This is a genomic window from Sphingobium limneticum, from assembly GCF_008710155.1.
Lineage (GTDB): Bacteria > Pseudomonadota > Alphaproteobacteria > Sphingomonadales > Sphingomonadaceae > Sphingobium > Sphingobium limneticum.
Genome location: NZ_VYPZ01000010.1, coordinates 1 through 54095, shown reverse-complemented (window position 1 = coordinate 54095; position 54095 = coordinate 1). Strand labels below are relative to the sequence as shown.

Annotated in this window: 63 protein-coding genes (1 of these 63 running past the window's edge); 38 read left to right on the top strand and 25 right to left on the bottom strand. The window is 63.5% G+C overall.

What is annotated here, in order from left to right; all coding sequences use genetic code 11:
- Both F4U94_RS13685 and ftsE read right to left on the bottom strand, forming a co-directional pair.
- Positions 1-329: the start of a cell division protein FtsX gene (locus F4U94_RS13685; RefSeq protein ID WP_120251083.1), read on the bottom strand. It extends 577 nt beyond the left edge of the window; 329 of the gene's 906 nt are visible here — the first part of the coding sequence; its start codon is at positions 327-329; its stop codon lies off the left edge, out of view.
- On the bottom strand, positions 329-1051 hold the full coding sequence (gene ftsE, locus F4U94_RS13680; protein WP_120251084.1) for a cell division ATP-binding protein FtsE: 723 nt from the start codon (positions 1049-1051) through the stop codon (positions 329-331). Before ftsE ends, F4U94_RS13685 begins: the two co-directional genes overlap by 1 nt.
- Positions 1052-1222: 171 nt before the next feature.
- Here ftsE and F4U94_RS13675 point away from each other — a divergent pair, with 171 nt between their 5' ends.
- A complete protein-coding gene (locus F4U94_RS13675; RefSeq protein WP_120251085.1) occupies positions 1223-2062 on the top strand; it encodes a zinc-ribbon domain-containing protein in 840 nt (279 codons plus the stop codon).
- Positions 2063-2076: 14 nt separating this feature from the next.
- On the opposite strand, the gene F4U94_RS13670 is transcribed toward F4U94_RS13675, so the two are convergent.
- The 3 genes from F4U94_RS13670 to F4U94_RS13660 are packed head-to-tail and all read right to left on the bottom strand — an operon-like array spanning position 2077 to position 4031.
- Entirely contained in the window at positions 2077-2982 is a 906-nt protein-coding gene (locus F4U94_RS13670; protein WP_120251086.1) for a pirin family protein, read from the bottom strand.
- Positions 2979-3686 (bottom strand): glutathione S-transferase, encoded by a 708-nt coding sequence (locus tag F4U94_RS13665; RefSeq protein WP_120251087.1) that lies wholly within the window; start codon positions 3684-3686, stop codon positions 2979-2981. The genes F4U94_RS13670 and F4U94_RS13665 overlap by 4 nt, the downstream gene beginning before the upstream one ends.
- 57 nt (positions 3687-3743) lie before the next feature.
- A complete protein-coding gene (locus tag F4U94_RS13660; protein WP_120251088.1) occupies positions 3744-4031 on the bottom strand; it encodes a BolA family protein in 288 nt (95 codons plus the stop codon).
- Positions 4032-4076: 45 nt separating this feature from the next.
- On the opposite strand from F4U94_RS13660, the gene F4U94_RS13655 reads away from it, so the two are divergent.
- The 7 genes from F4U94_RS13655 (at position 4077) to F4U94_RS13625 (ending at position 10986) form a co-directional block, all read left to right on the top strand.
- Entirely contained in the window at positions 4077-4697 is a 621-nt protein-coding gene (locus F4U94_RS13655) for a J domain-containing protein (RefSeq protein WP_120251089.1), read from the top strand.
- A 296-nt stretch (positions 4698-4993) separates the two neighbouring features.
- Entirely contained in the window at positions 4994-6286 is a 1293-nt protein-coding gene (locus F4U94_RS13650) for an Hsp70 family protein (RefSeq protein WP_150411934.1), read from the top strand.
- A gap of 87 nt (positions 6287-6373) precedes the next feature.
- On the top strand, positions 6374-7381 hold the full coding sequence (gene cobS / locus F4U94_RS13645) for a cobaltochelatase subunit CobS (RefSeq protein WP_120252206.1): 1008 nt from the start codon (positions 6374-6376) through the stop codon (positions 7379-7381).
- A 34-nt stretch (positions 7382-7415) separates the two neighbouring features.
- Positions 7416-7838, top strand: a complete 423-nt coding sequence (locus tag F4U94_RS13640) for an OsmC family protein (RefSeq protein WP_120251090.1) — start codon at positions 7416-7418, stop codon at positions 7836-7838.
- Positions 7835-8614 (top strand): tyrosine-protein phosphatase, encoded by a 780-nt coding sequence (locus F4U94_RS13635; RefSeq protein ID WP_120251091.1) that lies wholly within the window; start codon positions 7835-7837, stop codon positions 8612-8614. Before F4U94_RS13640 ends, F4U94_RS13635 begins: the two co-directional genes overlap by 4 nt.
- The gene (gene cobT, locus F4U94_RS13630) at positions 8611-10437 is read left to right on the top strand and encodes a cobaltochelatase subunit CobT (protein ID WP_120251092.1); all 1827 of its coding nucleotides are present in this window, start codon (positions 8611-8613) and stop codon (positions 10435-10437) included. The genes F4U94_RS13635 and cobT overlap by 4 nt, the downstream gene beginning before the upstream one ends.
- 78 nt (positions 10438-10515) lie before the next feature.
- Positions 10516-10986: a GreA/GreB family elongation factor gene (locus tag F4U94_RS13625; RefSeq protein WP_120252207.1), complete on the top strand. Its 471-nt coding sequence runs from the start codon at positions 10516-10518 to the stop codon at positions 10984-10986.
- Between the two features lie 71 nt (positions 10987-11057).
- Here the strand turns inward: F4U94_RS13625 and F4U94_RS13620 are convergent, their stop codons facing one another.
- From F4U94_RS13620 to F4U94_RS13610, 3 genes are all read right to left on the bottom strand, one after another.
- Complete coding sequence (locus F4U94_RS13620) at positions 11058-11549, bottom strand: Dps family protein (protein WP_120251093.1); 492 nt, start codon at positions 11547-11549, stop codon at positions 11058-11060.
- Between the two features lie 124 nt (positions 11550-11673).
- A complete protein-coding gene (locus F4U94_RS13615; protein ID WP_120251094.1) occupies positions 11674-12240 on the bottom strand; it encodes a TMEM165/GDT1 family protein in 567 nt (188 codons plus the stop codon).
- A 13-nt stretch (positions 12241-12253) separates the two neighbouring features.
- A complete protein-coding gene (locus F4U94_RS13610; RefSeq protein ID WP_120251095.1) occupies positions 12254-12580 on the bottom strand; it encodes a hypothetical protein in 327 nt (108 codons plus the stop codon).
- A 201-nt stretch (positions 12581-12781) separates the two neighbouring features.
- Here F4U94_RS13610 and rpmG point away from each other — a divergent pair, with 201 nt between their 5' ends.
- On the top strand, positions 12782-12949 hold the full coding sequence (gene rpmG, locus F4U94_RS13605) for a 50S ribosomal protein L33 (protein WP_120251096.1): 168 nt from the start codon (positions 12782-12784) through the stop codon (positions 12947-12949).
- Between the two features lie 189 nt (positions 12950-13138).
- Here rpmG and F4U94_RS13600 read toward each other — a convergent pair whose 3' ends face one another.
- Both F4U94_RS13600 and F4U94_RS13595 read right to left on the bottom strand, forming a co-directional pair.
- Complete coding sequence (locus tag F4U94_RS13600) at positions 13139-15019, bottom strand: PhoX family protein (RefSeq protein WP_120251097.1); 1881 nt, start codon at positions 15017-15019, stop codon at positions 13139-13141.
- A gap of 147 nt (positions 15020-15166) precedes the next feature.
- Positions 15167-15529, bottom strand: a complete 363-nt coding sequence (locus tag F4U94_RS13595; RefSeq protein ID WP_172598788.1) for a response regulator — start codon at positions 15527-15529, stop codon at positions 15167-15169.
- 66 nt (positions 15530-15595) lie between these two features.
- Here F4U94_RS13595 and F4U94_RS13590 point away from each other — a divergent pair, with 66 nt between their 5' ends.
- The 5 genes from F4U94_RS13590 to F4U94_RS13570 are packed head-to-tail and all read left to right on the top strand — an operon-like array spanning position 15596 to position 18835.
- Positions 15596-15883 carry a DUF3572 domain-containing protein gene (locus tag F4U94_RS13590; RefSeq protein ID WP_120251098.1) on the top strand — a complete coding sequence of 96 codons (288 nt, stop codon included), beginning with the start codon at positions 15596-15598 and terminating at the stop codon, positions 15881-15883.
- Positions 15880-16536: an HAD family hydrolase gene (locus F4U94_RS13585; protein WP_120251099.1), complete on the top strand. Its 657-nt coding sequence runs from the start codon at positions 15880-15882 to the stop codon at positions 16534-16536. Before F4U94_RS13590 ends, F4U94_RS13585 begins: the two co-directional genes overlap by 4 nt.
- Positions 16533-16997 (top strand): RidA family protein, encoded by a 465-nt coding sequence (locus tag F4U94_RS13580; RefSeq protein WP_120251100.1) that lies wholly within the window; start codon positions 16533-16535, stop codon positions 16995-16997. Before F4U94_RS13585 ends, F4U94_RS13580 begins: the two co-directional genes overlap by 4 nt.
- Positions 16978-17709, top strand: coding sequence for a glycerophosphodiester phosphodiesterase family protein (locus tag F4U94_RS13575; protein WP_120251101.1), 732 nt, complete (start codon positions 16978-16980; stop codon positions 17707-17709). The genes F4U94_RS13580 and F4U94_RS13575 overlap by 20 nt, the downstream gene beginning before the upstream one ends.
- Positions 17702-18835, top strand: coding sequence for a GNAT family N-acetyltransferase (locus F4U94_RS13570; protein WP_150411933.1), 1134 nt, complete (start codon positions 17702-17704; stop codon positions 18833-18835). The genes F4U94_RS13575 and F4U94_RS13570 overlap by 8 nt, the downstream gene beginning before the upstream one ends.
- Here the strand turns inward: F4U94_RS13570 and F4U94_RS13565 are convergent, their stop codons facing one another.
- Positions 18836-19132, bottom strand: coding sequence for a hypothetical protein (locus tag F4U94_RS13565; RefSeq protein WP_120251102.1), 297 nt, complete (start codon positions 19130-19132; stop codon positions 18836-18838).
- A gap of 296 nt (positions 19133-19428) precedes the next feature.
- Here F4U94_RS13565 and F4U94_RS13560 point away from each other — a divergent pair, with 296 nt between their 5' ends.
- Positions 19429-20700, top strand: coding sequence for a multidrug effflux MFS transporter (locus F4U94_RS13560; protein WP_120251103.1), 1272 nt, complete (start codon positions 19429-19431; stop codon positions 20698-20700).
- A gap of 116 nt (positions 20701-20816) precedes the next feature.
- Here the strand turns inward: F4U94_RS13560 and F4U94_RS13555 are convergent, their stop codons facing one another.
- Entirely contained in the window at positions 20817-22379 is a 1563-nt protein-coding gene (locus F4U94_RS13555; protein ID WP_120251104.1) for an amino acid permease, read from the bottom strand.
- 169 nt (positions 22380-22548) lie between these two features.
- Between F4U94_RS13555 and pgeF the strand changes: the two genes are divergently transcribed.
- The gene (gene pgeF, locus F4U94_RS13550) at positions 22549-23313 is read left to right on the top strand and encodes a peptidoglycan editing factor PgeF (RefSeq protein ID WP_120252209.1); all 765 of its coding nucleotides are present in this window, start codon (positions 22549-22551) and stop codon (positions 23311-23313) included.
- Between the two features lie 89 nt (positions 23314-23402).
- Here the strand turns inward: pgeF and F4U94_RS13545 are convergent, their stop codons facing one another.
- From F4U94_RS13545 to F4U94_RS13520, 6 genes are read right to left on the bottom strand one after another with little or no spacing between them, the layout of a single operon-like run.
- Complete coding sequence (locus F4U94_RS13545; RefSeq protein WP_120251105.1) at positions 23403-24281, bottom strand: RDD family protein; 879 nt, start codon at positions 24279-24281, stop codon at positions 23403-23405.
- On the bottom strand, positions 24265-25299 hold the full coding sequence (locus F4U94_RS13540; protein ID WP_120251106.1) for a stage II sporulation protein M: 1035 nt from the start codon (positions 25297-25299) through the stop codon (positions 24265-24267). Before F4U94_RS13540 ends, F4U94_RS13545 begins: the two co-directional genes overlap by 17 nt.
- The gene (locus tag F4U94_RS13535; RefSeq protein ID WP_120251107.1) at positions 25296-26600 is read right to left on the bottom strand and encodes a DUF58 domain-containing protein; all 1305 of its coding nucleotides are present in this window, start codon (positions 26598-26600) and stop codon (positions 25296-25298) included. The genes F4U94_RS13540 and F4U94_RS13535 overlap by 4 nt, the downstream gene beginning before the upstream one ends.
- A 10-nt stretch (positions 26601-26610) precedes the next feature.
- On the bottom strand, positions 26611-27567 hold the full coding sequence (locus F4U94_RS13530) for an AAA family ATPase (RefSeq protein WP_120251108.1): 957 nt from the start codon (positions 27565-27567) through the stop codon (positions 26611-26613).
- Positions 27567-28805, bottom strand: a complete 1239-nt coding sequence (locus F4U94_RS13525; RefSeq protein ID WP_120251109.1) for a DUF4350 domain-containing protein — start codon at positions 28803-28805, stop codon at positions 27567-27569. Before F4U94_RS13525 ends, F4U94_RS13530 begins: the two co-directional genes overlap by 1 nt.
- The gene (locus F4U94_RS13520) at positions 28802-29497 is read right to left on the bottom strand and encodes a DUF4129 domain-containing protein (RefSeq protein WP_120252210.1); all 696 of its coding nucleotides are present in this window, start codon (positions 29495-29497) and stop codon (positions 28802-28804) included. Before F4U94_RS13520 ends, F4U94_RS13525 begins: the two co-directional genes overlap by 4 nt.
- 126 nt (positions 29498-29623) lie before the next feature.
- Here F4U94_RS13520 and F4U94_RS13515 point away from each other — a divergent pair, with 126 nt between their 5' ends.
- On the top strand, positions 29624-30418 hold the full coding sequence (locus F4U94_RS13515; RefSeq protein WP_120251110.1) for a hypothetical protein: 795 nt from the start codon (positions 29624-29626) through the stop codon (positions 30416-30418).
- A gap of 114 nt (positions 30419-30532) precedes the next feature.
- Here the strand turns inward: F4U94_RS13515 and F4U94_RS13510 are convergent, their stop codons facing one another.
- Positions 30533-31627 carry an SDR family oxidoreductase gene (locus tag F4U94_RS13510; protein WP_120251111.1) on the bottom strand — a complete coding sequence of 365 codons (1095 nt, stop codon included), beginning with the start codon at positions 31625-31627 and terminating at the stop codon, positions 30533-30535.
- 100 nt (positions 31628-31727) lie between these two features.
- On the opposite strand from F4U94_RS13510, the gene F4U94_RS13505 reads away from it, so the two are divergent.
- A complete protein-coding gene (locus F4U94_RS13505; protein WP_120251112.1) occupies positions 31728-32126 on the top strand; it encodes a winged helix-turn-helix transcriptional regulator in 399 nt (132 codons plus the stop codon).
- 260 nt (positions 32127-32386) lie between these two features.
- Here the strand turns inward: F4U94_RS13505 and F4U94_RS13500 are convergent, their stop codons facing one another.
- Positions 32387-33454 carry a tyrosine-protein phosphatase gene (locus F4U94_RS13500; protein ID WP_120251113.1) on the bottom strand — a complete coding sequence of 356 codons (1068 nt, stop codon included), beginning with the start codon at positions 33452-33454 and terminating at the stop codon, positions 32387-32389.
- 82 nt (positions 33455-33536) lie between these two features.
- Complete coding sequence (locus F4U94_RS13495; protein ID WP_150411932.1) at positions 33537-36008, bottom strand: TonB-dependent receptor; 2472 nt, start codon at positions 36006-36008, stop codon at positions 33537-33539.
- Between the two features lie 1143 nt (positions 36009-37151).
- On the opposite strand from F4U94_RS13495, the gene nhaA reads away from it, so the two are divergent.
- From nhaA to F4U94_RS13455, 8 genes are all read left to right on the top strand, one after another.
- A complete protein-coding gene (nhaA, locus tag F4U94_RS13490; protein WP_150411931.1) occupies positions 37152-38345 on the top strand; it encodes a Na+/H+ antiporter NhaA in 1194 nt (397 codons plus the stop codon).
- Positions 38342-38674: a cupin domain-containing protein gene (locus F4U94_RS13485; RefSeq protein ID WP_120251115.1), complete on the top strand. Its 333-nt coding sequence runs from the start codon at positions 38342-38344 to the stop codon at positions 38672-38674. The genes nhaA and F4U94_RS13485 overlap by 4 nt, the downstream gene beginning before the upstream one ends.
- Positions 38671-38877 carry a pirin family protein gene (locus tag F4U94_RS13480; protein WP_120251116.1) on the top strand — a complete coding sequence of 69 codons (207 nt, stop codon included), beginning with the start codon at positions 38671-38673 and terminating at the stop codon, positions 38875-38877. Before F4U94_RS13485 ends, F4U94_RS13480 begins: the two co-directional genes overlap by 4 nt.
- A 187-nt stretch (positions 38878-39064) precedes the next feature.
- The gene (locus F4U94_RS13475) at positions 39065-40627 is read left to right on the top strand and encodes a DUF389 domain-containing protein (RefSeq protein WP_427772225.1); all 1563 of its coding nucleotides are present in this window, start codon (positions 39065-39067) and stop codon (positions 40625-40627) included.
- Between the two features lie 79 nt (positions 40628-40706).
- Positions 40707-42101, top strand: coding sequence for a DUF2254 domain-containing protein (locus F4U94_RS13470; protein ID WP_232015746.1), 1395 nt, complete (start codon positions 40707-40709; stop codon positions 42099-42101).
- Positions 42098-42289, top strand: coding sequence for a hypothetical protein (locus F4U94_RS13465; protein ID WP_120251118.1), 192 nt, complete (start codon positions 42098-42100; stop codon positions 42287-42289). The genes F4U94_RS13470 and F4U94_RS13465 overlap by 4 nt, the downstream gene beginning before the upstream one ends.
- The gene (locus F4U94_RS13460; protein ID WP_120251119.1) at positions 42289-43623 is read left to right on the top strand and encodes a chloride channel protein; all 1335 of its coding nucleotides are present in this window, start codon (positions 42289-42291) and stop codon (positions 43621-43623) included. Before F4U94_RS13465 ends, F4U94_RS13460 begins: the two co-directional genes overlap by 1 nt.
- 3 nt (positions 43624-43626) lie before the next feature.
- Positions 43627-45417 (top strand): SLC13 family permease, encoded by a 1791-nt coding sequence (locus F4U94_RS13455; RefSeq protein ID WP_120251120.1) that lies wholly within the window; start codon positions 43627-43629, stop codon positions 45415-45417.
- A gap of 214 nt (positions 45418-45631) precedes the next feature.
- On the opposite strand, the gene F4U94_RS13450 is transcribed toward F4U94_RS13455, so the two are convergent.
- Both F4U94_RS13450 and F4U94_RS13445 read right to left on the bottom strand, forming a co-directional pair.
- On the bottom strand, positions 45632-46096 hold the full coding sequence (locus F4U94_RS13450; RefSeq protein ID WP_120251121.1) for a DoxX family protein: 465 nt from the start codon (positions 46094-46096) through the stop codon (positions 45632-45634).
- Between the two features lie 25 nt (positions 46097-46121).
- A complete protein-coding gene (locus F4U94_RS13445) occupies positions 46122-46391 on the bottom strand; it encodes a BufA1 family periplasmic bufferin-type metallophore (protein ID WP_120251122.1) in 270 nt (89 codons plus the stop codon).
- A gap of 225 nt (positions 46392-46616) precedes the next feature.
- Here F4U94_RS13445 and F4U94_RS13440 point away from each other — a divergent pair, with 225 nt between their 5' ends.
- From F4U94_RS13440 to F4U94_RS13420, 5 genes are all read left to right on the top strand, one after another.
- Positions 46617-47153: a sigma-70 family RNA polymerase sigma factor gene (locus tag F4U94_RS13440; RefSeq protein WP_120252212.1), complete on the top strand. Its 537-nt coding sequence runs from the start codon at positions 46617-46619 to the stop codon at positions 47151-47153.
- Entirely contained in the window at positions 47153-47794 is a 642-nt protein-coding gene (locus F4U94_RS13435) for a DUF1109 domain-containing protein (protein WP_120251123.1), read from the top strand. Before F4U94_RS13440 ends, F4U94_RS13435 begins: the two co-directional genes overlap by 1 nt.
- A gap of 74 nt (positions 47795-47868) precedes the next feature.
- Complete coding sequence (gene bufA2 / locus F4U94_RS13430) at positions 47869-48138, top strand: BufA2 family periplasmic bufferin-type metallophore (protein ID WP_120251124.1); 270 nt, start codon at positions 47869-47871, stop codon at positions 48136-48138.
- Between the two features lie 89 nt (positions 48139-48227).
- Positions 48228-49070: an MNIO family bufferin maturase gene (gene bufB / locus F4U94_RS13425; protein WP_120251125.1), complete on the top strand. Its 843-nt coding sequence runs from the start codon at positions 48228-48230 to the stop codon at positions 49068-49070.
- Positions 49067-49825, top strand: coding sequence for an HvfC/BufC N-terminal domain-containing protein (locus tag F4U94_RS13420; protein WP_150411930.1), 759 nt, complete (start codon positions 49067-49069; stop codon positions 49823-49825). The genes bufB and F4U94_RS13420 overlap by 4 nt, the downstream gene beginning before the upstream one ends.
- A 514-nt stretch (positions 49826-50339) precedes the next feature.
- Here the strand turns inward: F4U94_RS13420 and F4U94_RS13410 are convergent.
- The gene (locus tag F4U94_RS13410) at positions 50340-50861 is read right to left on the bottom strand and encodes an MgtC/SapB family protein (protein ID WP_120251127.1); all 522 of its coding nucleotides are present in this window, start codon (positions 50859-50861) and stop codon (positions 50340-50342) included.
- Between the two features lie 196 nt (positions 50862-51057).
- Between F4U94_RS13410 and F4U94_RS13405 the strand changes: the two genes are divergently transcribed.
- The 7 genes from F4U94_RS13405 to F4U94_RS13375 all read left to right on the top strand — a co-directional run bounded on the left by F4U94_RS13405 (position 51058) and on the right by F4U94_RS13375 (position 53534).
- Complete coding sequence (locus tag F4U94_RS13405; RefSeq protein WP_120251128.1) at positions 51058-51444, top strand: response regulator; 387 nt, start codon at positions 51058-51060, stop codon at positions 51442-51444.
- 144 nt (positions 51445-51588) lie between these two features.
- Positions 51589-52257, top strand: a complete 669-nt coding sequence (locus tag F4U94_RS13400) for a class I SAM-dependent methyltransferase (RefSeq protein ID WP_232015748.1) — start codon at positions 51589-51591, stop codon at positions 52255-52257.
- Entirely contained in the window at positions 52254-52466 is a 213-nt protein-coding gene (locus tag F4U94_RS13395; protein ID WP_120251129.1) for a hypothetical protein, read from the top strand. The genes F4U94_RS13400 and F4U94_RS13395 overlap by 4 nt, the downstream gene beginning before the upstream one ends.
- A 15-nt stretch (positions 52467-52481) precedes the next feature.
- Positions 52482-52730 (top strand): hypothetical protein, encoded by a 249-nt coding sequence (locus F4U94_RS13390; protein ID WP_120251130.1) that lies wholly within the window; start codon positions 52482-52484, stop codon positions 52728-52730.
- The gene (locus tag F4U94_RS13385; RefSeq protein ID WP_120251131.1) at positions 52727-52927 is read left to right on the top strand and encodes a hypothetical protein; all 201 of its coding nucleotides are present in this window, start codon (positions 52727-52729) and stop codon (positions 52925-52927) included. The genes F4U94_RS13390 and F4U94_RS13385 overlap by 4 nt, the downstream gene beginning before the upstream one ends.
- A gap of 27 nt (positions 52928-52954) precedes the next feature.
- A complete protein-coding gene (locus tag F4U94_RS13380; RefSeq protein ID WP_120251132.1) occupies positions 52955-53251 on the top strand; it encodes a DUF3175 domain-containing protein in 297 nt (98 codons plus the stop codon).
- Positions 53238-53534, top strand: coding sequence for a plasmid stabilization protein (locus F4U94_RS13375; protein WP_120251133.1), 297 nt, complete (start codon positions 53238-53240; stop codon positions 53532-53534). Before F4U94_RS13380 ends, F4U94_RS13375 begins: the two co-directional genes overlap by 14 nt.
- Before the next feature lie 97 nt (positions 53535-53631).
- Here F4U94_RS13375 and F4U94_RS13370 read toward each other — a convergent pair.
- On the bottom strand, positions 53632-54095 hold a 464-nt coding region (locus F4U94_RS13370), incomplete at its 5' end, for an integrase core domain-containing protein (protein WP_249042048.1).

Here is a 54095-nt window from a genome sequence, read left to right as displayed (position 1 = left end):
CAGGGGCGCAACTGGTCGGCCAGCGCGGCCGGATCGACCGGATCGGCCGCGCGCACGCTGTTGGAGGATCGCAGCGCCGTCAGGGTCCGTGCCGCCAGCTGGGCGCGAACCTGCGCGTCGGCCTCCACCACCTGCACGCTGGCGCGCCCGGCAAGGTCGGCGCTCATGGACCGGACGGCGGCACCCAGGCCCAGCCCGGCGGCGGCGGCCAGCACGGTCAGGAACATCATGATCGCGATGATCCACGGCATCGGCCCGGCCAGACGACCGCCGGGCAGCAGGCGATGGCGCGCGGCGGCAGACGCCTTGCGATCTGCATGGCTGGGCATCAGGCGTTGCCCTGCGGCTTCGACTGGGATTGGGGCGGGTAGCGCAGCGTGCCGGTCGGGTCGGCCAGCCGCCCCTTGTCCAGCCGCATCATCTGCGCGCCGGATACCTGCGCGATGAGGGGCAGGTCATGGGTGGCGACGACGATGGTGGTGCCCAGCCTGTTGAGCGCCTCGAACAGGGTCATCAGGCGGCGGGCCATGTCGGCGTCCACGTTACCGGTCGGTTCGTCCGCGACCAATATTTCCGGGCGGCCGATCACGGCACGGGCGATGGCGACGCGCTGCTGCTCCCCGCCCGACAAAGTGGCGGGGCGCGCCTGGCCACGATCGCCCAGCCCCACCCAGTTCAGCATCTCCACCACCGGGGCGTCGATCTCGCCCTCCTCCATGCCCGACACACGCAGCGGCAGCGCGATATTATCATAGGCGGACAGATGCGGAACGAGCCGGAAATCCTGGAACACCACACCGATGCGGCGGCGAAAACCCGGAAGGCGCTTGCGCGGCAACGTCACCACATCCTCACCGAACAGGCGGATGACGCCGCGGCTGGGGCGCTGGGCCAAGTAGAGCAATTTCAACAGCGAGGTCTTGCCTGCGCCCGACGCGCCGGTCAGGAAATAGAAGCCGCCGCTGGACAGCGAAAAGCTGACGTCGGACAGCGTTTCACTGTCCAGACCATAGCGCAGGCCGACATTTTCGAACTGGACGATGGCCGACATGGCTGAATGTTATCGCGCCGTCGCGCTCCCTGCTTCCGACAAGTATCAGCCATGGCACAGCGGGCGCCCCGCCGTAAAGCCCGGCCCGCATTCTGCCACGAGTCGCGGCAGAATGACTCGGATCGTCGTTGACGTCTTGCGCGCGAGTCCCTGCCGTGCCTATGAAGCGAAATGATCCTGGTGTGCCCTAATTGCGCGACGCGTTATGTCGTTCCCGACACGGCCGTCGGTACGAACGGACGCCAGGTCCGCTGCGCCGCCTGCAAGCATAGCTGGTTCCAGGCGCCGCCCGTCCTGCCCGAACGGGAAACGCCCGTCGCTACCGCGCCGGTCGAGGCACCGATCGTCCCGCCCGAACCTGTTGCGCCGCCTCCGCCGCCGCCCGCACCGCCGCCGCCGCCCGTCGTCGCGCCCGAACCGGTCACCGCCGATCCTGTCGTGGAGCAGGACGCCCCCGTTGCCGCCGCACCGTCGGTCGCAGCGCCGGTTGCTGCGCCTGCCGATCATCGCTTCGACGACATCTATGCCGGCGCGCCGGTCGATCCAGTCGAGGAAAGCCGCTTCGTACCCACTCCGCCGACCAAGGCCCGGCGCAATCCGCTGAAACTCTGGACCTATGCGGCGATCGGTTTCTGCCTGATCATCGCAGCGGCGGGTGGCGCCTTCACCTATTTCGGACCGCCCGCCTGGATGGTGTCGATGGGCCTGGTCGCCGAAGAGGGCGATCCCGACCTGCTCTTCTACCTGTCCAAGCCAGCCGAGCGCCGCAAGCTGCCGACCGGCGAGGAATATTTCGCTTTCGGCGCGCGGATCGTGAACAGCGGGACGCAGGCGCTGCCGGTGCCGCCGGTACTGGTGCAGTTGCGCGACCGGCAGAACCGTCTGGTCTTTAGCTGGACCACGAAGGCGGACAAGACGCGGCTGAAGCCCGGCGAGGAAGCGTCGATCAACGAGAGCCGGATCGACATTCCCAAAAATGCCGAAAATCTCTCGCTGACCTTCGTTCAGTAATTGGCGTTCAGTAATCAGGGATAGCTGACCGTTTTCGGGCGGCCATGCGGGATGGGAATAAACTCCTGATCGTCGCCGGGGATCAGCGGGAAACGCATCGCTTCCCAATCCTCGCGCGCCTGCATCAGCCGGTCCTTGGTCGACGACACGAAGTTCCACCAGACATGACGCGGACTGGTAAAGGCCTCCCCGCCGCACAGCACGACCCGGCCGCCATCGACGCTCATCAACGTGGCGGTCGTGCCGGGGCGCAGGACATAAAGGGTTTGCGGCGCCAGCATGAGCCCATCCAGCGCCGCGTCGCCGCCCGACACATAGATGGCCCGTTCGTCGGCGGACGGGTCGATCGCGATCCGCCCGCCCGGCGACAGCTGAATATCGGCATAGATGGTCTGGGCATAGGTGGTGACGGGCGAGGTTTCGCCCCAGAGCGATCCCATGATCACGCGCGCGCGGACATGGCCATCGTCGATCACCGGCATGCCGCCCTCACCCACATGCTCGAAAGCTGGGTCCATTTCCTCAAACCGGTCGGGCAGAGCGAGCCAGGTCTGTATCGCCGACAGCTTCGATATCTTCGCGCGGTCGTCGTCCGGCGAGCGTTCGGAATGGACGATGCCCTTGCCCGCCGTCATCAGATTGACCGCCCCGGCCTCGATCAGCTGCTCCGTGCCAAGAGAGTCGCGGTGAAGGAAGGCGCCTTCATACATATAGGTCACGGTGGCGAGGTTGATGTGCGGATGCGGGCGCACGTCGATCCCCTGCCCCGCGCCGATCTTGGCAGGGCCGGCCTGATCGAAGAAGATGAAGGGGCCCACCATCGTGCGCTCTCTGACCGGCAGGGACCGATATACCCGAAAATCGCCCAGATCATGGCTGGTGGGCGTGATGGTCTGAAGAATGAGATCGTCTGCGGTCATGGGGCATCCAATTCGGGATAATGGCGGAAAATATCCTCTTCACTGAAGGGAAGCCGCCGGTCGCTGACCAGATAATCCTGCAATTCTGGCAGGTTCGCAACCCCGTCATGCAATGCCATGACCGCCGGAAAGCCCGCCGCCAGCGTCGCCATGCGCAAGGGGAAAGCGTAGCGCAGGCCGGCGACCAGATGGAAGAGCGAGAGGTCGGCATGGCTCCAGCGCGTGCCCGCCAGCCATTGCCGCTGGTCGGTGGTCAGGGCGCGCTCGAAATAGCCGAGATATTTGGGGATGCGCTGTTCGCGAAAACCCTGGGCCCGACGCAGGGATTCAGGTTTCTGATCCTCATAATGAAGATCGACGCCGACCGGATGATGCACGTCATGCGCCTCGGCCACCAGATCCATGATGGTCAGTTGCAGCTGTGCCAGCCAATAGCGGCTCTTCATGCCAGAGGGGCCGCATTCATGCCGTTCGGACAGATAGAAGAGGATGTTGGCGGTCTGCGAGACGGTGGTTCCGTCGATCGCCAGATAGGGCGGCGCGAAGGCTGGCGCGGCCGCATGACCCGCCATATCGGCCATCAGGGCATCGCCCCCCTCCTCCCGCGCGCAATCGCGATAGGCGATGCCGCAGGCTTCCAGCGTCAGGCGGACGAATTCGCCACGACCCGGAATGGTGGGCCAATACCAGAAATCATAGGCCATGGACGGGCGCTCCTTGCTTGACGAAGCAGGATGAACGCCCGGCCCATGCCTAAAGTCTCATGCCTCGTCCGGTGCGCGGGCCTTGATGGCGAGGGCGTGGACCTTTTCCGCGAGCAGGTCGGAAAGGGCGGCGTTGACGAGGCGCTGGCGCGCGACGCGGGTCTGGCCGGTGAAGCGATCGGACACGATGTCGACGGTGAAATGGCTTTCACCCGATCCGTCATGGCCGGCATGGCCGCGATGCTTTTCGCTGTCGTCGATCACGGCGAGATGGACAGGCGACAGGGCGGCGCGCAGCCGCGCCTCGATTTCTGTGGCAACGGGGCCTTTGAGGTCTGTGGTCATATTTCCTATATAGGCCGCTTTGCCAGCCAGATCATCAGGACAATCTTGAGCAGCGACCCTTTCTCGACACGCCGTTTCAACCGTTTCCATGGCCGGGTGGAAGGCGACCGCCCCTGCGCCGCGCCCGGATGCCCGGAGCCGGGCGAGTTCCGCGCGCCACCTGCGGAGGGCAGCGCCCGGCCGGGCGACGAAGGCCCGCGCTGGCGCTGGTTCTGCCTGGACCATGTGAAGGCCTTCAACCAGGGCTATAATTTCTTCACCGGCATGTCGCCCGAAGAGATTGCCGACGCCCAGCGTCCCTATGCCGGGTGGGAGCGGGAGACGCGTGCCTTTTCGTCCAACGCGCACAGCCCGCCGCCCAAATGGTCGGATTTTTCCGATCCGCTCGATGCGATCGGCGCCAAGTTCAAGGAGCGGGTGGCCAAGGCGCGCGAAGCCAACCAGATGCGCCAGGATGGCCGGTTCCTGTCGGCCGAGGATCGCAAGGCGATGTCGGTCATGGGCCTGTCCATCGACGCCGATCGCAAGGCGTTGCGCACGCGCTACACCGAATTGCTGCGCCGCTATCATCCCGACCATAATGGCGGGGACCGCAGCCATGAAGGCGCGTTACAGAGCGTGATCGAGGCCTATGGGCATTTGAAGAAGGCTTCGGTTTTCGCTTAACTTCGCACTTTTCCCGCATATTTCGACATTATCGTGCGGGAATAGGAAATTTTGCTGCGTGGATGAAAGCGGAGCGGACAGGGATAAGGAGCCGGTTGCCTTTCTATCATAAGGGCGGGATGTAGGACAGCGCAGCCCCCCTTGCCCCCGTCCGACAGGACTGTCATAGCGCCCGGCCTTTCGCAGGGTAGGCATCCGGTCATATCGGATATCTACATCTGTTTTTGTTTTACGCATTTCCAAGTCAGCAGGTGAGTCCAGCGCTTTGAAAATGCTCAATGCTCCGGAGATTTTTCATGCAGCAGGTGCCGCGTGCGCTGGGCCTAGATTTCGGCACGACCAACAGCGTGGCTGCGCTGGCGGCGGGCGGGGAGTCGCAGCTGGTGGAATTTGCCGGCGAACAGGCGACCGGCGCGGTGTTCCGGTCCGCTCTCTGCTTCTGGCATGACGAGGCGGTGAAGGGCGGCATGGCGCATGAGGCCGGGCCGTGGGCGATCGCGGAATATATGGAATATCCCGAGGACAGTCGCTTCCTGCAATCGTTCAAGTCGGTGGCGGCCAGCGCGATCTTCGAAAGCGCCAATGTGTTCGAGAAGCGATTCCGCTTCGAGGAATTGGGGCAGATGTTCCTGGGGCGGATGATCGGCCATGCCGGCGGTATGCTGGACAAGCGCCCGGAACGCATCGTCGTCGGGCGGCCGGTCGAATATGCAGGTTCGCGGCCGGACGAGGCGCTGGCCCGCAAACGCTATGACGCGATGTTCGAGGGATTCGGAACCGAAGTCCATTATGTCTATGAGCCGCTGGGCGCGGCGTTCAGCTATGCCAGTCGGATCGACCATGCCGCCACCATCCTGGTCGCGGATTTCGGCGGCGGTACGAGCGACTTTTCACTGGTGCGGATCGAAGCGCCGGGTGCGGCGCGGCGGGCGACGCCGCTGGGGTCGGCGGGCATCGGCCTGGCCGGCGACAGGTTCGACTATCGCATTCTCGACAATCTGGTGCTGCCGATGCTGGGCAAGGGCGGCGGCTATCAGAGTTTCGGCAAGGAATTGGAGATACCGCGCAGCTATTTCGCCGACTTTGCCGACTGGTCGCGGCTGGCGTTGATGCGCAATCGTCGCACGATGGAGGAATTGGCCCGATTGCAGAAGACGGCGAAGGAGCCGGCGGCGATCGGCCGGATGATCACGGTGATCGAAAAGGAACTGGGCTATCCGCTCTATGATGCGGTCGGCGCGCTGAAACGGGCGCTGTCGGAACAGGACAATGCGACTTTCCGCTTTTCGGGCGGTGGGCTGGAGATCGAGCAAGCGGTGTCGCGCGCCGATTTCGAAGGCTGGATCGCGCCTGATATCGCGCAGATCGAGGCGACGGTGGACAAGGCGCTGGCCAAGGCGAATGTGGCGCCTGATACTATCGACCGGGTGTTCCTGACCGGTGGATCGTCGCTGATTCCCGCGATCCGCGACATTTTCCGGGCACGTTTCGGGCAAGACAGGCTGGCGACCGGGGGCGAGCTGACCTCCATCGCCCATGGATTGGCGTTGATCGGCGAGGAAGCCAATTTGGCGGAATGGGCAGCTTGATCGCCGCGTTGCGAAGCGCCACTCTATCGACACGCGCTTTGAATTTGGGTTAGGGCGCGAGTGACTCGCAGAAAGATGACGGACCCGATGACCGATATTTCCAACGTCCAGCCTGACACCCGCGCCGAAACGCTGCTGGAAGCGCCCGACCGCGAAGTGGATGCGCGGGAGATTTTCGGCATCGATGTCGATATGAAGATCCCGGCCTTTTCGGAGGCCGACGAGCGCGTCCCCGACCTCGACCCCGCCTATGTGTTCGACCCGGACACCACTTTGGCGATCCTGGCGGGCTTTGCCTATAATCGCCGCGTCATGGTGCAGGGCTATCACGGCACCGGCAAGTCCAGCCATATCGAACAGATCGCCGCGCGCCTGAAATGGCCGTGCATCCGCATCAACCTGGACGCGCATATCAGCCGTATCGACCTGGTCGGGCGCGACGCGATCGTGTTGCAGGACGGGCAGCAGGTGACGCAGTTCAAGGAAGGCCTGCTTCCCTGGGCGTTGCAGCGCCCGGTCGCCCTGGTGTTCGACGAATATGATGCCGGCCGCCCGGACGTGATGTTCGTGATCCAGCGCGTGCTGGAGACGGACGGCAAGATGACGCTGCTCGACCAGAATCGCGTGATCCGGCCCAACCCGCATTTCCGCCTGTTCGCGACCGCCAATACGGTGGGTCTGGGCGACACGACGGGCCTGTATCATGGCACGCAGCAGATCAACCAAGGCCAGATGGACCGGTGGAATCTGGTCGTGGCATTGAATTACCTGCCCGCCGCGACCGAGGCGCAGGTGGTTCTGGCGAAGTCGGGCGAATATGATCATGAAGGCGGCCGCAAGGAAGTCGAGAATATGATCAAGGTCGCCGAACTGACGCGACAGGGCTTCATCAACGGCGATATTTCGACCGTCATGTCGCCCCGCACCGTGATCAGCTGGGCGCAAAATGCGCTGATCTTCAAGAATGTCGGCTTCGCCTTCCGCCTGTCCTTCCTCAACAAATGCGATGAGGCGGAACGCGCATTGGTCGCCGAATATTATCAGCGCGTGTTCGGCAAGGATCTGCCGGAAAGCGTGGCGAGCCGGGCGAACTGACCGTTCGCCCTGCCCCACGGCAGGGAGACAAGAGATGATCGTCGTCGAACGGATCGACCCCAATGGCAGCACCGCGCACCGGATCAGCATCCGTGGCCATGAGATCGTGGCCGACATGTCGGCGCCGGACGGGCATGATGCCGGACCGGACCCGCACGACCTCTATGATACGGCGCTGGGCGCGTGCAAGGCGATGACCATGCTCTGGTATGCGCAGCGCAACGATATTCCGGTGGAGGCCATCCATGTCGGCGTGGTTCGCGATGCGAGCCAGGAGCGCAAGGGCGTCTACAAGCTGACCACGCGCATCGCGCTGACCGGAGACATGAGCGACGAGCAGCATGACAAGCTGATCGCGGTCGCGGCGAAATGCCCGGTCCACAAGCTGATGAGCGAGGTCGAGACGCAGATCGAGACGATCGCCGTGCCGCGCGTCGGGGAGCCGGAGCGGCCATGAGCGAGACGGTGATCGAGCGCAGCGGGCTGCCGTTGGCGAGCGCATTCAACTTACGGGATTTCGGCGGCTATCCGACGGCGGACGGGCGCATGATCCGGCGCGGCATGCTGTACCGGTCGGGCACGATGGCGTTGCTGACGCCCGAGGACAGCGCGCAGCTGCGGTCGCTGGGCATCCGGGCGATCTGCGATTTCCGGCGTCCGGGCGAGCGCAAGTCGGAACCGACCAGCTGGCATGATGCGTCCGTCGATTATTATTGCCGCGACTATAGCGGCGCGACCGGCGTGCTGGTGGACATGGTGCGTCAGGAGCGGACGACGGCTGCGGATATGAAGGCGGCGATGCTGGCCGTCTATCATGAGATCGCGACCGACCATGCGGAGGCCTATGCCGCGATGTTCCGGCAGATGCTGGAGGGCCATTTGCCGATCCTGATCAACTGTTCGGCGGGCAAGGACCGAACCGGCGCGGGCGCAGCGATGGTGCTGGCGGCGCTGGGCGTGTCGCGCGATGTCATCGTCGAGGATTATCTGCTGACCAACAGCCATGCCGACTGGACATGGCGGCTGGCGCAGGGCGAAAGTCATTTGAGCCGGTTGAAGCAGGCGCGGGCGGATGTGCTGGAGCCGCTGCTGGTTGCCGACGTCGCCTATCTGCAGGCTTTGTTCAACCATTTCGATACGCTGCATGGCGGTGTCGACGGCTATTTGCGTGATGTGCTTGGCGTGGGTGCCTCCGAGCAGGCGGCGCTGCGTGAGGCATTGCTGATTCCATGAGCGAACGGTCACCCATCGACGCCTTCAAGGATGTGCTGTCCGGCGTGGCGCGCGCGATCACCCGCGATGCGGAGGTCGAGGTCGGCTTTACCGCCGATACCCCCCATGCCGTGGGCAAGGCGATCAAGGTGCCGACGCCCGGCCGTGCCCTGCCCGCCGATCAGGTGGCGCTGGCGCGTGGCTTTGCCGATGCGTCCGCGCTGAAGCTGCGCCATCACAACCCCAGGATCCACGCCCATTCGGCGCCGGGCGAGGCCGTGGCGCGCGCGGTGTTCGACGCGGTCGAGCAAGCGCGGGTCGAGGCGATCGGCGCCCGGTCGATGGAAGGCGTGCGCGCCAACCTGAACCACGCGCTGGACCTGCGACTGAAGTCCGATGCGATCCGCCGGGCGCGTTCGGCCGACGAGGTGCCGCTGTCCACGGCGCTGGCGCTCAAGGTGCGCGAGCGGCTGACCGGGCAAGCCATTCCCAAGGATGTGGAAGCGGGCGTCGCCATGGTCGACCAGTGGATCGAGGACAAGGCGGGGCGTGACCTGGACGCGCTGACCATGGCGATCGACGACCAGTGCGCGTTCCAGAAGTTGACGACCGCGATGCTGGAGCATCTGCAACTGATCGACGCCGATGTGCCGCCCGATACCGAAGAGCCCGAATCGCAGGATGAGGGCGAGGATCAGGAGGATCAGCAGGAAGAGGGCGAGAGCGGCCAGGAGGAATCCGGCGATAGCGACATGAACGCCGAGGCGCGCGCCGAGGATCAGGGCGGCGACACCGAAGAGGGCGAAACCGACTATAGCGAGGATTTCGACGCCGACAGCGACGAAGGCGCGGACGATATGGGCGAGGAAGGCATGATGCCGGTCCGCCCGAATCGACCGATGTCCGATCTGCCGCCCGGCTTCGATTACAAGCCCTATACGGTGAAGTTCGACGAAGTCGTCAGCCCGGAAGAATTGTGCGACGAGGATGAGCTGGCGCGGCTGCGCGGCTTCCTCGACCAGCAGCTGGTCAGCTTGCAGGGGGCGGTCACGAAGCTCGCCAACCGGTTGCAGCGGCGATTGATGGCGCAGCAGTCGCGGTCGTGGGACTTCGATCAGGAAGAGGGCATGCTGGACGCGGCGCGGCTGGCGCGGATCGTGATCGATCCCACCCATTCGCTGTCCTACAAGATCGAGCGGGATACCGAGTTTCGCGATACGGTCGTCACGCTGCTGATCGACAATTCAGGCTCCATGCGCGGTCGGCCGATCAGCATCGCAGCGATCAGCGCCGACATCATGGCGCGCACGCTGGAGCGGTGCGGGGTCAAGACCGAGATTTTGGGCTTTACCACGCGCGCCTGGAAGGGCGGGCAGAGCCGCGAGGAATGGCTGGCCGCCGGGCGTCCGCCGATGCCGGGGCGGCTGAACGACCTGCGCCATATCGTCTACAAGAAGGCGGACGATCCGTGGCGGCGCGCGCGCAAGAATCTGGGCCTGATGATGCGCGAAGGGCTGTTGAAGGAAAATATCGACGGCGAGGCGCTGTTGTGGGCGCATAGCCGGCTGATCGCGCGGCCCGAAGAGCGGCGCATCTTAATGGTAATCTCCGACGGTGCGCCGGTGGACGATTCGACCTTGTCGGTGAATAGTGGCACCTATCTGGAGCGGCATTTGCGGCAGGTGATCGACTGGATCGAGAACAAGTCGCCGGTGCAGCTGGTGGCGATCGGCATCGGGCATGACGTGACGCGCTATTATCGCCGCGCGGTGACGATCATGGACGCCGAGCAGCTGGGCGGCACGATGGTCGAGCAGCTGGCGGGCTTGTTCGACGAGGATTGATCCCGACATAGGGACGGGTTGGGCCATGCTGCGGACGCCGTTCGCGGCAGAACGGACGATTTGCAGGAGAGTGATGACGTGAGTGTCGCCTTTCGTCGCGAGAGCGATGATGAGCATATGGAGCCCAAGTTCGAGCTGCCGATCCCGCCCGGCCCCAATTGGGTGACGGTGCGCGGGCTGCGGCTGACGCGGGAGAAGGTTGAGGCGCTGGAGGCCGTCGATACCGCCGACATGGAGGAAGAGGCCGGCAAGAAGCATAAGCGGGTGCTGCGCTATTGGCGCACCCGGCTGGCGACGGCGGAATTGCGACCGGTGGCGGAGCCGCAAGCGGTCGCCTTTGGCACGCGCGTTACTTATCGACTGAACCGGCAGGAGAAGACGGTCGCGCTGGTCGGCGACGACGAGGCCGATCCGCATGCGGGGCGGATCAGCTTTTCTTCCCCCCTCGCCCGCGCGATGATGGATGCAGAGGTCGGCGAGAAGGTCGATTTTGCCGGGAAGGTCGAGGCGATCGAAATCGTGGCGATTGCGGTGGTAAACGAGGACTGAGCGTCCCCTAACCGACATGAAAAAGCCCGCCGGTTTGCGCCGGCGGGCTTTTTATTTGGTCAAAAGGCGAATCAGGCGCCGCGGGCTGCTTCAAACAGGAACCAGGCGCGCTGTTCGGCCTGATCGGTCCAATCGTCGACAATGCCTTCGGTTGCGTTATCGCCCGCTTCGGTCGCGGCGGCCTTCACCGCGCGGAAGGTTTCGACCAGCGCGAGATTGTCGTCGCGCAATTCCTTCAGCATGTCGGCGGGCGCGACGAATTCGGCGTCATTATCCTTGACGGTCTGATGACGGGCGATGTCGCCGATGGAGCGCAGGGTGACATTGCCGGTCTTGCGCACACGCTCCGCGATCAGGTCGGTCACGCCCAGGATTTCGGTCGCCTGTTCATCGAACATCAGATGATAGTCGCGGAAATGGGGACCGGAGACGTGCCAGTGGAAATTCTTGGTCTTGAGATACAGCGCATAGGCATCCGCTAGCGCGCCGTTCAGCGCATCGGCCACGGACTTGATGGCATTGCTCTTCAGGTCGGTCGGGGTCTTCAGATCGGGGGCGGTCATGCAATGTCCTCCTGTTCGCGGAAATGATTTCGGACATATAATGATCGCGGGGCAAGTTGGTGCCATTTTTTGCGGTGCAAAATCCCGATCAGCCTGATCCAACCGGTCGATCAGGGACTGGCGATCAGAGCAGGCCGACTGCCGAAAGACCCATCAGCGCGCCGGTGATCAGCATCACCACGCCGCCACCCCAGCGAATAGCCCGCAGCGGCAGGGCAGCCAGCAGGTGGTCGCGGCCCAGCACGACGGGCACCAATGCCGCGATGACGCCAATCGCGCCGCCGATGCCGGCCAGCCAAGGATCGGCAGTGCGGGTCGCTATGCCAAGTATCAGAAATTGCGGACCTTCGCCAAAGCTCAGGATGAAGAGGCCGATGGCGGTGGTGAAGACCGCGCCAAGCCGCCAACCGCTCAGCACATCGGGCTGGCGAGCCGGCCAGAACAGGCCGGCGCCCAGAAAGAGAATGGAAAGCGCCATGAACAGCAGGCGGGCGTCCGGCCCCAGCATCGGGCCGATCCAGGCACCGGCGAGCGCGGAAAAGGCGGCATTGGCGACGGCCGCCAGGACGATGCCGACAATGATCGCGCCGTTACGATTATAGCGCGTGGCGAGCGCGAGGACGAGCAACTGGCTCTTACCGCCCATTTCGCCAAGCAGGCATCCCAGCAGGGCAATGAGCAATGCGTCCATCAGATCGTGCGAATCAGGCGTGCAGCGGCAATGTGGCGACCGTAGCGGTGTGCGGGATCATCGGCACGATCATAGCCTGCGGCATGTCGTGGCTGATCGCTTCACGCATCAGGTCCAGATAGGACAGAACGATCGGGCCAAGGCCATGCAGAGACAGCGCCGATTCGAGCGTGCCGGCCAACCCCTCGATCGTGTCGAGGCGAAAGGCGCGGGCGATATGGCGGATCTGCGCCAGTTCATCCTGCATACGCGGCGCGGAAACATGGCCGCGCTGGCTCGCAAGACCATCGATCCGACGCATCAGGTCGCTCAAAATGGCCAGTTTCGGATCATGTCGCATGGGAAAGTCCCCCGTCTATCGCCCCATGAAAGATCATGCGCCTGATTGGTTAAAGCCATGTAAAGCGTGGATCGGGCGCCGCCATTTACCGCCTCAGCCTTGACATGGAGCCGAATCTGCCCCAAGGGCCACCGCTGAAACGGGGCGGTCCGCTGTGGGCCGCTTTTCTTTTTACGCATTTCAAGACCAGGGAATAGGGCCATGGCCAAGCCGGCAACCGTCAAGATCCGTCTCGTCAGCACGGCTGACACTGGTTTCTTCTACGTCACCAAGAAGAATCCGCGCACCAAGACCGAGAAGTTCACTTTCAACAAGTATGACCCGGTCGTGCGCAAGCATGTCGAATTCAAGGAAGCCAAGATCAAGTAAGCCGCTTGCGGGCGTCGTGCCCGCGCGCTTGATCCGTCGCTTCTGACGAACAGGAAAAGGCCCGTCCCTTTGGGGAGCGGGCCTTTTCCTGTTGCTGTGAGCGTGGTTCAGGAGCGCACAAAAAAGGGAGAGCCTGTAACAGGCCCTCCCCTATGCCCCTCCCGCAGGCGGGAGGGGATTTGATGGTGCTTAGTTGCCGACCGGTTGGCCGTCCGTGCGACGCACCACGATGGTCGAGGAGCGCGGCTGCTGGCCCGACACCGGCCAGTTGCCGGTCGGATGCTGGATGTTGATGAAGAAGCTCTTGAGGTCCGGCGTATAGGCGATGCCGGTGATCTCGCAGCCGGCCGGGCCGACCAGGAAGCGCTTCGACTGTTTGGTGGCCTGATCGATATAGTACATCGAATTGTTGCCGAACGCCTGGGTCATGTTGGATGCGGCGCCGTTCAGCGTACCGGCGTTGCCGGTCAGATTATGGTCGGTCTGCACCCAGAGGCGGCCCTGCGGGTCGATGCGGATGCCATCGGGGCTGGAGAAATAATCCCCGCTGATATTGCCCTTGAGATTGGCTTCGGTCAGCGACGGGTTGCCCACCTGAAGGAAGATTTCCCAGGTGAAGCGGGTCGCCAGCGGCGAATCGCCCGTTTCGCGGAATTTGAGGATATGGCCGTGGAGATTGGTGACGCGCGGGTTGGCGGCATCGGTCACGCGGCGGCTGCCATTGTTGGTCAGCGTCACGAAGATCGACTGCTTGTTGGGCGCGACCGTGATCCATTCCGGACGGTCCATGACCGTACCGCCCGCGACGCGCGCGGCCGACTGGGCATTGATCAGCACGTCGGACTGGGTGTTGAAATTGACCGCCGTCGGGGTGGGCGGCGTCGTCGACTGGCTGACATTGCCCGGATCGGCGGCACCGGCGACGAGGCCGTTCTGACCCTGAACCATCGCACGCCATTCGCCCGTGCCGTCGGCATTGAAGCGCGCGACATAGAGCGTGCCATAATCGAGCAGGTCGGTGTTGGCGGCGCGGTTGTTGAGGTTGAAGGCGCGGTCGGGGATGAATTTATAGATGCAGCCCGGCGTGGAATCGTCACCCATGTAGAAGGCGACGCGGTTGTTGGCGTCGGTCATATAGGCGACGTTTTCGTGGCTGAAACGGCCCATGGCGGTGCGCTTGGTCGCGGGTGCCAGTTCCTGATAGGGGTCGATTTCGACGACCCAGCCATAGCTGTTGTTGGGCTGCGTCGGATCGAGATAATTGTTCGTCGTCTCTTCGCAGGTCAGATAGGTACCCCAGGGGGTCCGTCCGCTGGAACAATTGTTCAGCATGCCGCGAATGGTCGTCGGCAGCGCGCCTGCCGCGGGGCCGCCCACACGATAATTGGTGTTGCCGCTATACCGCTTGTTGAAGCGCGATCCGGCCTTCACCGCAAATTTGCCATCCGTGCCCTTGGCCACTTCGACCACGGCGATGCCGACGGCCGACAGGGCGATCTGCTTCTGTTCGGCGGTCGCGGTGGCCGCGTTGTAGGTGCCGTTGGAGAAGAGGATATTATAGTCGGGCAGTTCGAAGTTGATGGCGAGCAGGCCGCCGCTATTGGCATCCGTGCCCGACAGTTCGAAATATTCCATACCGTCATGGTTGCCGCCGGCCCAGGCCGCCGTCTGGCTGACGCTGGTGGGGAAGGTGCCGTTGACGAAGGCGGTGCCCGGTTCGACCAGATCGCCGGCCTTCAGCACGACATCGACGGTGTAGCCCGCCGGCACGGTGACCGTGTCGTTGCTGTTGATCGCGACGGAGGCGAAGTTGACGCCGTAGCTGGGCGTGGGGGCTGGGGTCGGCGTGGGCGTCGGGGTCGGCGTTGGGCTGCTGCTATCGTCATCATCGTCGCAGGCGGCCAGCGTACCCAGCATCGGCAGGATCGACAGGCCCAGAAGGCCGTTCTTCAGCACGCTGCGGCGGCCCGGATTAGCGGCGACGATCGCTTCCAGGCTGTTTTCGCCAAAACTGATTTCGGGCTGCGCGTCGCGATAGGGCGCGCGCGCCTCGTCGGTCAGATGAGACATTGTGGTTCTACCCCTGTGATCAGGCTGTCGGCAGGGCGCCGCGCCTTGGCGGAGGCAGTTGACAGAGGGACATGACGCCATCCCTTCCGAATGAAGGCGACATGATGAAACGGGCGTGACAGGACGGTGACAATGCGCCCGTCGCCATTACAGAAGCGCGTTCACCTGCTCCACGAAGCGCAGCACGGAAATGGGTTTGGACACATAGGCCTGCGCGCCGGCGGCCCGGATGCGTTCCTCATCCCCATGCCCCGCATAGGCGGTGACGGCCATGATCGGCACGGCGGACAGCAGATCATCCGCCTTCAGCGAGACGATAAGATCAAGGCCGCTGACATGGGGCAGATGGATGTCGGTGATGACAAGATCAGGCAGGAAGCCCTGCGCTTGCGCCAGCACGTCGCGCCCGTCGCGCAGCGGCAACACTTCATGCCCGTGCGCGCGCAGCAGGTCGCAAAAAAGTTTGAGATTGAGTTCGTTGTCCTCGACAACGAGCACGCGCTTTGCCACCAGTCACCCGCGGTCCGAAAATGATTTTGGAGCGCCTAACCAGCCGCTCCGCCCCGAAAGCCGATCATGCGACCCGACACAGAGAATGGCAAGCAGGATAGCAATCCCGACCCTGCGACCTTGGCGCTGATGGCGCTGGGATGGACGCTGAGCGACGGGGGGCGTGCGGACCGGCTGCTGTCGCTGACGGGGCTGGACGTCGATGCGTTGCGCGCCGGGATTGGCGACCCCGCCATATTGAGCGCGGTGCTGGCATTCCTGGCGGATCATGAGCCGGACCTGATCGCCTGCGCCGAAGCGATCGACACCACCCCCGCCGCCCTGATCGCGGCGCAGGAGAGATTGAACCGATGACCCGCCCCCTGATCATCACCGATTGCGACGAGGTGCTGCTGCATATGGTGGTGCCGTTCCGCCAGTGGCTGGACGAGACGCATGATGTGCATTTCGACATGCAGGAACGCGGCTTTGCCGAGGCGCTGCGCCACAAGGATAGCGGCGTGGTGGTGGAGCGCGAGCTGGTGTGGGCGTTGCTGCTGGGCTTTTTCGAGACGGAAATGCACCGGCAGACGCCGATCGCGGGCGCGATCGAGGCGTTGCATCGACTGTCCGCCATTGCCGACATCGTCGTACTGACCAATATCACCGAGCGGCACCAGCAGCCGCGCGCCGATCAGCTGGCGACCCATGGCCTGCATCTGCCGGTCCATTGGAACCAGGGCGGCAAAGGCCGGGCGCTGGCGAAAATCGTCGCGGATCGGCAGCCCAGCGTCGCCCTGTTCGTCGACGATCTGGCCGAACATCATCATTCGGTGGCGATCCATGCGCCGGGCGTATGGCGGCTGCATCTGGTGGGAGAGCCGGAAATGGCAGAATATGTCGAGGATGCGGCTTATGCGCATGCCCGGATCGACAATTGGGCGGCCGCCGAAAACTGGATCACCGACAAGCTGGCGCAAGGGCCGGCCCCGATCGACATGCATAACAATCAAGGAGTCCTTTCATGAGCATCGAAGCCCGCCTGACCGAACTGGGCATCACCCTGCCGCAAGCCGCCGCGCCCGTCGCCGCCTATGTCGCGGCGGTCGAGGCCAATGGTCTTCTGCATATCAGCGGCCAGATTGCGCTGGCGCCCGACGGCCTGATGACCGGCCGCCTGGGTGAAGACCGCGACCTGGATTATGGCGTCGCCGCCGCGCGAGTATGTGGCCTCAACCTGATCGCCCAGATCAAGGCGGCGCTGGGGTCGCTGGACCGGGTCGAGCGGATCGTGAAGCTGGGCGCCTTCATCAGCAGCGCGCCGTCCTTCACCGACCAGCCCAAGGTCGCCAATGGCGCGTCGGAACTGATGGTCGAAGTGTTCGGCGAAGCGGGCAAGCATGCGCGCAGCGCGGTCGGTGTGCCGGTGCTGCCGCTGGGCGCTGTGGTGGAAATCGACGCGGTGGTGCTTGTCAAAGCGGACGCCTGATTGGCTGACCGCCCGGCCCTTCGCCCATCGCGGACTGCATGGCCAGACGGACGGGCAAAGGCTGAGTGAAAATGGGACGGCGGCGTTCGACGCCGCCATCGCCGAAGGATATGGTATCGAATGCGATGTCCGGGCGAGCCGGGATGGCGTCGCCTTCGTCTTTCATGACACCGCGTTGACGCGGATGACCGGGCGCGACGCGGCGGTCGCGGCGCTGGACGCCGCCATATTGGACCAGATCACCCTCCCCGATGGCGGTACGATCCCGCGCCTGTCGGCACTGCTGGCACGATGCGGGGGACGCACCCCATTGCTGGTCGAGATCAAGGCGGACGGGCGGCAGGTCGAGGCCGTTTGCGCGGCGGTAGCGCGCGATCTGGCGGCCTGGCCCGATGCGCCGGTAGCGGTCATGTCCTTCAATCCATGGGCGGTCCGCTGGTTTTTGCGACAGCGAGTTGGACAGGTGCATGGGCTTGTCCTGACGCAGCAGGGCAAGGGGCGTTTGCGCGGGGCGATCGAACGCGCTCTTGCACTTTGGCTGTCGAAGCCCGACTTTCTGGCCTGTGATATTCGCGACCTGCCATCCCGCCTGTCCCGCCATGCCCAAACCAAGGGGACGCCCGTGCTGACATGGACCGTGCGCAGCGCGGCGGAGCAGGCGTCCGGCGCCGCCCATGCCGACCAGATCATCTTCGAGCGGCCCCGTGATTGACGTGGTGGCGCGCATCGCGTCGGGAGTGGCGGATTTCGACCGGACGCAGTGGGACGCCTGCGCCGGACAGAATAACCCATTCATAAGTTGGGATTTTTTGGTCGCACTGGAGCGATCCGGCAGCGTCGGCGAAGGCAGTGGATGGCAACCCTTGCCGATCGTGATCGACGGGCCTGACGGGCAGATCGCCGCCGCCGCGCCGGCTTACGGCAAAAGCCATAGCCAGGGCGAATATGTGTTCGACCATGGTTGGGCCGAGGCGTGGGAACGGGCCGGCGGGCAATATTATCCCAAGATCCAGATCGCCGCGCCTTTCTCCCCCGTGCCCGGTCCCCGGCTGTTGCTGCGCGACAAGGCTATGGCGCCCGCATTGATCGCCGGAATCGAGATGCTGGTGGAGCGCAACGAATTGTCGTCCGCCCATGCGACCTTCATCGCGCCGGAGGAGGTGCCGCTGTTCGAGGCGGCGGGCTGGCTGATCCGGGAGGACAGCCAATATCATTGGACCAACCGGGGCTATGGCAGCTTCGCCGATTTCCTGACCGACCTGTCGAGCGAGAAGCGCAAGAATATTCGCAAGGAACGCGCCCGCGCGGTCGAAGGGCTGGAGATCGTCCATCTCACCGGCGGCGACCTGACCGAGGCGCATTGGGATATTTTCTGGGATTTCTATCAGGATACCGGCGCGCGCAAATGGGGGCAGCCCTATCTGACCCGCGCTTTCTTCTCCATTTTGGGGGAGACGATGGCGGACAAGATTTTGCTGATCCTGGCGCTGCGGGATGGGCAACCGATCGCGGGCGCGCTCAACCTGATCGGCGGTGACACGCTCTATGGCCGCTATTGGGGCTGTTCGCAGGATGTGCCCAACCTGCATTTCGAACTTTGCTATTATCAGGCGATCGACGCGGCGATCGCGCGCGGCCTTAGCAAGGTGGAGGCAGGCGCGCAGGGCGGTCACAAGCTGGCGCGCGGCTATGCACCCGAGCCGACCTTTTCCGCGCATTTTCTGCCCAATGCGGGTTTTCGCCGGGCGGTCGCCGATTTTCTGGTGGCCGAACGGGAAGGCGTACAGCGCGACCGGCTGTGGCTGGCCGAACGGACGCCGTTCAGGAAAGGCGGCTGATCAGGCGGCGCGCAACTGGCCGGCGGCGATGAGGGCGCGGGCCTGGCGCTGGGCTTCGGCGATCTGGCGCGCGGTCATTTCCTCGGCGATTTCGGCGCGCATCGACTGGCCCTGCTCGCTGCCACGCAGCGCGGCGAGGTTGAACCATTTATGCGCTTCGATCAGGTCGATCGGCAGGTCGCCAGTGCCGCAGCTATAGGCCACGCCCAGATCGAAACACTCGTCCGCCGAACCATAGGTCGCCCGCGACTGGCGGGCCTGCATAAGAAATTCTGCGCTCTTGATACTGTTAGCCATGATGTTTCCCCCGTCTTTCAAACTAGCTCAATGGATTGCGACCCCTTTTCCACGAGGAGCAGGTTTGATCGGGAAGCGATAAAAAATGGTTAACGGAATTTTTGCCATAATGGTCTGATCGTTAGACTTTCCGCGAATATCGACCGACATCGATGTGAACCTATGGCTTTTCGTTCCTCGGCGCAGGCCGGGGGAACGCTTCGCATAAGGCCGAACCCTCACTATCCCGCGCACTTCTGATGGCAGGTGGCGCATTGGGACTGGAATCAACGGCCGGTTGCCCGCATAGCCCCCGCATGAGTCCCACCCCCCCTGTTTCGCCAGCGTCAGCCGCCAAGGACATTCATTTCCGCGAATTCGTGCTGCTATGCGCATGCCTGATGGCGATGAACGCGATGTCGATCGACCCGATGCTGCCGGCCCTGCCCGACATCGGCCGCGACCTGGCGATCCCGCATCCCAATGATCGACAGCTGATCATCAGCGTCTATTTTCTGGGGCTGGGTTTCGGGTCGCTGCTGTTCGGCGTGCTGTCCGACCGGTTCGGCCGCAAGCTGGTGCTGGGCAGCGCGATGGCGCTGTTCATCGTCTCGTCCATCGCCTGCGCCAGTGCGCAAAGCTTTTTCATGATGCTGGTGGGGCGGGGTTGCGCCGGTTTCTTTGCCGGGGCGAGCCGGGTCATCACCGTGGGCATCGTGCGGGACCGGTTCCAGGGCGACGCGATGGCACGGGTCATGTCGCTGATCTTCGCGGTCTTCATGCTGATTCCGGTTATGGCGCCCAGTTTCGGATCGGCGGTCCTGCTGGTCGCGCCATGGCGCTGGATCTTCTGGGCGCTGGTCATATTGGCCAGCCTGATCCTGATCTGGATGGTCGTGCGCCTGCCCGAAACGCTGAAGCCGGAAAATCGCATGCGGATCACGCCGGGCGCGTTGTTGCAGACGATAGGCATGGTCATGCGGACACGCAGTTCGATCGGCTATATGCTGGCCAGCGGCGTGGTCATGGGCGGGCTGATCGGCTTCATCCTGTCGATCCAGCAGATTTTCTATGATGTGTTCGACGCGCAGGCGATCTTTCCGCTGGGATTTGCCGCGATCGCAGGTTGCATGGGCGTCGGCAGCCTGATCAACAGCCGGCTGGTGTCGCGCTTTGGTGCGCGGCGCATGAGCCAGAGCGCGCTGATCGCCTTCATCCTGATCGCGGCCGTGCATCTGGCGGTGATTCTGGTTGGCGCGGAAACGCTGGCGACCTTCATGGTGCTACAGGCGATGACGATGATGACCGTGGCCTTCACCGCGTCCAATTTCAGCGCCATTTCGATGGAGCCTTTCCACAAGGGCGCGGGGGTCGCCTCTTCCTTCCAGGCGTTCCTGACGACCGCCTTGTCGAGCGCGCTGGGCAGCGTCGTGGGTCGCGCCTTCGACGGCACCACCCTGCCCTTCACCATCGGCCTGCTGACCTTTGGCGTCGGATCTTTCCTGATCGTGATCTGGGCGGAGCGCGGCAAGCTGTTCACCCGGCCCCATCATGGCGCGATGCGGGAGGCTGAGGTCGACTTCCACTGATCGGGAGCGCTGGAGAGAGGCTTCGACAAGCTCAGCCCGAACGGCTGAGAAGGTGATCCCACCCCTATTAAGGCAAAGAAAAAGGGGCGGTTTCCCGCCCCTTTTCTGTGTCCGGATCAGGCGTCCTTGCCGCCCGGCGTCGGCGCGCCCGGCAGCGGCGGCACCGGCTGCGGCGGGATGTCGCTGTCGCCCTCGGCAACGTCCACCACGCCACGACCGACATGGCTGCGGCTGCGGCTGTAGCCGAAATAGACCAGCAGGCCCAAGGTCGCCCAGCCGACAAACATCAGCTTGGTTTCGATGCCCAGGCTCCAGAAGAGATAGACGCAGCCGGCAATGGCGATCGGCGCCGTCACCATGATCGCAGGGGTGCGGAACGGGCGGGCGCGGTTGGGATCGGTCTTGCGCAGCTGCATCACCGCGATCGACACGGCGGCGAAGGCGAAGAGCGTGCCGGAGTTGGAGATGTCCGCCAGGATGCCGACCGGGAAGAAGGCGGCGAACAGCGCGACGAAGATACCGGTCAGGATGGTGATGACATGCGGCGTCTTGTAGGTCGGGTGGACCTTCGAGAAGACGGCCGGCAGCAGGCCGTCGCGGCTCATGACGAAGAAGATGCGGGTCTGGCCGAACATCATCATCAAGATGACCGAAGGCAGCGCAAGGCCGGCGGCGAGGCCGAGCAGGTTGCCGATCTGGGGCCAGCCGATTTCACGCAGGGTCCAGGCCAGCGCTTCCTTCGAGCAGGTGACGGCTTCGGTGCCGGCAGCGGCAAGCGCGGCGCATTGCTGCGACAGGGCGGCGGAGCCGGGGGCCAGCACTTCGCCGGCCGGGCCAGCGACCGGCTGCGCACCGACGGTGCCGATGACGCCGGCGGCGACGAGCATGTAGAAGATGGTGCAGATGCCGAGCGAACCGATCAGGCCGATCGGCATGTTACGCTGCGGATTCTTGGTTTCTTCAGCGGCGGTGGAGACGGCGTCGAAGCCGACATAGGCGAAGAAGATGGAGGCGGCAGCGGCCGAGATGCCCGAAAAGCCGAGCGGGGCGAAGGGGGTGAACTTGTCCATGTTGATGACCGGCAAAGCCAGCACGATGAACAGGGTCAGCGCGGCGACCTTGATCGCGACCAGCACGGCGTTGACGGTCGCGCTTTCCTTCGTACCGATGACCAGCAGCCAGGTGACGAGCGACGCGATCAGCATCGCGGGCAGGTTGACCATGCCACCATCGAACGGCCCGCGCGTCAGCAGATCGGGAATGTCGAGGTGGAATGTATGTTCGATCAGGCCGACCACATAGCCGGACCAGCCGACCGACACGGCGCCGGCGGCGACCGCATATTCCAGGATCAGCGCCCAGCCGACCATCCAGGCGATCAGTTCGCCCATGACGGCATAGCTATAGGTGTAGGCGGAACCGGAAACAGGCACCATCGCCGCCATTTCGGCGTAACAGAGCGCCGCTACGGCACAGACGAAACCGGCGATGACGAAGGAGAGCATCATGCCGGGGCCGGCCTTCTGCGCGGCCTCCGCCGTCAGCACGAAGATGCCGGTGCCGATGACGGCGCCGATGCCCAGCATCGTCAGCTGGAATGCGCCCAGCGACCGATGCAGCGATTTCTTCTCGGCCGTCGCCAAAATGGCGTCGAGAGGCTTTACGCGCCCGAAAATCATGAATGATGCCCTTTTGTCTTCATTGTTTTGCCGGGCGGCTTTGCACCCGCTCCATTGGCTATGACGCGAGACTATCGCCTAATCCGCCACGCGCAAGTATGTTGCGTTCGCGCGACATTCCCGTGCAGTAGTGGAACGGACTGACATGGGACTGACAGGAGCCTTGCCGATGATCGAATTGCTGCGCGCCAAGGCACTGGAAAGCATGCCCCATGGCTTTGCCGGGCGGCGCGGCGGCGTGTCCACGGGCATTCATGCGGGGCTGAATGTCGGGCTGGGGTCGGCGGACGAGCGGGAAGCGGTATTGCGCAACCGCGATCTGGCGCGCGACGCGTTGCTGCCCGGTGCGACTTTGGTGACGGTGCATCAGGTCCATTCGCCCGACGTGGCGACGGTGACGGGCGGGATCGCGGAGGGCGACCGGCCGTCCACCGACGCGATGGTGACCGACCGGCCGGGGCTGGTGCTGGGCATATTGACCGCCGATTGCGTGCCCGTGCTGTTTGCAGATGCACAGGCCGGCGTCGTCGGCGCGGCGCATGCCGGATGGAAGGGCGCGATCGGCGGCGTGACCGACCGGACGATCGCGGCGATGGTGGTCCTGGGCGCCGATCCTGCCCGAATCGCTTGCGCCATCGGGCCGTGCATCGGGCGACTGTCCTATGAGGTGGGGAACGATTTCGCCGCACATTTTGCCCAGGCGGACGAGGCTAACGAACGTTTCTTCACGCCGGGTGGACGGCCGGGCCATTGCCAGTTCGATATCGCGGCCTATGTCGCGGCGCGGCTGGCCAGTGCCGGGATCGGGCGGATCGCGATGCTGGACGAGGATACCTATAGCCAGCCAGACCGATTCTACAGCTATCGCCGGTCCTGCCACGCACAAGAAAGCGATTATGGGCGGCAGATTTCGATGATCGCACTGCCGGGATAATCAAGCATCCGTTCGTTTCGAACGTAGTGGAGAAACGATCGCGCAGCGCTGGACGCTTCTCGACACGCTCGAACCGAACGGACATGGGGTTAGCGCCGCCCCGCGCTCGCATGCTTGTCCTCGCGGCGACGGCCGACCAGCATGCCGCGCTCCAGCCGGGCGCACAGGGCCGCATAATAGTCCGAGAGGAAGGCGTAATCGTCGCCATCGTCGGGCAGGCCCGCCTTGCGCCGGATGGTCGCGGCGACGGTGACGATCGCATCATCCTGTCCATTGCGCAGGACATTTTCCAGCGTTTGCAGTTCGTAGATGCCGTAAAGGTCGAGCGCGGCATCGGTGAAGACGCGGTGCGGCCGCTGGGCGCGGGTGGCGACCAGATCCTCGCCCAGCTTGGCGCGGACGGTGTTCACGACCCAGGTGCCCGCCAGCAGATCCCCCACCCGCAGCCGGTCGCGGTTGAAGAGCGGGAAGAAGAGGAAGATGCCGGTCCAGCACAGCGCGAAGAGGGTGAGGAAGCCGTCCGCCGCGCCATCCGCCGCCTGCATGCCAAGGAAGGAGAGCGGCAGGAAAATCTCGATCTCACGCAGCGCGTTGCGGGCGATCACCGCGCCGCCGGTCAGGCGCCCGCCATCGCGCGCGACGACGCGCAGGCCCAGCAGTCGCTTGCCCGGCGTGGCGCCGCGCCCGCCCATTTCGAACAGGATGAACCAGCCGTTGCGCAGCATGAAGGCGCCGATCAGCCAGAGGATCATGAAGATTTCGGCCTGCGCCTTGGCAATGCCGAGCAGGCCGATCGCGACGGTGGTGAGGATGAGGCTGATGAAGAGGATGAGGATATCGAGAATGAAGGCCGACGCCCGCGTCCCCGCGCTCGCCAGTTCGAGGCGCAGGTCTACGCCTTCGGGCGTGACGAAGCTGCGCCGCAGCGAGGCGGGCGCTTTGCGCTCCCGCTTACGCCGCCAAGGCATCGCGATCCTCCCGCCGGCGGGGTAGATAATAATAAGTGAGCCAGCCGGCGAGCGCGGCAAGGCCGATGCCGTAGCGCATCGCATCCTGCTGGATCGTCTGGCGCCCGATCCCTTCGAGCAGGCCCGCGACCAGCAGCATCAGCACCACGCCGGCCATGGCGATGGCGGCGCTGCGCCCGGCGATGACGGCGGCCTCGGTGCGTTCGTAGCGGCCGGGGAAGGCGACGGCGGTGCCGATCTTCATGCCCGCAGCCCCAGCCAGGATGATGGCGAACATTTCGGTCGAACCATGGATGGTGAGCCAGCCGAGGAAATTGAGGCCCAGCCCCTTGCTGGCGAAGAGACACAGCATCGCGCCCAGCGTCAGGCCGTTATAGAGGAGGAGGAGCACGGTCGGCACGGTGAAGGCGAAGCCGAGCGCGAAGGCGAAGATCGCGACCTGGCTGTTATGGGTGAAGAGATAGGCGGCGAAGGTGGCAAGGCCCCCGCCCTCCTGCGAGCCGTAGATGGTGGCGCGCAGCGTATCCGCGCTGGCGGCGGGATCGCGTCCGCTGGCCATCGCGTCGGGGATGATGCTGTAATACCAGCTGGCGTCGGCCGCCACGAGCCACCAGCCGGCGATGACGCCCACCAACGTCAGGACGAGGCAGGCCAATGTTTCGCGCCATAGCCCCTGTACCGCGAGCGGCCAGTCCCGCGCAAAGAAGCGGCCAAGCTGGCGCAGGGCCGTGTCGGGCACGCCGTAGAGCTGGAAATAGGCGCGGGTGCAGAGCTGCTCCAGATAGGTGATGAGCGCCCGGTCGAGCGAAGTTTCGCGCGCCACCGACAAAGAGGAGAGCGCCGAGCGATAGAGCAGGGGTAGCGCGAGAATTTCATCCTCCGACAGCACGCGGACCGAGCGTTTTTCCATGCGGGTGACAAGCTGGTCGAGCCGGTCCCATTCCGCTTCATGAGCGGTGCGGAAGCGGCTGGCGTTCACCAGTGGCGGGGCGGCAGAGCCTTGGACGAGAGCGCTCACAGCAGGTTCCTCCGCTTGAGATCGACATAGCCCTGGACCAGCCGGTCGGCGACGCGATCATGCTCGGCCTCTATCACATGGGCGCCCAGGTGGCGCAGACGGGTCAGCACGGTCAGCCGGTCGCGCAGCAGCGCGGCGGCGGTGACGGCGCGGGTGACATCGTCGGCGCTGGCGGGGCGGCGGTCGAGAATGGATTCCAGTTCCTCGTCGCGCAGCACCACGACCAGCAGCAGATGCGTTTCCACCAGCCGGCTGGCGGCGCGGACCAGAAATTCGGCGGAGGTGAGATCGGTGAACTCGGTGAACAGTACGATCATCGAACGGCGGGTCAGCCGGGTCGCGAGCGTGGTGAGGGCGTGGGTATAATTGCTTTCATCGCCACTATAATCGATCTGTGCGGCGAGCCGCTGGAGTTCGCCGAAGGCGGCCGCGCCGGACACGAGGCCGCTGGCGATGCGCGGGCGCGAATCGAAGGCGTGGAGCGCGACCCGGTCGCCCAGCTTCAAAGCGACCCAGGCGGTCAGCAGCATCGCCGAGACGACCCGGTCGAGCCGGGGGAGGCCCGCGACCGGCTCGCTCATCTGGCGACCGGCGTCGATCGCGAAGACGATCTGGTTGTTGCGTTCGGAGCGGAATTCCTTGGCATGCAGCTTGGAATGACGGGCGGATTGCTTCCAGTCGATCGCGCGCCGGTCCATGCCGGAGCGGAATTCGACCAGTGCGTCGAAATCGGCGCCGTCGCCGCGATCGACCTGCGCCATCAGGCCGGCAAGGGCGTGTCGCTGGAAAATCTGCGCGCCGCGATCATGGACCGGGCGGATGTCGGGCAGGATCGCCATGGTCGCGTCGAGCGGCAGGATACGCTGTTTCCAGACGAGGCCGAGCGCCCCCTTCCAGCGGAGCCAGCCACGGGCCACCCGCGCCGTGCCGCGCCGGGTGGTTTGCAGGGGGATGGCGGCGGCGCCCTTCCCGTCCGTCAGATCGATCCACAGGCCATCCTCATCCTGTGCCAGCAACGGGCCGATATCGAGCAGCAATTGCGCGCGCGGCGTGCCGGGGATGGCGATCGTCGCTTTGCCCTCCACGCTCGCGCCGACGCTGGCGGTTTTGGGAAGGGTGAGGTGCAATCGCGCCTGCCCCGGCCCTGCCCCGCCCAGCGCATCGGCCAGACAGGCCAGCAGCACCGCGACCGGCCAGGCGAGCGCGGCATACCAGCGGCCCGGCAGCATCAGCGCGACGAGCAAGGTCGCGGGCACGCCGGCCGCCGCGCAGAAGATGGCGGTGCGGGTGGGGTAGATCATCGCAGCGCGCTCAGCGCGGCGCCTCGATCGTGTCGATGATGCCGGTCACGACATCTTCGATCCGGCGGCCGTCGATTTCGGCGGCAGGCGAGAGGATCAGGCGGTGTCGCAGCAAGGCAGGTGCAAGCGCCTTGACGTCGTCGGGTATGACGAAGTCGCGACCATCGAGCGCGGCGCGGGCGCGGGCGGCACCGGCCAGCATCGCGCCGGCGCGGGGGGAGGCACCGCTTTCCAGATCGGCGACGTCGCGGGTGCCGCGAATGAGGGCGAGAATATAGTCGATCACTTCATCGACCAGGCGAACCTCGTTCACGACACCGATCGCCTCCGCGATGCGGGCGGCGTCGGCGACGGGAGTGACGCCCCATGTTTCCGGCGTCATCGCATGGGTGCGCGCGCCATGGGTGGCGACGATCCGCCGTTCCTCGGCCGCGCTGGGATAATCGACGCTCTGTTTGAAGAGGAAGCGGTCGAGTTGCGCTTCGGGCAAGGGATAGACGCCCTGCTGCTCGATCGGATTCTGGGTCGCGACGACCATGAACCGGTCGCTCAAGGCCAGGCTTTCGCCGTCGATGGTGACGGTGCGTTCCTGCATCGCCTCCAGCAAAGCCGCCTGCGTCTTGGGCGGGGTGCGGTTGATTTCGTCGGCCAGCAGCAATTCGGTGAAGATCGGCCCGCGCGTCAGGGTGAACTGGCTGGTCTGAAAATTGAACAGATTGGCGCCGATGATGTCGCCGGGCATCAGGTCGGGCGTGAACTGGATACGGCCGAAATCCAGGCCGAGCGCGCGGGCGAAGCTGTGCGCGATCAGGGTCTTGGCGGTGCCCGGCGGTCCTTCCAGCAGGATATGGCCGCCCGAAAAGAGCGCGACGAGCATGAGGTCGACCGTTGCCTCCTGCCCCACGACCGCGCGGGCCACCTCCTGCCGGATCGCCTGACCAAGCGCCTGTACGTCGGTCACATTCATCAGCTCTTGTCCTTCTGCCAATCATGGAGTGCCTGCGCGGCATCGCGCAGGCTGTGCCGGTCGCTTGCCGCATCCGCCGCCTGCGCGAGATCGGTGAAGCGGTGCGCCCCTTTCAAACTGTCGAGATACTGGTCGAGCGCCTGATCGCGCAGCCGTGCCGGTGCACCGAAGGCACGAGCGGCGCGCTCGCGGATGACGGCGGCATAGCGACCGCCGAGGCGCGATTCGCGGCCGGCCTTGCGGATCAGCAGCGCGCTGTTATCGACCAGCGCCGTCTTGCCGAAGGCGACGGCGCGGGCGCGGGCGCGCGCCGGGCCGAAGCGGCCGAACGCGTGGAAGCCGGCGAGCAGCAGGGTCGCGACAACCGCCAGCGTCATCGCCAGGAAAGGCGGTTCGAACAGCAATTTCAACGGGCTGCGCGAATGGCCGAGGCCGTTCATCGACACGTCGAACGCGATGCCGTCTGCGTCCGTGCTGTTCAGCCAGTCGAGCAGGGCGAGCGCGGACCGGGCCTGACCCAGATCCTTCATGCCGCGATTATTGAGCAGATCTGGATCGGCCAGGACATAGAGCGGCCCTTCCCCCACCTGCGCCAGCAGGATGCCACCGCGCCCGTCCGTCAACATCGGGTGCAGATCACGCCACCGGTCCTGCTGCTGGTCGTTATCGGGGTCGATGCCGGTGATGACCTGCACCGGGCGCGGGGTCCAGAAGCGGCCGGGCGCGCCATGGGACTCCAATAGGCCGCCGCCGCTCTTGCCTTGCCGCATGGTGAAGCGGATGCCCGGCGCCAGCACGCCGATCGATTCATCGAGCGGGAGCAGCCCCTGATAGCGCGCCCAGCCGGCATGATCCTCATCGGGCACGGTGCGCCATTTGGGCAGGACGAACAAGGTCGGCCTGGTCGCGCGCTGAATCAGCGCCTGGCTGATGTCGGTCGCGCCGGTTTCGGGCGTCAGGATCAGCAGATCCTCCGTCTCGAAATCATGGGCGTTGCGGACGATGCGGGGGTTGCGGCCGGTTGCCTCCGCCAGCTTCACCAGCGCGGCATAGCCGGTGACGGCGTTGGACAGGGCATGCGCCCCGCCATTGCGGCCCGATCGCAGATCCGGGGCATAGGCGCCCAGCACCAGCATGCCGACGAAACCGGCGATGCCGATCGCCAGCATCAGGGCGACGGTACGCCCCCGGAACAGGCCGGCGTCGCTGGTCTGGCGGATGATGGCGATGTCGCTCACGCCGCCCAGCTCCGCGTCTGCGCGAAGTCGGCATAGGCGTGGCGACAGCGATCCCATTCCGCCGCATCTATCGGGCGGCCGCCGAACAGGCTGCGCTCGACCGCCTGCGCGATTTCGGTGAAGAGGCGGCGGGGGGCGGACGGGATGCCGTCCGCGTGGGCGAGGTCGCGGCTGGTGAGAGCGGGGCGGACGATATGCGGCCGGCGGCGGGCCATATCCTCGACGCTGCGCAGCAGGAGATGATGCACCGCTTCGGCATAGCGCCCCTGCCCTGCCAGCGCATCCGCCTCCTCCAGCCAGGCGCGGGCCGGGGCGGCGTCGGGCGTCCAGTCTTCTTCATCGGCATCGACCGACCGGGCGGTGCGACGGCGGCGCCATTGCGGCAGGCGCCATTCGCCATGACGGACCCGATCCACCACGATCCAGAGGATCAGCAACGCCAGCACGGCGATGATGGTCCACAGGAAGATGCGGGCATAAGGCGCGTCTGGCATGAAGCTGCCGATCCAGCGCAGGAAGCGGCCAACCGGCGCCAGCACCTCTTCCAGCCATTCGCCCAGTGCCTTGAGCCAGGCGGGCGGCGGCTGGCGGCCGGGCGCTGGCATCATGTCGAACTGGATATCGCCACCGGACCGCAGCGCGCGATGCGCCGCAGCCAGTTTGTCGTCGGATAGCGAATCTGGTCCGGCCATTGCTGCCACCCCCATCGGCCTGCGACCCTAGCGACTGATGACGGCGGCGCAAGTCATTCAAAGGATGACAAAGTCCGACAGATGGGACAGCATGGCAGCGGGTTTATAAACGGGGGGAGTATCGGGATGGCGACACAGGCGATGGCGGATGAGGGGCGGTCCTTTTCCGTCGGGACGGTCCTGGGGCGGGCATTCGGCACGCTGGGCAGCAATCCGGTCGCGACCTTCGGCATCGCCTTTCTGTTCGGGGCGGTGCCGCAGGCGATCTACAGCTATTTCATCGGGGCTTCGCTGGCGGTGGCCGATCGCGGCAGCACACTTGCGGTGATCGCCGTGTCGATCGCGTCCTTCATCATCTTCCTGCTGCTCTCGATGCTGGTGCAGGGCGCGCTGGTCCGCGCGACGCTGGCCCATGCGAAGGGGGAGAAGGCGAGCCTTGGCGCGTGCATCGGCACCGGCCTGTCGAACGCGGTGCCGCTGATCGGGCTGACTTTGTTGCTGGTCCTGGGCTTCATGGCCGGCTTCATGCTGCTGCTGGTGCCGGGCATCATGCTGTTCATCATGTGGTCGGTCGCCGCGCCCGCGCTGGTGGCGGAGGATAGCGGCGTCTTCGCCGCGTTCGGGCGCAGCCGGTACCTGACCAAGGGCGCGCGCTGGCGGATATTCGGGTTTCAGATTCTGCTGCTGATCCTGCTGTGGCTGTTGTCGGGCCTGCTGGGCGTCGTGATGATCACCGGCGGGATGATGCCGGTCGTCAATAATGGCGCGATGCAGTTTTCGCCGGCCTATCTGGCGCTGTCGGCCGTCACCAACACGATCTTCATCGCCTTCTGGAGCGTGGCGCAGGCCAGCCTCTACACGTCGCTGCGCAACTGGAAGGATGGCCCGGCGTCGCGCGATCTGGCGGATATCTTCGCCTGAGGCGGCATGGCGTGCCAGCGCCGACGCGCTGGCCGCCCCTCAAACCGATACCCGGCCAAGGCCATTATCCTCATGTTGACGCGAGCGACGCTTCCGATGCCCGCGCATGGGAAGTCAGCTCGGCCGAACGGATCGCGCCTCTTTTCCGGGGATGATGCGGTCCGCCTCTAGCGTGTCGAACAGCCGGAAGAAGGCGTCCTGGGTCGGCTCGAAATCACCAAACCCCAGACGACGGCTTTTCGCCATGTCTGTAAGGCATTCGATCGGCCGGCCCAAATCGGCATCGGTGTGCCACGGAGAGGCCAGCCGGCCGAGATCCGCCTCCACAAGACCTTCGCGCGCGGCGATGGTCCGCCAGATCGCGGCATCGTCCGCCATTTGCTCCTCCAGCGTCAGTACAGAGCCGTCGAATGGGGCCGGCTCGATGCCGAACCATTGGGCGATCTGCGCCCACATCCACTTCCAGCGGAAAACGTCGCCATTGACGATGTTGAACGCCTGGTTCGCCGCCGCTGGCGTCTCCAGCGCCCACAGCATCTGGCGGGCAAGCATCGTGGCATCCGTCATGTCGGTAAGCCCATCCCATTGCGCCAAGGAGCCAGGGAACCGGAACGGCCGGCCCGTCTCGCGGCAGATCGTCGCGTAGACGGCAAGGGTCGTTCCCATGTTCATCGCATTGCCCACCGCCTTGCCGATCACAGTGTGCGGCCGGTGGACGCTCCAGGTGAAGCCGTCGCGCGCGGCTGCGGCGAACAGCTCGTCCTCCTGAGCATAATAGAAGTTGGGAACGTCGAGCCGGCCTTGCTCTTCACGGAAGGGCGTCTGTGGCAGGACGCCTTTGCCATAGGCCTCGAACGGCCCGAGATAGTGTTTGAGGCCCGTCACGAGCGCGACATGCTTGGGCGGATGGCCCGACGCGCGCAAGCCATCGAGCAGGTTGCGCACCAGCGCCGAGTTGACGCGGATATTCTCCGCTTCCGTCGGCTGGCGCAGCCAGGTGGTGATGAACACCGCGTCTGCCCGCACGTCGGCCAGCGCCGCGGTCGTCGCCGACAGATGCTGAAGGTCCGCTGCGATCGGCAGGACACCGTCTTGCTCGACCGGGCGACGGGCAATCCCATGCACCGTCCAACCGCGTTTCGTAAGGTGCGCGGCTGTGGCGCTGCCGATGATACCGCTCGCGCCAGCCACCAGTGCCGTCTTCGTCATGATCCTGCCTTCCGTCGAATGTCCTGCATTCCAGCTAGGGCTCCGGGCCGACATGCGCTAGACGGCACCAAATTGGGTCATAGGAACCATGAGGTAACCAGTGGAACGGCTTTCGGACGATCATGAGTGGCGCGAGGATTGCGCGCCCCGCCGCATCCTGGAGATATTCCATACGAAATGGACGAGCATGATCCTGCACGTCCTGCATTCCCGCCATGGCGGCGGCGCGCGTACCGGCGTTCTGCACCGCAGCCTCCCCGGCGTGTCGAAGAAGATGCTGACGCAGACGCTGCGCGAGATGGAGGGGAGCGGCCTCGTCACCCGCCATGTCGAAGGGACGATCCCGCCCGCCGTCGAATATCGCCTGACCCCGCTCGGCACGCGCTTCATCGAGCCGATCGAACTGCTCTATGGCTGGAGCCGGGAGAATGCGGATGCCCTCGACCAGCTCGTCGGCAGGGCCACGTCGCGGCGGCAGGGCAAGGCGGTCACCGGCTGATCCCTCAGCCTGCCGTGGCGGACGCGTGCTCGCTCGCCACGGGGTTGATAGCCAGAAGGCATCGAGTTTCCATCCATCATATGCGCCGAGCGCCGGGCCGAATCCGGCATCGCGCCGTCCGTCGACAGCAGGGACGACAGCAGCGATGACGGAATGCCACGTCTGTTTTTAGGCCATCATCGGGACATTTTTCTCCACCCGCTTTGGCGCGTCAAAAGCACGTTCAATGCACGTCCGGGCACAAGGCCCGCTACATGCTTTTACTGTGAATAAATCCGACGCAGATTTGCGATGTCGACTTTGTTCAGGCCGATTTCCTTTTCGAGATAGCCATCGACGGATCCCCAGCGCTTGTCGATCTCATCGAAGGCCGACGCCAGGAAGGGGGTTCCATCCGCTTCCTTCAAAGGCTGGGCTACATTGCCGCGCGGGTCGTTCTGAAATTTGGCGAACAGCGCTGCGGCCGGATCGTTGGGATGGGCCTCCAGGTTGATCTTGGGCATTTCATTGCCAGGCTGCCGATATTGGGTCGACAGATGATAGTCCTGAAGGATGATATCGCGCGGCGTGCCCAGTGCGCTCAGGATCATGGCGGTAACAAAGCCGGTACGATCCTGCCCGGCCGAGCAGTTATAGGCGATCGCGCCTTTGTTGGCGAGCAGGTCGCCGAAGATGATCCGCAACTGGGGCGCCAGGAATTTGGGGAAGTTGCGATAGATGGTGCCGCCATTCTTGATTTCGGTGCTGCCTGCCGCGGGCTTCATCATCGCGCCCATGGAATAGCCGACCGCCATATAGGGGACGCCATCGATCCGGGTTGGGGCCAGAACCCGTTCCTCGCTGGATCGCAGGTCGACCATCTGGCTGAGTTTCAGCCCCTGTACCTGCTGCACGTCCGCATCGGTCAGCATGGCCGACGCGCCCGAACGATAGATGAGGCCCCAACGCACATGCTTGCCGCCAGCGGCCGGATAGCCGCCGATGTCACGGAAGTTGGACCCGCGCTCCAGCGGAAGCAGGCGTTCGGCCACCGTTACGACCTGCTTGCTCTTGACGTCGCGCAGCAGGAAATAGCGGCGCTCCGTCCCGGCTGCGGTCAGGGCATAGTGACCATCCTTGTCGCTGCCGGACAATAGTTTCGCCTGAGCGATGGTGGCGGCTGGATTGTCCGTCACGAACACATCCACAGGATCGCTGTCCGTCCATTCGACCGACAGGGCAGTGGCCGATTGACGGTCCACATGGGCGGCCGCGATCGTGCCGGCCATGGCCGACGGGCTGGCAAGCACCGTCGTCACGGTGACGAACAGGGTCGATAATTTCATCATGGCATCATCTTCCTTTGACGCATCGTAACGGAGAACGGGCGCCGTTCCGGTCGGAAGGCGCCCGCTAGTCCGTGCACGATGGTTAGAACTTCATGTTCAGTTCGCCGTCGAAGGTGCGCGCTTCGTTGAAGAAGCCGGCAACGCCGGTGGTTGCGGCTGCGGACTTGAGGAACACATGTTCTTCGTTGAACAGATTGCGCGCCCAGGCGGAGACGGTCATTTTCGCGCCGCTGTTGCCCAGTGCGATGTCGGCCACGGCGATGCGACCGTTGAAGACCAGGCCGGCTTCCCCCTTGGGTTGCTTGTACGTCACCACGCCGGTCAAGGCATTGAAGCCAGGATCGGTATAGGCGCCATAATAGCCGCTGTCATAATTGCCATCGATATGGAAGCGCAGCGTATAGTCGTTGAGCGGCACTTCATAGTCGATCGCGCCGCTGGCCGAATGCTCCGGCGTATAGACCTGGTAGATGGGCACCGGGAATTTGCTGGCCTGTCCGTTATTGCCCGCAACCGGGAAGGGGTTGAGCGCGTCGGGTATCTTGACGCTGTTATAGGCGTAGCTGGCCGACAGGGTCAGGCCGTTGACGGGCGCGAGGGTGAATTCCGCCTCGACCCCCTTCAGCTTGCCCTTGCCCGTGTCGTTGACGGTGTTGGTCGTGGTGCGGGTCGTGACGACGCGAACGCCGTTAACGACATCTTCGTACAGGCCGCTGAAGTCCAGCTGGATATTCTTGTAGGTGCCGGTGTAGGCCGCGATGTTGAAGCGGGCGCGGTGATCCCAGAATTCCGTCTTCGCGCCGATTTCGAACATCGACACGGTTTCGGGGTTGAAGGGCTTGTAATTGGTCGCGCGCGAATTGGCGCCGCCCGATTTGTAGCCGGTGCTCCACTTGCCATAGACATGGACGTCGTCCGTCACGTCGAAGGCAAGGTTGACCATCGGATCGACCCGCGACCAGTGCGCGTCCAGAGCGATCGGCCCTTGCACGTTGACGCCGTTGACCGGCAGGATCGGCGCGACATTGTTGACGATGGTCAGCGCACCGACCTTCTTGTCGCGGGTCCAGCGCAGGCCGCCGGTCAGGTGCACGATGTCATTGGCGAAGGATGGCGTATAGGTCGCCTGGCCATAGGCACCGATGCTGGTGGTGGTGACGTGGCTGGCGCGGTCGATGTTACGGGTGGCCGGATCGATGTTCAGCATGCCATAGGCGCTACCCGCCGCATTCAGGAAATAGTTGGTGTTATAGGCCTGCGCGTTGTCCGACACCTTTTCGCGATAATAGAGCGCGCCGACGGCATATTTGAATTGATCGCCGAAATCGCCGATCGCTTGAAGTTCCTGGCTGATCTGGTTCTGCTTGAAATAAGCGAGGCTGTAGCGGCCAAAGGCGAAGCCGGGATAGTTGGTGACGAAACCGGTGCCCGCCGTCGTCACGGTCGAAGGCAGGTTGAACGCGCCGGTCGGGTTTGCCGCCGTGATCGGCTGCTGCATCGACGTGGCGACAGAGGCGTTGTCGAACTGGCTCTGGGTCAGCTTGCGATAGGAGGAGATGGACTTGAGCATCAGCGAGTCCGCCGCCTGCCATTCCAGGTTCAGCCGAACGCCGGTCGATTTGCCGATGCTGGGCTGCTCGATCGTGCCGACCACGGCTTCCTTCGCGCGATGCGGCTGGAGCTTGGCGGCGGCGGCCAGCTTGTTGGTGCCGGCCGATATCTGCTGCTGATACAGGGTGGTCGATGCGTCGTAGGAGGTGTCCGCGGCCAGATCGACGGTGAAGTCCGAAGAGGGCTTCCACATGATTTCGCCGTGCACACCGCGCTTGGTGTAGCCGTTGAAGTCCGACTGGCTCTTGAGCGGATTTTTGACCGTGCCGTCGCGGTGGCTGACCACGCCGTCCAGCTTGATGGAGATATTGTTGAATTCGGGCAGGTCGATATGGGTTTCAGCCTTGTAGCTGCCGAAATTGCCGGCGCCGAAGGTGGTGTTCATCTTGAACTGACCGCTGGGACGCTTGGTTACGATATTGACCGCGCCACCTTCCGTATTGCGGCCGAACAGCGTGCCCTGGGGCCCTTTGAGCACTTCGATATTCTCGATGTCATACAGCGCTGCGCCCAGACCCTGCGGGCGGCCCATATAGACGCCGTCGATATAGACGCCGACGCCTTGGTCGCGTGCCGGCTGGTTGCTGTCGGACAGTACGCCCACGCCGCGCACGTTGACGATCAGCGCGCCGGGACGGGAGAAGAAGGGGGCGACACGCAGCGAGGGGATAGCGCCGTCGCCCAGATCGGTCAGCGACTGGACATGGCGGTTCACCAGATCGTCGCTGCGCATCACCGAAATGGAGATCGGCGTCGTCTGCAGGCTCTGCGGACGCTTTTCTGCGGTGACGACGATCTCGTCCAGCTGCCCGGCGCTTGCATCGGCTTCGGCAACGTCACCTTCCGCGGCATATGCGGGGGCAGCAGCAACCGCCAAAAATAGAGCGGCAAATGCCGTAGCGGTCGGCATGCGCCGAATGCCGCGCGTGTGATTGAAAAGCATGATTGGACCCCGATTGATGTTTGCGAGGTTACCCAATGGTGCTGATCAATGTCTTTATTGTTACAATTTCCACCATGTTTAATATTTACATTATTGCTGCATTTTTGTTTCGTTTTTACGTCTTTTTTATTATCAAAATATACTTAATAGAAAGTAGGCGCCATTTTTGGCCATAAGCCAACCATGTTCAGCTTTCGAATATTGCTTGAAATAAAACAGACTATTTTCGATAACTGAGTACAATTGAAAATATGTTATTCCGCAATTGGAAATTGGAAATGGAATAACGAATGGCAATAACCGGATCTTAGCGTCGACATTGCATCTAAGCGCGTAAATTCACACTTGGCCCCAATCCCAGCCAAGACGGCGTGCATTCTGCCGAGCGGTATTGGTAGGATGTCGATCTTCAGCGAACGCCGTAGCTTTAGGTCGTAGGGCACATGGCGACGGACGCACTACCACTCCCGCACGAAGGCGCATGCCCTTTGGTCGCAAACCGGTGTTGGAACCGCAACCGCCGCGCGGCCCATTTCTCGCAGATTTCGGGACTTTAGCTGCCGACTATCGGCACAAAGCATAGCAGAAACGCGTTAGGGGACCGCCTCTCGACAGTCCCCCAGCATTCTCAACATGTTGAGAAAAAATGGTGCCAGAAGAACACTCTTATCGGGCACTCAAGCAGCTGATTTATCCTGCAAATTAGCAGTGGGAAATCGACGAAACCATCAATAGCACCATCACATCGTCTGGAAAAGGCCGGACCGCGCTGGACGAACCATGCACCTGCCAAAGTGATCTGCCCAATATAGAAGGGGCGTTAATGCTCGCCGACATATGTTGGCTGAGCAATTGTCGGTATCTGAAAGCACATGCTTCACAGGTTACGCTGCTTCTCGGCCCGTCGAACACCCGTCCAATTCGGGCGCTGTCCGGTTCAGTCGAGAAACTGCCCAGCATGCCTAGCGAGCATGGAAGATAGCAAATAATGCGCGCTTAGAACGGCAAAGCCAACGTCTTCGGTTGCCCCATTGAAAGACTGATGCGATAGCCGCCCGAGGGTGTTCGCGTTCCGTTGGAATCGGACAGGTTATCACGTTGGTCGGGCCGCCAGCGATAATCCTTGCGACCGGACTCCCACCGATGACCCAAATATACGCGCGCCAGAGCGCAATCCGCCGCTTCCTCGAAGCGCAATCGTCCGCGGGTATCGTGCTCATGGCGGCTGCGGTCGTGGCGCTGGTTATCGCCAACTCCCCGCTCGGAACGAGCTACGCTGCGATGCTGCACGCCTATCTCGGGCCGCTCTCGCTCAGCCACTGGATTAACGATGGCATGATGGCCGTGTTCTTCCTGCTCGTCGGACTTGAGATCAAGCGCGAAGTGCTGGACGGTCAACTCTCGACGTGGTCGCGCCGTATTCTCCCGGGCGTCGCCGCCGCGGGTGGGATGATCGTGCCGGCGCTCATCTACCTGGCATTTAATCGCGGCCCGACAGCCGCCGGCTGGGCGATTCCCGCCGCGACCGATATCGCCTTCGCGCTCGGTGTCATCGCCATGCTGGGCAATCGCGTTCCGGCGTCGCTGCGGGTGTTTTTGGCCGCACTCGCGATCATCGACGATCTGGGCGCGGTCGTCATCATCGCGCTGTTCTACACTGCGGGGCTGTCGTTGCCAGATCTGGCCGGTGCCGGCGTGGCGCTTTGCGTGTTGATCGCGCTCAACCGCCTCGGCGTCCGGCGCTTGTCCCCCTACCTGCTGGTCGGGGTGATCCTATGGGTATTCGTCTTGCGATCCGGCATCCACGCCACGCTCGCCGGCGTGATGCTGGCCTTTACCATCCCGATGGAGCGCACGCCCGGTCGCTCCGATGCGGACTGCGTCAGCCCGCTCCATCGACTGGAGCAACTTCTGCACACCCCCGTCGGCTTCCTCATCGTGCCCATCTTCGGACTGACAAATGCGGCGGTTCCGGTTCTCGGCCTTCCTCCCGGCGCCATGTTGGCACCGGTTACGGTCGGCACCGCGGCCGGCCTGCTGATTGGCAAGGTGGTCGGCGTATTCGGGTTTTCTATCCTAGCGGTTAAAACAGGATTGGCGGATATGCCCGCGCACGCGAACCGGCTCCAGTTGTTCGGTGTGGCGCTGCTCTGCGGCATCGGCTTCACGATGAGCATCTTCATCACATTGCTCGCCTTCCCGACAAGCCCGCTGCTGCAGGCGGAAGCCAAGATCGGCGTGTTGGGCGGGTCGTTTATCGCGGGCCTGCTCGGATTCGTGATGCTGCGTATGGTGAGCGGGACTGAAAGTCCCAGGCACCAGGATATTGCGCCATGATCTCGCATCGACATGCAGCATCGCTGGGCGTCTCGGAACTCGGATGGATCCGGGCGCGTCATCATTTCTGTTTCGCGGGCGCGCAAAACGTCGATCTGGTCAACTGGGGAGCGCTGCGCGCGGTCAACCACAACATATTGGTGCCGAACGCAGCGACCACGCCCGTGACGCATTATGGCACGGAGGTGATCCATATCGTCGAGAGTGGCGCGATCGACTTCGTGCGACTGAACGGCGAAGCAACGCGCGTCCGCAGCGGGCAGAGACCCAGGTCATCGCCGGCATGCGCGATACGGGCCTATATCGCCTGCATTGTGCCGCGACGATGACGAAGCATCATATACCGAACGGCCTGTCCGCCGACATTCCGATTACGGCTGCCAGCGCCTATGCGTTTCTTCTGAAAGGGGCTGTCACGCACGATGGAACGGGACTTGCGCCATATGAAGGCATCGCGATTGACGGGGAAAAGAGGCTTGTCGTATCTGGCAAGGACGACGCGGAACTCATGCTGATCGAGATGCCTGCATGATCGCAGGTCACAAAACGGGCCGCAGCATCGCTCCCGAATCCCTCTATGTGATACATTCAGGGGCGTGGGTCATGGCGAGTCGTCTTGCGGTTCTCGGCAATCATCGCCCGCGCGGCGCATGGTTGGCTACAGCCGCAGGGGGCAATATAGCCGCTGGGCATGAACTGCATTTTGAGGAACCAGGCGCATGATGTCTGACGCCGACGGAACCGTTGGACGAGATCCCATACGCGAGCGGTTGACCAGGCTTGCCCTCTACAAATGGTGGCGGCGCAGTGTCGTCGGTCCGATCGACCACGAAGCGGTTGTCGCGCGGATCGTAGAGGAAAGCGGCTGGTCGCATCGCTACGCTTTCATGACGATGATGTCGGCAGGCATCGCGGTGCTCGGGCTGCTGCTCTCATCGCCTGCCGTGGTGATCGGCGCCATGCTGATCTCGCCGCTGATGAATCCCATTCTCGGATTCGGCTTCAGTCTCGCGCTGTTCGATTTCGCCGAAATGCGGCGGTCGGTGTTCGCGCTTGCCCTCGGATCGCTCGCGGCTGTCGTCTTCACCGCGCTGATCGTCAGCCTGTCGCCATTGCAGGCACCCACTGCCGAGATCGTGGCGCGAACGCGACCAAACCTGTTCGACCTTGGTGTCGCGCTGTTCGCCGCGCTGGCCGGCACTTTCGCCATCATCAGAGGCCGCGGGGAGACGATAGTCGGCGTCGCCATCGCCACTGCGTTGATGCCGCCGCTGGCCGTCGTCGGTTATGGCCTGGCGACCTGGAACCTGCCTGTCCTTGGCGGAGCGCTAGCGCTGTTCGTCACGAACTTCATCACCATCGCTCTCTCCGCAACGGTCATGGCGCGGTACTACGGCTTTGCGCACCATCTCTCCTCGCGGCAAAGCTGGATGCAGACCATCGTATTGCTTCTGGTATTCGCGGTTATGGCGGTCCCACTCGGACTGTCGCTAAATCGCATTGCGCGCGAGGCGTTGACGGTGTCGCAGGTGCGCTCACTGCTCAACGACCGGTTCGGCAGCGATGCGCGCGTCACGCAATTGGAAGTCGAGTTCGACCGTGAGCCGAACCTTGTTCGGGCGGTCGTTATCGCCCCACGCGGGCGGACCCAAAAGACCGCGACCTTGCAGAGGTCGATCGCAGATGCACTTGGCCGTCCCGTCCGGCTCGATATCGACCAGGTTCTACTCGAAGCCGGTGCGGGCGCACTCGATGCGCAGCGCGAAGAATTGCGCCAGGCGGGGGATCAGTCGAACCTCGAAGCGCAGCGGATGACGGCGCTGGCGCGGATGATCGCGCTCATCACAGGCATCGCAGCCGACGACGTCACTATCGATCGCGACCACCGGCGGGCGACCGCGGCGGCGGTGCCGCTGCCGGGCGCAACCATCGCGACCTATCGCACCCTCGAAACGCGTGCCGCGGCGGAGACCGACGGGTGGACCGTGACGATCGTGCCGCCGCAGGGGCCGCTGCCCGAGATTGAATTCGCTGACAATGTCGATACGCTCGATGCATCAGCGCGCGCCGCAGTAATCACATCTGCGTGGGCGGCACGGCGTTGGAACGTGCCGACGCTCTCGGTTCCAGGCTTGCCGGGCGGCGAACCTCCCGCGCGACCGAACCTCACCCAGAGACGGGCACGAGCGGTGGCGGCGATGCTGGCGACGCAGGGCGTCGGTGCCGTGGCCGCACCCGCCGCAGGCCAACGGTTCGCCCTCTCGATCGCTATCGCACAATGATCGGCCGTTTCCTGCCCCAAGCCGATCGCGTGAGCGAGATGCCGGCCGATGCGGCAAAACAAGCATGAGAGCCCGCCTGTTGCGCCTGTCGAACGATCTGCGCGAAAGCTACTGGTTCGTGCCTACGGTGATGGCGATCGGCGCGTTGCTGCTCGCGTTGGCGATGGTCTATATCGACAGCCACGCGGGCTCGGCGTGGATGGACGACTTGGCATGGCTTTATGCCGCGCGGCCTGACGGCGCGCGCAGCCTGCTGTCGTCGATCGGCGGGTCGATGATTGGGGTCGCCGGAACGACCTTCTCGGTGACGATCGCCGCAGTGGTCTATGCCTCGGGGCAATATGGTCCGCGGCTGCTGAGCAATTTCATGTCGGATCGCGGCAACCAGGTGACGCTCGGCACCTTCATCGCGACCTTCGTCTATTCGCTGGTCGTCCTGCGCACGATCCGTTCGGCCGGCGAAAGTGGAGCCGGGGCAGCAGCCTTCGTGCCGCAGCTTGCCTTGCTAGTCGCGTTGATCCTGGTGCTCTGCTCGATCGCTGTGCTGATCTTCTTCATCCACCATGTGCCGATGCGGATCCACATCAACAACGTCATCGAGCGGATCGGCGACCGGCTGATCGGGGAGATCGATGCGCGCTTTCCGGTGTTCGTCGGGACGCCGCTCGACGAGCGCGCCGACGATCCGCGGATACCCGCCGCCTTCCGGGCCGAGACCGATCGCGCCGACCATGATCGGCGCGCGCCGGTCCGGTCGCAGGACACCGGCTATATCCAACTGATCGACGAAAGCACGCTGATGGCCGCGGCACGGGATCACGATCTCGTGATCCGTTTGCACTATCAACCAGGCGATTTCATCCACAAGGGCAGCCTATTGCTCGAGGCATGGCCGGCCAAACGCTGCGACGAGACGGCGGCGAATGCTCTGCGCGAGGCCTTCGCGGTCGGCTCCAGACGCACCGCACTCCAGGACCTGCGCTTCCTGATCGACGAACTTGTCGAGATCGCGGCTCGCGCGCTGTCGCCGGGGGTCAACGATCCGTTCACCGCGAACAGCTGCCTTGACTGGCTCAGTGCCGCAATGGCGGACCTGGCCCGACGCGATCTGCCGTCGCGGTTGCGTGCGGATGGCGATGATAGGCTGCGCGTCATCGCGCATCCGGTGACGTTCGAGGGCTTCATCGCCCGGGCGTTCGGCGCGCTCGCGCAATATGCGAGCGCTGATATGATTGCAGCAAAGCATTTCCTCGGGGCGCTCGGCGATGTCGCGCTCCACTGCGACGACCCGGGCCGCATCGCTTGTCTAGCGCGCCAGACCCGCGAATTCCGGGCGTTGTCCGATACGGCGCTCGACGGCGCGTGCCGCAACACGGTACTGATACGCGCCGACGACCTGCTGCGTGCGCTGGCTGAACCCGATTACAGACGTCGCCTCCGGGACGGCAACGCCTGGCTTGGAGGAACTGCATGATCGTTATCATCGCGCTGATTGTCGCCGTGATCGTCACGATCGCGCTGACGTTCGGGAAGTTTGCACGATCGGATAGCTGGCGTGGGACCGTCATGCCGCTCGCCTCGATGGGGCAACGGATCGGCTTCGTCGCGATCGGGCTCGTCTGCCTCGTCGCCGCAGCGGTCGGCGCACCGGCCGAAGGATGATGGTGCGGCTCCCCGAACAGGCACGCGATCTGCTGCGCGAGCATGGCCCCACGGCACCCGTGTGGCGGCGGCGCGTGGCGATTCTAGGCGGCGCGGTGATGATCGGGCTCGTCGCGCTGGTGTTTGCGCATCTCGCGGACTGGGCGGGGAACCGCTTCGTGGCGCTCGCGGCGCGCTGGTGGTGGGCACCGCTGATCGTCACCCCGCTGGGCTATGCGGCGATCGCTGGTCTGACGGCGCGTTTCGTTCCCCAGGCCCGTGGATCGGGGATCCCGCAGGTGATGGCGGCCACGCGTGATCCCGACCATGCGATGGGCGGTCTGGTGTCGGCAAAGACCGTGATCGCGAAGCTGGTGCTCACAATCGGCACCTTGCTCGTAGGCGCTTCGACCGGGCGAGAAGGGCCGACCGTGCAGGTCGCCGCATCAATCATGGGGTACGCGCATCGGGTGATGGTGATCCCCTTGCGCGCATCGGTATTCATCGCGGGCGGCGCTGCCGGTGTCGCCGCGGCGTTCAACACCCCGCTGGCCGGCGTCGCCTTCGCGATCGAGGAGCTGGCCGCCGCCTACGAACAGCGCATGACCTTGCTGGTGATGACCGCGGTGCTGATCGCAGGCATGGTCAGCCTCGGTCTCTCGGGTGACTATGTCTATTTCGGTGTCATGCGACAGACGCTGTCGGTGCGCGAGACGATGCTGGCCGCCCCCGTGGCCGGTATCCTCGGCGGGCTGCTGGGCGCTTTCTTCTCGCGTGCGGTGCTGGCGACCGGGCGGACACGCTGGTCGCCGGTCGTCTGGCTGCGGTCGCGGCCGATGCTGTTGGCGGGTTCGCTCGGCGGGATCGTCGCGATCATCGGCGTCGCCACCGGCCTGACCTGGGGCACTGGTTATGGCGCGGCGCGCGGCATCATCACCGGCGGCGACGTGCCGCACTGGTTCGGCATCGCCAAGCTGACGACGACGCTGGCGACGGCGGTGTCAGGCATGCCGGGCGGCATTTTCGCTCCGTCGCTCGCCGTCGGCGCCGGCGTCGGTGACATGTTGCGCTGGCTGTTCCCGACCTATCCCGGCGGTGCGATCGTGCTGCTCGGCATGGTCGCCTATTTCACCGGTGTCGTCCGCGCCCCGCTGACGGCGGTCATCATCATTTCCGAGACGACCGGCAGTCGTGGCCTGATGATGCCGCTGCTCGCCTCGTCGCTGATCGCCGATGTCGTGGCGCAGGCCGTCTCGAAGGAACGTCTGTACCATGCATTGTCGCAGGCATTCCTGCCACCCGAGCGCGAAAGCGACGCCGATACGGATCGGAATGCCGATCTCCCGGTTCGCTAGCATATGATCGATGCTCCTCAACCCCATGCTCTGGGCGCCATGCTGCTGACAGGCGCGATGTTCTACGGTTTCGTATCCGGTCGAGCGCGCGTCGAGATCATCTCGCTGCTGACGATCAGTGCCATCGCGCTCGGTCTTTACTGGTTTCCGCTTCCCGGACAGTCACCGACTGAAGGGCTGAAGCTCGCATTCGAAGGGTTTGGCCATTACGCATTGATCACGATCTGCGCGCTGATGGTGCTGGGGCGAGGACTCGTGACGACAGGCGCACTCGAGCCGGTATCGCGCCTGCTGACGCGAGTCTGGCGGTTTAATCGTCAGGTCGGCCTCCTGGTGACGCTGCTGCTGGCGTTCGGCATGAGCATGATGGTCAACGATACGCCGGTGCTCGTCCTGATGCTGCCGGTCATGGCGGCGATCGCGGCGAATGGCGGAATGCCCGCGTCGCGCACGCTGATCCCGGTGAACAGCGCAGTGTTGATTGGCGGCATGTCGACGACGATCGGCACCTCGACCAACCTGCTCGTCGTGTCGATCGCCGGCGACCTCGGCCTGCCGCCGATGTCGGTATTCCACTTCACCCCGATCGTGCTGCTGGCCGCGCTGGTGGCGCTGCCGTTCATCTGGCTGGTCATGCCGCGCCTGCTGCCAGACAATTCTGTCGAAGCCGGGCACGAGCCGCGGCACTTCGCGGCGATGCTCCGCCTGGGCGAGAGTTCCTTCGCGCATGGGCTGTCCCGCGATCTGATCGCCGCGCGGCTGCCCGCCGATGTCGAGCTCTTGGCCGAGACTCCCGCAGGCGGGCGGATACCGGTGCGGGCGACGCACGCCGCTCTGGAGCAGACGATGCGTATCCTTGGCGCCACCGCCGCCCCGGTCTGGCTGATGGACCGGTTGCGCGGCGGCTATGCCCAGACGGGTGATGATATCACCGTCGCCGAACTGGCGGTGACCAAGGATTCCGGCCTGGTCGGCAAGGGCGTGGCGTCTGCAAATGTAGCCGAGCTTTACAATGTTGCCATCCTTGGCGTGCATCGCGCGCAACGCCGCTGGGCGACGCAGCCGATGAACGATTCTGCGTCCGAAAACGCGTTTGACGAAGGCGACATTCTTCTGGTCGCCGGTGCGCTCGGCAGCATCGAGCGGATGTCGCTGGCCGAGAATATGCTCGTACTCGAAGGAGCAAAGGAACTTCCCCGCACCTCCAAGGCGCCGCTGGCGCTGGCGATCATGGCATGCGCGGTTATACCCGCCAGCATCGGGCTCGTACCGATCGCGATTTCCGCGCTCGGGGGTGCGATCGCGATGCTCGTCACCGGCTGCGTCCGCTTTGACCGGATCGGCCGCGCTTTGTCGGCGAAGGTCATCGTACTGGTCGCGGCCAGCATCGCCATCGGTCGTATTGTTCTTGAGAGCGGCGCGGCGGCATGGCTGAGCGAACTGATCGCGCTGGGGCTGCAGTTCCTGCCGCCGGCGGGCGTTTTGGCCGCGGTGATGCTGTTCGTCACAGTGCTGACCAACTTCGCTTCAAACACCACGGCGGCGGCGGTCGGAACGCCGATCGCCTTCAGCCTGGGGCAAAAGCTGGGCATCCCGGTTGAGCCGCTGGTCCTGGCCGTCCTGTTCGGCTGCAATCTTTGCTACGCGACGCCGGTTGCCTACCAGACCAACATGCTAATCATGTCGGCAGGCGACTACCGGTTTGCGGACTATACGCGCACCGGATTGCCGCTGGTTGCGATCATGGTTCTTACCCTGTCCGGCCTACTCGTGCTTCGCTACGGTCTTTATTAGGAGCCGGGCAACGGCGGCTTTCAGGATCGGTGGCCACAACGCGGAATGGCGAGATGTAGGCGCCCTGCTGCCCGACAGCTGTTAAACTCGATAATGACTGGATTTGGCATGCGCAGGCATTCCCAATACCGTATCGGAACGGCCCATGTTGGTGGGGGCGACGGAGTAACAATCATGGCCAAACCATCCAGCGTTTTTTGATGCCGAGAGGCGGTTACGGCCGGTCAACGAGTGAACCAAGCTCAAACCCAAACAAGCGATCGAGCGACCAGGCGCCGCCGCCGCGCGCTATCAACGGCAGCAATAGCCCGGCCCAGCTAAGATGCGTCGGCCAGGCGTCGGGATAAACGAAGACCTCTATGACGAGTGTCATGCCCAGCAGCGCTGCGGCAGCGGGCCGGGTAAAAAGGCCAAGCACCAGCAGAATGGGAAAGACGTGCTCCGAGTAAGTCGCCGCGTGCGCCGCAATCTCCGGCGGCACCAGCGGCAGGGCATAATCTGTGCGGAACAGTTCATAGGTGGAAGGCGTGATCGTGAGCACGCCTTCCACCTTGGTGCGACCCGACAGGAAGAAGATGGCAGCGATCCCGAGGCGCGCGACCAGCAGTAGCAGGCTTTCCGATATATGACGGGTCAGCCACGCCGATGCTTCACGATAGTGACGCACAAATATCGTCATTGCTCTCTCCGGGAGTTCGTGAAGATCAGGCCTTGGGCGTCAACGAGCCGAAGCCCTTGGGGGTCTTTATCTTCGTGCAAGTGCCAGCATTGACGAGTTTCCAGGCATCGCCCTGATAAGCAATCCGCGATGTGCCAGCACAGCTCGTGCCGGCACCGGCCTTGCAGTCGTTTTTACCGGCCTGGGCGACGCCATAGCATTTCTCCACCGGCTTGGCGGCACCGGCGGCGTGCGCGCTTCCGGCGATCATCGTAAGAGCGAGGGCTGCGGCGAGGGCTGCGGATGTGGATGGCATCGATAGTCTCCGTGAATGCTTGAGGCCTCACATGCGGCGGGATCATCAATGATGGTCCCGCCGCATGGCGACCCTGGGAGGCCAAGCGGGCCGGGTCACGGAAGCTTCTTCGCGGCGACACTGAAAAGCGTTACAGATGCGGCTCAAGTTGAAGCCGCAGAATTTTTTTGCCGTATCGCTGTAACCATCAGGCAAAGCGCCGCGAATAGCTGTCCGGGAGTGCACATGCGGGCGAGCGAAGAACAGCTCAGGATATGGATGATCGGCGGTCTTGATGGCGACGCCGAAGCCCATGCCGCCTTGCTCCGCGCGCTCGTTCCGATGCTGCGATCCTTTTTCGGGCGTCGCCTTCGCGGTGCCGAAGATGATGTCGAGGACCTCGTGCAGGAAACTTTGATGGCCATACACACGCGCCGCGGCACTTATGACCGGACGCGTCCCTTTGCCGCCTGGGCTTATGCTGTCGCGCGCTACAAGATGATCGACCAGTTTCGGCGCACCCGCGGCACGGTGCCGATCGAAGGGCTTGAGGACATATTGATCGCCGAAGGATTTGAGGATGCCTGCGCCGCACGCATGGATATCGACCGGCTGCTCGGCGGCCTGTCGGACAAGCAGGCCAGGGCAATCCGCGCCACAAAGATCGATGGTCTGAGCACGGCAGAAGCCGCCAGGGCCGGGGGCTATAGCGAGGCGGATGTGAAAGTGTCGGTCCATCGTGGCCTCAAGGCCCTGGCCGCGCGCCTCAAGGGAGGCGCATGATGCAGACGGACGATCTCATCCGCGCGTTGGCCGGAAATGTGGCGCCGGTGTCGCCGCATCTGGTCGAGCGTCAGCTTGCGATGGGGATTGCGGCAGGAGCCGTGGCCACCTTGCTGGCAATTGCCAGTACGCTGGGATTCCGGCCCGATCTTGCCGCGGCGATGCACGACTTCACCTTCTGGATGAAATGGACCTACACGATTTCGCTGGGGGTTGGGGCGATTGCCGCGACAGTGCATTTGGCGCGGCCGGACGCGACGCGGGCGCAGTGGCTGTGGCTGTTGGTCATTCCTTTTGGCCTTCTGGCCTGCGTGGCGGCAAGCGAGCTGGCCCGAACGCCCTTTGACGGCTGGCTGCCGCTCTGGCTGGGCCAGAGCTGGAAACGATGCTCGATTTTCGTGGCGATGCTGGCGGCGCCTATCTTCATCGGACTAATCTGGGCGTTCCGCCAATTCGCGCCAACCCGCTTGCGCCTTACCGGCGCGACCGCTGGTCTTGCATCGGGCGCTTGTGCCGCAACGCTCTACGGCCTGCATTGCCCCGAAGCATCGGCGCTGTTCGTGCTGACTTGGTATAGTTTGGGCATGGGTCTGGCTGCACTGGCGGGCACGTTAATCGGCCCGCGTTTTTTGCGTTGGTAGATCGGGTGTAACCAACCGGTCCACGCTTCCGAAGAACCTCATGCCATCCCGGCAAGCCTATTCGGAGACCGATCATGATCACCCTCAAGTCCGGCGTCAGCATCGCCACAACCGCCGCCCTGCTCGCCATCGCCGGCGTTGCGGCCTCCGCCCCGGCGACCGCCGCTGGTGCAAAGGCCGTCCATTGCTACGGCGTCAACAGCTGCAAGGGCACATCGGACTGCAAAACCGCCAAGAATGACTGCAAGGGTCTGAACAGCTGCAAAGGCACCGGCTTCAAGGAAATGTCCGAGAAAAAGTGCACTGCCGCTGGCGGCAGCCTGACCGAACCTGCCGGTCAGTGACCCAAGGCTTCGCGATCGCTTCCCCCGGTGATCGCGACCCGGAGGTCCGGCTACCCCCGGCCGGACCTCCACTCTTCCGGAGCGAACCGATGACAGGCCATTCAGACGCGACATTCCACGGCTTTGGTCTTGGCCTGCGCACGCCGCACTATCAGGACTTCCTGACCGGCACGGTGCCGGTGGATTTCGTCGAGGTGATCTCAGAGAATTTCATGATCGATGGCGGCAAGCCCCGCCATATCCTCGACCAGATCCGCGAGCGCCACCCGGTCGCGCTGCATGGCGTGTCGATGTCCGTCGGCTCGGCCGATGGTCTCGATCGCGACTATCTGCACAGGCTCAAGGCGCTGGCCGATCATCTCGATCCGCTGTTCGTATCCGATCACCTTTGCTGGACGCGGATCGAGGGTTTCAATTCCCACGATTTGCTGCCGCTGCCTTACACGCAAGAGGCCCTCGATCTGGTCTGTGCGAACATCACGCTGGCGCAAGATGTGCTCGAACGCACGATGCTGATCGAAAATCCTTCGACCTATCTGCAATTCACCGCCGACAGCATGACCGAGTGGCAATTTCTGAATGCGCTGTGTGCATGCACCGGCTGTTCGCTGCTGCTCGACGTCAACAATATCTATGTCAGCGCGGTCAATCACGGGTTCGATGCCCTGGACTATCTTGAAGGCGTACCAGCCGACCGGGTGCGCCAGATCCATCTCGCCGGGCATAGCCAAGGCAAAGACCGCCTGATCGACACCCATGACCAACCCGTGCCGCCGTCGGTGTGGGCGCTGTATGCGCAGGCTTGCCGCCAGGTCGGCCCGGTTGCGACCATGATCGAGCGCGACGACGACATTCCACCGATCACCGATCTGCTGACCGAACTGGACATGGCGCGCAACATTTCGAGCAACGACCGGAGGGCGCCGGCATGAGCCTTGCCGCGATGCAACGCGACTTTCGCGGGTGGCTGATCGATGCGCCGGTATCGATGGAACAGTGGGTCGATTCCGCCGAGCAGGCTGGCCTCGCTGTGTATCACAACGCCTATCGGGTACAGCTTGTCGACTGCCTGCGCGACACGTTTGAAAAGACGCTGCTATGGCTGGGGGAGGATGCGTTCACCGATGCCGCCCGCGCGCATATCGAAGCCACGCCGCCCCATGGCTGGACCTTGGGCGTATATGGCGACGGTTTCTCCAATACCCTCAGCCAAATCTATCCCGACGATCCCGAAGTTGCCGAACTGGCATGGCTCGACTGGGCGCTGAGCCGCGCCTTTGAAGGGCCGGATGCAGCTCCTATGTCTCCAGAGGAACTGGCGGCGGTGGACTGGGACAGTGCCAGACTGATGTTCGCGCCGACGATGCAAATCGCGGTGGCCCGCACGAATGCAGGCGCGATCTGGTCGGCGCTGGCGGCACTGGATGACCCGCCGATGGCGGCTCTGTTGCCGGAGCCGGGCGCAATGCTGGTCGGGCGGCAGGATTTCACGCCCTGTTTCCGCACGGTCGAGCCCACGGAGGCTTTCGCGCTGGCGCAAATCATAGCCGGTGCGACGTTCGGTGCCCTTTGCCTCGCCCTGGTCGAACAGTGCGGTGAGCAAGTCGGAGTGGGCGAGGCTGGCGCGCTGCTCAGTCAGTGGATCGGGGACGGGCTAATCGTCGCAATCACCCTAGATGGAGAATAGCCATGCGCATGGTCTTCCCCACGCTTTTGCTGTTCGGCCGTTGCTGCGCGGCGGGCCAATTATCGCGGCCCGTCGTATCCGATTGGCCATTAACGGCGGTGCCCGAACTTACTTGAGGACGCCTAGCGACGCCGCTCCTGCTAGAGAGAAGACTGACGGCCGACGGACGAATTGCGCCTTGCGCTGTTTGTCCTCATGAGTCCCGCGAGTATGGGACCCACTCACTTCGGCGAACGAAGGCGTGCATGATCTACACGGCGACGGCGACCTGCGCGCCCTCCAGATCCTTCTCGGTGATAGCAAGATCGAAAATACGGTGCCTATCTCGCGATCGACGTAGAAGACGCGCTTCCCCTAGCTGAAAACACCGAAATATGAACTTGGGCTCCTCGTCTCTTAAGAGGAGCCAACTTGATACCCGAGGGCTTGCACTCCAATCCACAGTTACCTCCCAGCCATTTCTCGAGGCGCGCTGGCACAATTCCAAAAACATCCCGTTGGATGGCCGCTTTCCTCAACCCTTATAAATTTCTTCATCCTGCTGACTTGGCGACCCCCGCCGGTTCGGCATCCGAATATCATCCGAAGTGCCATTGCTTTCCTGTCTATGGGACCGCGGCATGAAGCGTTCGAAAAGGAAAGCGGCAGACAGGAGAAGAAGCGCCAGGACTGTTCCGGCAAACACCAGCACATATTGTCCCGCTCCTGCCGTGATCCCTACCGCAGCGGCCATCCAAAGGCTGGCAGCCGTCGTCATGTTTCGAACATCGCCGCCGCGCACGAAGATAAGGCCGCCTGCGATGAAACCAATCGCCTGTGCCAGGCCTTGCACGACCCTGACAGGGTCTCCCTCATTGTGTTGTTCTACCATTTCGAGCGCGGAAAGGGTTAACATCGCCGAACTGAGCGCGACGAGACCGTGGGTTCGCAAACCCGCATCATGGCCGCTTCGCTCTCGTTCAAAGCCCAGTGCCAGACCGAGGACGGTTGCGAGGCCCAATCGCGTCAAGGTGGTGGGAAGATCATTCTCAAGCATAGCGACTACCTCCCTCCCAGCAACGCGCTTCGCGCCGATGAGATGCACGGCCTCAGGTTGCGCGCTTGCAGGGCAGCGCTAGCTCTATCGAATATGAACCAGCCACCTTGAGCATTGCCATCCGCCGAACCTTTTTGAGCGGTGTGGGTTTCGCTAGTTATCCAAAAAATATCACTCTGCAAAAGTGGAGGCGAGCATGGTTCAGCAACTGAAAATTCTATTCGTGGAGGACGAACCCGACATTCGCACAATCGTTGCACTAGCTTTGGGACGAGATCCTGACTTTTCTCTCACTACATACGGCAGCGGAATTGAAGCCCTGGAAGATATCGAAAGAAGCAGCCACTCATTTGATTTCGCCCTCCTCAACATGCGGCTGCCATCCATGACAGGCATCGAGTTACACGAAAAATTACGACAATTGCCCCAACTGTCTGGCTTGCGCACGGCCATCATCACCGCCGGAATTCGACCTCATGAGGTTGATGCTTATAAACGTCCCGGCGTTGTAGGCGTTATCGCCAAACCGTTTGACCCACTTAGCCTTAGCGATCGGGTGCGTGTGCTGGTAGCCGGTCGCTAACGACGGCTTGTCGATGATACAAAAATCGGTCGGCATAAAGTGACTTAACCAGGTTAAAGTCCCTCCATTTCCAAGCATAATCAACGGAACTGCTTGTGGACGGTCTGGTTGTCAACCTTGTCGTATTTGGCCGACAAGGAGGACATGGTGATCAAAGCACGTGCCGATGGGATTGCGGATCGTGCAATTTCCAAGGCCACTGCTTTTCCTAGCAGTGTTCAGACTCCTTCCCTGCGCCTGACCGTGAAGACATTCATCGAGTATCCGACAATGGTTGGATCGGCCTTTCCAGCAAGTCATTGGCTCGTGGATCGAATGCTTGCACCAATCGACTGGCAGCGGATCCAGCTATTCGTCGAATTTGGACCGGGAACGGGGGCGTTTACACGAGCAGTGCTGGTAAGCTTGCCTCCCAGCGCCGTCCTCCTCGCGCTGGACACGAGTGAGGCCTTCGTCGATCATCTCAGAGCATCGATCGACGATCCCCGGTTTGAAGCCGTCTGCGAATCTGCGGCGAATGTCGCTGCTGTCCTGAGAGAACGCGGCCTGCCCTCTGCCGATTGCATACTCTCCGGCCTGCCCTTCTCCACGCTTGAGCGATACGAAGCCGATCGCACGATGCGCGCCAGTCGCGCCATTCTCGCATCAAACGGCATGTTTTGCGCCTATCAAATGCGCCGCACCATCAAGCCGCTGCTCGAAACATATATCGGCCCGATCCACTCTGCCTTTGAGTGGCGCAACATCCCGCCATGTCATCTCTATTGGGCTGAGGCGGGACTTGGAAACCAGACCGTAGGAGATCACCGATGAACGAGCCGACAGACACGCCGTCCGAGGCGGTGGAAACATCCTTGGACAAAAGTCCGCGCCAGGGGCCGCTGGGTGACGTTCTGCCACAGAAAGGTCCCGATCCCCGTACGCGCGGTGGCCAGCGGCAAGAGGATGTCAACGACCGTCCCGCCGTGGGGACAGTCAAGCCGGAAGACTATCCAGAGGATCAACGCGCCAAAGGCGCATGAAGACAGGAGCGTGCCATGGAAGATGAAACGCACAGCCATCAATCTGTTCCAACCGAGAAAACACGTCGTCCCAACATCTCCACCGAGAATCAGCCAGAGGGCGCAGCGCGACGGCCCAGCGACACGCTGGATCGCGAGCCGACGCGCGACCCTGTGAGCGGTGGCGCCATATCGTCTGATTACAATCCCGATGCCATGACGAGGCGCGGTGAGGAAAACGACACGCGGGCGGGACACGAAATGCAGAAAGGATACAAATCATGATCGATGATGATGGCGTCCATCCGCGCTCCACTGAGCCAGTGGAAGGAGGCGCTGGAACGCCTCCACCGGAACAAGGTTCGCCCACGCCTTCGGACGCGGAATCCGAAAAAGGCGGCGATGACGATCAGGCTGAACCTCAACCTGCGTCGAACCACAATCCGCTCGCACCACCTGTAAACATAGAACCGGGAAGTTAAGCAGCTGAACGCGCCGGGAGACACGCGATGAGCAAACATAAATGGTCGCAAGATGTGACCGAGCAGAGCGACGCACTGGATCTTGATGAAGGCCTGTTCAAGCAAACTGATCCAAAAACGATCGCCCTGTCGTTGAAACGATCCGCCGAACACAGCCATCGTCGTAAAGGCACACCCCTGCAATCTGCAATGAGCATGCTGACATTCTATATCAATCGCGCGGGGGACAATCTCAGCGTCAAGCAGCGGCACATCCTGGAGAAGACCAAGGATGAGCTCCGCATGGCGCTCAGCAAGAAGGAGAAACGCCATGCCCCGCGGTGACAAGTCGAGTTATACCGACAAACAAAAGCGCAAGGCCGAGCATATCGAGGAGGGGTATGAGGATCGCGGCATTCCGAAAGACGAGGCCGAGCGCCGCGCATGGGCGACGGTGAACAAGGAGTCTGGCGGTGGCAAGAAATCCGGTTCGGGGCGGGGTAAGACGGAAAGCCATGCGTCATCGAGCAAAGGCGGGCGTGTCGGCGGAGCTAGCCAGACCCATGACGAGCGATCAGCCGCTGCAAAGAAAGGGTGGGAAACCCGGCGTAAACAGGCGAAGGCCTGACGATACTCGCCGAAGCGGGGTCGCTTTTGGAGCAGGCACAGGGCGTTGTCGAGTGGGTGCCAATGATCTGCCCCCACCGAGTGGACCGATTGGTTTGTTAGTGGATTAAGCCGATTGCCGCCATATCCGGACGGAGGTGGAGCGAAGCGGAACCGGAGGCCGGATATGGCGGTGTCGCCGTTTCCGGTGCCGGTGGTCGATAGCCCAGACTGCTATGCGGGCGGACGTTGTTGTAATGCCGCCGCCAAGCTTCGATCAGCACCTTGGCTTCGGCGAGGCTGTAGAAGATCTCGCCGTTGAGCAGTTCGTCGCGAAGCGACCCGTTGAAGCTTTCGTTATAGCCATTCTCCCATGGTGATCCTGGTGTGATGTAGAGCGTCTTCACGCCGATCTGCCCCAGCCATTGCTGGACGGCTGTCGCGATAAATTCGCTGCCATAGCACATTGGGAAGCGGCCCCTCGAAGGGGCGCACTGCCTTGATGAAGGCAAGGGCGCGTAGCGCCCGCAGGCTTCATCAAGGCGGTCATGATCGGCCCGCAGGTCTCTAAAGTGAAGTTGTC

Excerpts from the sequence above, each read along its gene's own strand:
- ftsE (WP_120251084.1), bottom strand. The coding sequence starts at position 1,051 with ATGTCGGCCATCGTCCAGTTCGAAAATGTCGGCCTGCGCTATGGTCTG.
- F4U94_RS13675 (WP_120251085.1), top strand. The coding sequence starts at position 1,223 with ATGATCCTGGTGTGCCCTAATTGCGCGACGCGTTATGTCGTTCCCGAC.
- F4U94_RS13670 (WP_120251086.1), bottom strand. The coding sequence starts at position 2,982 with ATGACCGCAGACGATCTCATTCTTCAGACCATCACGCCCACCAGCCAT.
- F4U94_RS13665 (WP_120251087.1), bottom strand. The coding sequence starts at position 3,686 with ATGGCCTATGATTTCTGGTATTGGCCCACCATTCCGGGTCGTGGCGAA.
- F4U94_RS13660 (WP_120251088.1), bottom strand. The coding sequence starts at position 4,031 with ATGACCACAGACCTCAAAGGCCCCGTTGCCACAGAAATCGAGGCGCGG.
- F4U94_RS13650 (WP_150411934.1), top strand. The coding sequence starts at position 4,994 with ATGCAGCAGGTGCCGCGTGCGCTGGGCCTAGATTTCGGCACGACCAAC.
- cobS (WP_120252206.1), top strand. The coding sequence starts at position 6,374 with ATGACCGATATTTCCAACGTCCAGCCTGACACCCGCGCCGAAACGCTG.
- F4U94_RS13640 (WP_120251090.1), top strand. The coding sequence starts at position 7,416 with ATGATCGTCGTCGAACGGATCGACCCCAATGGCAGCACCGCGCACCGG.
- F4U94_RS13635 (WP_120251091.1), top strand. The coding sequence starts at position 7,835 with ATGAGCGAGACGGTGATCGAGCGCAGCGGGCTGCCGTTGGCGAGCGCA.
- cobT (WP_120251092.1), top strand. The coding sequence starts at position 8,611 with ATGAGCGAACGGTCACCCATCGACGCCTTCAAGGATGTGCTGTCCGGC.
- F4U94_RS13620 (WP_120251093.1), bottom strand. The coding sequence starts at position 11,549 with ATGACCGCCCCCGATCTGAAGACCCCGACCGACCTGAAGAGCAATGCC.
- F4U94_RS13615 (WP_120251094.1), bottom strand. The coding sequence starts at position 12,240 with ATGGACGCATTGCTCATTGCCCTGCTGGGATGCCTGCTTGGCGAAATG.
- F4U94_RS13610 (WP_120251095.1), bottom strand. The coding sequence starts at position 12,580 with ATGCGACATGATCCGAAACTGGCCATTTTGAGCGACCTGATGCGTCGG.
- rpmG (WP_120251096.1), top strand. The coding sequence starts at position 12,782 with ATGGCCAAGCCGGCAACCGTCAAGATCCGTCTCGTCAGCACGGCTGAC.
- F4U94_RS13600 (WP_120251097.1), bottom strand. The coding sequence starts at position 15,019 with ATGTCTCATCTGACCGACGAGGCGCGCGCGCCCTATCGCGACGCGCAG.
- F4U94_RS13590 (WP_120251098.1), top strand. The coding sequence starts at position 15,596 with ATGCGACCCGACACAGAGAATGGCAAGCAGGATAGCAATCCCGACCCT.
- F4U94_RS13585 (WP_120251099.1), top strand. The coding sequence starts at position 15,880 with ATGACCCGCCCCCTGATCATCACCGATTGCGACGAGGTGCTGCTGCAT.
- F4U94_RS13580 (WP_120251100.1), top strand. The coding sequence starts at position 16,533 with ATGAGCATCGAAGCCCGCCTGACCGAACTGGGCATCACCCTGCCGCAA.
- F4U94_RS13565 (WP_120251102.1), bottom strand. The coding sequence starts at position 19,132 with ATGGCTAACAGTATCAAGAGCGCAGAATTTCTTATGCAGGCCCGCCAG.
- F4U94_RS13560 (WP_120251103.1), top strand. The coding sequence starts at position 19,429 with ATGAGTCCCACCCCCCCTGTTTCGCCAGCGTCAGCCGCCAAGGACATT.
- F4U94_RS13555 (WP_120251104.1), bottom strand. The coding sequence starts at position 22,379 with ATGATTTTCGGGCGCGTAAAGCCTCTCGACGCCATTTTGGCGACGGCC.
- pgeF (WP_120252209.1), top strand. The coding sequence starts at position 22,549 with ATGATCGAATTGCTGCGCGCCAAGGCACTGGAAAGCATGCCCCATGGC.
- F4U94_RS13545 (WP_120251105.1), bottom strand. The coding sequence starts at position 24,281 with ATGCCTTGGCGGCGTAAGCGGGAGCGCAAAGCGCCCGCCTCGCTGCGG.
- F4U94_RS13535 (WP_120251107.1), bottom strand. The coding sequence starts at position 26,600 with ATGATCTACCCCACCCGCACCGCCATCTTCTGCGCGGCGGCCGGCGTG.
- F4U94_RS13530 (WP_120251108.1), bottom strand. The coding sequence starts at position 27,567 with ATGAATGTGACCGACGTACAGGCGCTTGGTCAGGCGATCCGGCAGGAG.
- F4U94_RS13520 (WP_120252210.1), bottom strand. The coding sequence starts at position 29,497 with ATGGCCGGACCAGATTCGCTATCCGACGACAAACTGGCTGCGGCGCAT.
- F4U94_RS13515 (WP_120251110.1), top strand. The coding sequence starts at position 29,624 with ATGGCGACACAGGCGATGGCGGATGAGGGGCGGTCCTTTTCCGTCGGG.
- F4U94_RS13510 (WP_120251111.1), bottom strand. The coding sequence starts at position 31,627 with ATGACGAAGACGGCACTGGTGGCTGGCGCGAGCGGTATCATCGGCAGC.
- F4U94_RS13500 (WP_120251113.1), bottom strand. The coding sequence starts at position 33,454 with ATGATGAAATTATCGACCCTGTTCGTCACCGTGACGACGGTGCTTGCC.
- F4U94_RS13495 (WP_150411932.1), bottom strand. The coding sequence starts at position 36,008 with ATGCTTTTCAATCACACGCGCGGCATTCGGCGCATGCCGACCGCTACG.
- nhaA (WP_150411931.1), top strand. The coding sequence starts at position 37,152 with ATGACCCAAATATACGCGCGCCAGAGCGCAATCCGCCGCTTCCTCGAA.
- F4U94_RS13485 (WP_120251115.1), top strand. The coding sequence starts at position 38,342 with ATGATCTCGCATCGACATGCAGCATCGCTGGGCGTCTCGGAACTCGGA.
- F4U94_RS13480 (WP_120251116.1), top strand. The coding sequence starts at position 38,671 with ATGACGAAGCATCATATACCGAACGGCCTGTCCGCCGACATTCCGATT.
- F4U94_RS13475 (WP_427772225.1), top strand. The coding sequence starts at position 39,065 with ATGATGTCTGACGCCGACGGAACCGTTGGACGAGATCCCATACGCGAG.
- F4U94_RS13465 (WP_120251118.1), top strand. The coding sequence starts at position 42,098 with ATGATCGTTATCATCGCGCTGATTGTCGCCGTGATCGTCACGATCGCG.
- F4U94_RS13460 (WP_120251119.1), top strand. The coding sequence starts at position 42,289 with ATGGTGCGGCTCCCCGAACAGGCACGCGATCTGCTGCGCGAGCATGGC.
- F4U94_RS13455 (WP_120251120.1), top strand. The coding sequence starts at position 43,627 with ATGATCGATGCTCCTCAACCCCATGCTCTGGGCGCCATGCTGCTGACA.
- F4U94_RS13450 (WP_120251121.1), bottom strand. The coding sequence starts at position 46,096 with ATGACGATATTTGTGCGTCACTATCGTGAAGCATCGGCGTGGCTGACC.
- F4U94_RS13445 (WP_120251122.1), bottom strand. The coding sequence starts at position 46,391 with ATGCCATCCACATCCGCAGCCCTCGCCGCAGCCCTCGCTCTTACGATG.
- F4U94_RS13440 (WP_120252212.1), top strand. The coding sequence starts at position 46,617 with ATGCGGGCGAGCGAAGAACAGCTCAGGATATGGATGATCGGCGGTCTT.
- F4U94_RS13435 (WP_120251123.1), top strand. The coding sequence starts at position 47,153 with ATGCAGACGGACGATCTCATCCGCGCGTTGGCCGGAAATGTGGCGCCG.
- bufA2 (WP_120251124.1), top strand. The coding sequence starts at position 47,869 with ATGATCACCCTCAAGTCCGGCGTCAGCATCGCCACAACCGCCGCCCTG.
- bufB (WP_120251125.1), top strand. The coding sequence starts at position 48,228 with ATGACAGGCCATTCAGACGCGACATTCCACGGCTTTGGTCTTGGCCTG.
- F4U94_RS13420 (WP_150411930.1), top strand. The coding sequence starts at position 49,067 with ATGAGCCTTGCCGCGATGCAACGCGACTTTCGCGGGTGGCTGATCGAT.
- F4U94_RS13410 (WP_120251127.1), bottom strand. The coding sequence starts at position 50,861 with ATGCTTGAGAATGATCTTCCCACCACCTTGACGCGATTGGGCCTCGCA.
- F4U94_RS13405 (WP_120251128.1), top strand. The coding sequence starts at position 51,058 with ATGGTTCAGCAACTGAAAATTCTATTCGTGGAGGACGAACCCGACATT.
- F4U94_RS13400 (WP_232015748.1), top strand. The coding sequence starts at position 51,589 with ATGGTGATCAAAGCACGTGCCGATGGGATTGCGGATCGTGCAATTTCC.
- F4U94_RS13395 (WP_120251129.1), top strand. The coding sequence starts at position 52,254 with ATGAACGAGCCGACAGACACGCCGTCCGAGGCGGTGGAAACATCCTTG.
- F4U94_RS13390 (WP_120251130.1), top strand. The coding sequence starts at position 52,482 with ATGGAAGATGAAACGCACAGCCATCAATCTGTTCCAACCGAGAAAACA.
- F4U94_RS13385 (WP_120251131.1), top strand. The coding sequence starts at position 52,727 with ATGATCGATGATGATGGCGTCCATCCGCGCTCCACTGAGCCAGTGGAA.
- F4U94_RS13380 (WP_120251132.1), top strand. The coding sequence starts at position 52,955 with ATGAGCAAACATAAATGGTCGCAAGATGTGACCGAGCAGAGCGACGCA.
- F4U94_RS13375 (WP_120251133.1), top strand. The coding sequence starts at position 53,238 with ATGCCCCGCGGTGACAAGTCGAGTTATACCGACAAACAAAAGCGCAAG.